This is a genomic window from Vibrio sp. RM-41-2B (genome assembly GCF_024744415.1).
GTDB lineage: Bacteria > Pseudomonadota > Gammaproteobacteria > Enterobacterales > Vibrionaceae > Vibrio > Vibrio diabolicus.
In genome coordinates this window covers 1-57,671 of sequence record NZ_JAMQWD010000007.1, presented here as the reverse complement: position 1 = coordinate 57,671, position 57,671 = coordinate 1, and the positions used below count along the sequence as shown (strand labels likewise).

Sequence of the window (57,671 nt, the reverse complement as noted above, 5' to 3'; positions counted from 1 at the left end):
ATGGAATGGGAAAGGCGCTTGATACTTCTTCTGGAAGCGGCGGCACTCTTTTCAGATAGCCATCAAGCAGATAGTCGGAAACAAGTATTAGTTATTTGATAAAACTTTTGCTCATATCCCGATTCATGTAGAGAAATGAATATTTTTCAAAGCGTTTCTTTATGAGAGGGGAATTATCTGATAACAATGGGACATAAGGACTTGGGAGTTTTCATGCTCCTAAACCCGAAACAGATAGCCAACGCGTTTGGGCGTTTGCAAAATTGGCAAAAAGTCTGGAATACTAGGCACAGCAAGACTTGGAACAAAACGTTCCCTAATAAACTTGATGGTGTGAAGAATATAAAAAAAGGCTGGATTCGAAGAACCCAACCTTTAATTAGGAGGTAATTATGTAATCACCAACCAAGCTCGAAGCAGCTAGAAAGCTTCACTTCGTGCATACGGGTAATCAATGGTGGCCGCCATTAAAAACCCTTGTGCGTTGTCTTTCACCATGAGCCTTATCAGGGGAACAAATGGTAAATTTAATTGAACTGCTTATAGCGATAATCAATCTAGTCGCCGTTATAGTGCAAGCACTATTCGGTTAACCAACGCAGCTCTAGAAGTACATTGTTGCTTCTAGAGCACACTTACAACTATCCAACAATTAATATTTCCTGTCAATTCGTGTTTTTGTCAAGAACTCACACAAATGCGATCGCTATTCGGTTATGCCAGCCCAATTTGCCTTTCATAGTCCCTGCTACTATAAGCTAGATTGGAAATTGACCTACCACTACTTGTAGCACGCCGTTGTCTATAGCTAGGATCATTAACTCATCTAAACAACAAAAACTTGTTGTGTATGTGGGAAACTGTGTAAATCTTTGATTTTCCAGTTATCCACATACGCTATAAAGATCTATATTTAACTATATTAATCTATGGTAACTATAGATCTATAAGATCTATAGGAATTGTAAGTTATTGATATTAATGGGCTTTAAATCTTTTAAAGATCTTTTTTTAGGTCTTTGAGTAACAAGATCTAGGCTTAATTGATCATTTATTAGGTGTTTGTGATCTTCTTACAGGCTTTAATGCAACATAATTTAGGTGAAAGTGATCATATATCAGGTGATTGGGTAACATATTTTAGGTGTTTATTTTCTTAAATGACATATTTTAGGTGTGTGAGATGGTTATATCGAAGTCTTGTTCGGTTTTTTTTACTTTCGAGTCAATGATCACGTCGGATTCTCGCTTACATACCTAAAATGTGTCACATAGCTCATTTCAACCTAAAAAATGTCATCTATAGAGCGCATGACCTAAAACTTGTTAGCTATCAGTAATCGTGAGTATCGGTTAGTTCTGAAAGGGTATCTATCTTTTCCATTAACGACTCTAGTTCATGTATTCCATCATCATGTTTTTGTTGCTCTTTTTCTGAGTATCGTTTTGACAAGCTATCTTCAACTTTAAGAGCGTGGTCTTCTTTACCCACATAGCGGTACGCGATGGCAAGTGATTCTAGTTCAGACTCGGTGAGTCTGACTTGGTTTTGAAGCCTTTTCAATTCGAGTTGTCGAATTGTCTTTAGAGCATCGTGTTGATTTAGTTCATCAATTGAACCTAGCTTAACCCACCGGAAGAGAAACTTGATTCCTGTAATGGTTCTACCTTTCTTTACAACCTCAAACCCCTTATCACCCTGGCTACTTTCTAAAAATAGAAGCTCTTTGCTAATCTGAGGATGTTCAGAAAGTTCTTTAATACTTTCCCGGATACAACGTTTCATAAATACGCTGTTGTTTTTGAAGGAACTTTTATCTTTTTTCAGCTTCCCTGATTCGTCCAAAAGCCCAAATATTCCTTTCAGTTCACTAAGCTTTTGCGCATGCATTTCAAAGCCCTTGTCTTTGAAACGACTAAGCAGTTCGTACAAGCGCTTAGAGTACTCCTTTTTTACCTCAAAGAAATTGCGAGTGTTAATCAGAGCAAATCCTTGATTATATTCAATATACTCTGGTTTAAGCATATCGTTAGGAACCATCGTAAGTATGCCGTGTTTATAAGCGATATGTTTAAAAAGAGGTCTATAGTCGAATTCAATATCACCTTTCGGGGTTTCCACCTTTATCCCGATTTTTCGACTAGCTAGGCGGTTCGCTACTGGACTTAAGTTGCTACCGATATGTTTAGACTCAACACCTAACCACTCTGATAATTGATGTGAAGTAAATTCATAGTGTGGTGTTTTCTGATCCCAGTCGTTTGGTTTCATATGTGCAATCATCAACGCAAACATATCAGCTTCCCTAGCGGATAGATCTTGACGACTAAAGACCAGTTGATGGCCTTTTTTGATATGTTTCGGGAGGTTATCGCTTACCGCAGGGTAGAAATATTCTTCATCACTCATGCAAATGCATATCCATAAATAACAAGATTTAGGTAATTATGACACATTTTAGGTCGCGCATGTATAGAAATACTCACATCAAGCAGTGATTACAGATACCTGATTTGTACTCGCCCTACTGCGTCACGATAGTATTCAACCAAGCCTTGAGACTCTTTCTCGGAAATGGTGTTCATGTACTCTGCTAGTATGGTAGCTGTATCACGAACCTTGTTCACGCTAGCTTTCACGGCGCTTGCAGCCTTGTTGTGCCAGCTAGCAATCACAAACTTAAGGTATGACACGAACTTAGGCGCTAAAGGCTGTTGGTGCTTGTTGTACAGCTTGATAACACGACGAGCTCCACTAGCTGATAGGCGGCCTTGCTTAGCAGCTAATTGAAGTTGTTTTACTTCATCTGCGTCACGTTTGAAGATTTTCAAAAACCAAGAATCAGATGGGATACCGTTATTAATTTTATTTTTACTCTCTGTAGAGAGATCTTTTGTATTTATGCTGCAATTTTTGTTTTTGTCTGATTGCTCGCAAGCCTTGTCAGAACTGGCCTCAAGAGGTTTTTCCACAGAAGCCCCCCCTAAATGCAATTTTTGTCTATTACAAAACTTCTCTGCCGCTTGTAGCGCGTATTTGTATGCACCAGTGAACATGTTTTGGATGCCATCAACGCATAGAGTGATGTGACGTTGATTCTGACCTGTGTGATCGTTCCGCTTTGGCTGTCCATAAGCGATCAGGCCAAGTTCTTTAGCTATTTTGATGTAATTATCAATAGTGCGCTTTATGATTGGCTTACAACCGTAACGGTGACAGTTCTCGTTGTAGGTGCGCGCTAAGGTATCGCTTGAAGCAAAGCAAGTGTGACCATGCTTAAGGATAAAGCTTGAGATAGTTTCTAGTAGGCAAGCAAGCTTACGTTGTGCCAATGGTTTATTGGCTTTGATATTGGAAGCTTGTGTTCTGAATCCTGACTTCCAGTAACGAGGATTCAGCAAAAGTGGTGTAATTTGCATAAAATTTGCTCAAAAAAAAGGCGCAAAAATTTGCCACCGATCTCTTTGAACGTTATAATTACACCTGTCTTGTGTTGTGTAATTTTAACGCTCGCTAAGATTGGTGCTCAAAACAATCTTAGTTGTTAAATTAATTACTAACTATTTGAGGCATTAGTCGCCAAACTAAAATGTCTCAGTTGATTAGGCTTCGGTCTAATTCATTACGGCATAATGACTTTCCTTAAGTTCGTTTGTCGTGACGCTTTAAGTTTGCCGCTTAAAGCTCGATTTTAGTAAGAAAGCCCGCTCGCCAAAGCGGGCTTTTTTATTTTCTGTTGCCCGAAATCGAATCACTGTCTCTCTATCACGGCATCGCCATGATCTAATTACAGAAAAACTCCCCTATTATTGATCGTAAATGGTTAATCAAACAAGTCTCCATATCAAAGCAATTCCGAACAAGGGCGTTACCATCTGGCGCTAGAGTTTACCAAAAATTTTATCTATTTAAACTCCTTTTAGGCGTGTTAGTATTCCGAACACGATAGATTTTGTGGATAACTCTGTGATGAAATTTACTCCCCCACCAAGTGCTGAACAGCAATTAGAAACTCAAGTTGACCAATTAAAACAACAGTTTAAGCGCCGACAGTTCCCGAAAAAGAACGCACCAGTGCTACCGTTGGATTTGTTAGTAACAATCTCCGGTTGCACCTTTGGTTTGCATAGCCAAAAAGACGGTAGACTCGTTCTAAAGGCCGACAAGGCGATTAACTTTGATAAGGGTATCAATATTTTGCGCTCAGTGTCGTATATTGCTGGCGCGCGAGATAGCGTATCTATCGCTGGTTGGGACTGGCGACCTACGCACTTTAAGAAAGATAAACTCTACTTGCGTCCTGTCGCTCCTAGTGATTTATAATATTCCGAATTGGCCACCAGAATTTTCGATTAAATTGACTGTTTTTTGTACTTGATTGCTAATCTCTGGTGGCGCTTTTTGATTGATCAGCTTATTGGAATTTTCGTGCCGAAGATCCGAAGTTGACGAACTGCTGTTTAATTTGAGGCGCAACACTCACTTTTTGCTCTACTGGAACATAGCTATTTGTCGGTAAAGTCGCCATTTTTCGGGAACATAGCGACTCAAACATAGCTCGCACCACTTGATGATCTTCCTTGCTGGCCATGTTGGCGATCGCTTTGCGCTGCGCATCGGTCACATAGATAGGTAAAGAGTCCACAACATCAAGCAGCATCGAGGTTGCCTTAGCGTTTTGCTCTACCTTTTCACGCAACTCTGCGTTCACGCTTTCTAGGTACATAAGCTGGTTAGTAAGATCACCGACAAGCTCAACATTGGTCTGTTGAGTCATGTTCGCGTAGATATTACGCGCGGATTCCTCATCAAAACCTTGTTCCTGTAGCGATTCGAGGATCATTTGCTCGCTGTTCGCACTTTCCATCATCATGGCCGGATGGTCTAGGCTGATATAGTTCGGCTGCAATACGTAATCCATACCGTGATATGAAGTAGTGATCGATGCCTCGCGTGTATCTTGGCCACCAGTCGCCCAGCTCCAACCACCAGCACGACTATTGTGCAAACCTAAAGCAATACGGCCTGTGTCGGTATCTAAAAACTCTTGAGTGTGTTCAACAATACCGTCATCTGAACAGGTGATAGAGATTGTGCGGTTAGATGGCACGTTTTCTACCACAACCGGACGACCATTAATCATGATCACCTCAGTTTCACCGATTGAGAGCTTATTGGCGCGTTGGCGGGATTGATGGCCATAGTAACCATACGCCTCACCTAGTCGCAGTAGCTCTTTAGTTCGTGGGCTGTTGATCATCGCTTGCACGGCTTTGATGATGTAATTGCGCTTGTTGGCGCTAAGTTTTCGACCGTCATTGAATAGGCTGAAACGGTCGGATACTTGTTTAAGTGCTTTTGCTGTCACTTTCTTTTCTCCATTAACGGCTTTGGATTTCGGTTAGTAGGTCGAGAACTACGTCTCTAACGAATCGTTCCGCTTCGCTTTGGTTAGTCATGCCAATGGATTCCATCATCTTGTCGTTCTTGGCCACTTGAGCCGCGAGCTCGGAAATGACTTCATTGGCCAGCTCGGAATCGAGGCCAACAACGGACGTATAAAGATGGTTTTTGAGTTTCGGGGACTTGCTGATTGGGGATTGCTCGATAAGGTCAAGCACAGTAGTCAGCATGGTTGCATAGTTCGCTTGCGACTCCATTGCCGCCGACTTCTCTTGCTCGATAGCAGTATTGAGAGAGTTAAATCGGATCTCGAATGGCATATCGTTGTCGTTCCACACCTTGCCGTCTCGATAGATGGTGTGAATGTCGATAGCGCGCTTAACGAACGCCACCACGGCTGCGCGGATTTGGTTGGCGCGTAGTGCTGATTGAATAGAAGTGCGGAAGAAACCGCCCTCGCCTAGCCCACCAGAAAGAAGATCACCAAACCCAAGCATGGATGGGTCTACGCCAAGCGTTCCGGCTAAGCGTTTAAGGTGAAACATAATGTCTTCGATGTGGGAGATATTTGGGTCAGTGGTAAAGGTATCGATCTGTAAGCCACCTTTAGCACCACCCATAAAGGGCAATAGCGTGTTGATGACTGTTGGAATGAAACCTAGCTTACGGGAACGGTCTACCACCTCTTGACGGTCTTGCTTCATCTGGTCAGCGACCATGTTGATGTATTCCGCAGCTCCCGCAGCATCTAAGCCGTCAGTGTTTACCGCTACCATGCGGTCGATAAGTGAAGCATTTACACGACTTGCGCCGAGCGCTGCAATGGACTGGCGAAGCATCGACCAAGCCTCAAAACAGGTAAGAAGAATGGATGTGCCGTAGTTCTGCGTCTCGATTGGCATGCGTGAATACGCATCGTCATAAAGTGAGTAGCGCTGGCCAGTGTAGTTAACTGGCGGCATATCCATATCTGGTCGCCAGATTGGCATTTTTAGTGGGATAAGCGCCCAAGGCTCGGCAAGGCGTACCTGTTCGCCGTTCGCTCTGGTTTGTAGATATTCCGCAGTAAATCCAGCTAGCTCGCCCGAACGTTCGTACTCACGAATTTGGTTTGGCAACGTGTAGTAGTTGGCCTCAAAGTGAGTAATACCCACGCCCTCTTTCGTGTATGGGCGAACATAGTTAACCCCATAAACCAGCGTTGAATACGTCCAGTTCATTAGGTTTTCGTTGATTGGAGTTAGCAACTCTCGGTTAAGACGGCCTACGTACTCGGCGTACTTCTCATCGGTTGGATGAAGATACACAGCCATGCCATTGTCGTTTGATACCGAAAGAGCGTGACCAAGGTGCAGATTGAGCGCGGCATCAATCGTGCTGTCCTCGGCCATTTCCTTGAGTATCGGATATAGCATGAAGCGATCTTTCGGCAGCTTGTGCAGAAAAAAGCGGTCTGAGCTTTTTCGACCGTCATTGGTCAGAGCGCCGTTGCTTTCATCTAATTGGTTTTCGCGATCGTGGAATGGCGATCCCGTGTATCCAGCGCCAGATTCAAAACTGATCCCGCTCTCTTTATCGTCATTCTCGTTAAAGAAAGGGAACGCTTGTTTTAAAGCTGTCGCTAGCCCAATTGATGCCTTGTTTTGCGACATGTGCGACCTCGGTTAGTTGAGGCGCTTTCTACAGGGATGGGGATGATCTTGGATGATAGCGCATCGCGTCAATGTGACCAATACGCTAATAAATGATTGATTTTCTATGCGTTAAATTTTTTTAGTCAAAGTTCAATTGCTTGCCTTTGAATCTTGGTTACTCACCAAAAACACTAATTTTTATTCTTGATGATAACCTCCGTGTTCGGAATAATTCTCCCGTCCCTAAAAATCTACTTCCTTAGATATTTTAGATTATTCATTAACTTAAATTGATATTGATAGTGGCGTTTTTTTGGGATGGGGAATAGGAAAGGAAAAAGTCGGGCGAAAGCTCGACTTTTTTTTTGGCTTTTATCCAATGAATAAAAGGCAAGTTCAATGAACACTGATTTAACCCGCAGTATTGAACAGGCGACAACAATCGATGAACTGGTACGCCAGTTTGAAGCCTTGCTCGCTGTCGATATTAGCGACACTCCAAAAGGCCACCAGCGCCTTAAGGCTAACCAACTAGCCAAAGATATTCTCGCCAAGTACAACGGCGACTACTCCAACGTTTCACCCGAAGATAAAGCAGCTCTGCGCGACTACACAGGTTTTGGCGGTATCGGTGGCTCCACCAACGAATACTACACGCCTAAATGGCTGGCGAGCGCGACTTGGGATGCAGTTCGTTCCTATGGCTTTACTGGCGGCAGCGTACTTGAACCAAGTTCGGGCGTGGGCGTATTTAGCGAAACCAAACCTAAAGGCACCCTGACTACATCCGTAGAAATGGATCAGACCTCAGCGGCCATCAACCAAATTCTTCACCCCGAAGACCATGTAATCCAATCAGCATTCGAAGCGGTAGCAACTAATCCTGGCATTGGTGACTTTGACCTAGTGATCGGCAACCCGCCTTATGGTGTTCGAGACGCTAGCGCGATGAAAGACAAAGCGTACAAAGACATTAAGTACGCTGATCAGTATTTCGTTTCTCGTTCTATCGATAAAGCGAAAGCTGGTGGCTTGATTGCCCTAGTGCTGCCAACTCGTATTTGTGATGCGAAAAACCTTGAGAAGTGGCGTACACAACTCGCACTTAAAGCGGAGTTTTTGGGCGCGCACCGACTACCAACGGGTACGTTCTCTGATACGGGCGTAGTGACTGACCTTGTTATCTGGCGCAAACACAGCGACCAAGCGAAAGCACTGATTGATAGTGCCGACCGTGACACGCTGATTGAATCTAACGTGCTTTGGAATACTTGGCTTAAAGGCAAGTGGTTCGAGCGTGAGGGTAAGAAATTCATCAACGGCGAACAGAGTGTTGAGGGCGTAGGTAAGTTTGCGCGCAAAGTCGTGAAGCGTGGCAACCGCTCTAACGAGGATATTAAAGAGTCGCTAATGCGCCGCTTTGACAGTCGCATTGACTGGATGTTGCTCGATGAAGCGGTCAGCGAGCCAGTGAGCGCAAAATACTCCGAGGGCGACACGATTTTCCGCAATGGCCAGCAGTACGAAATGATTGATGGCGAATGGGAGCTATCTGAAAGCAATGAGAAAACAGGCGTTATCAGTAAGGCGACCTATGGCGTAGATAACACCGATGAGATCGGTTCTATCACCTACTCTGCTGAATCGATGCTTAAGCTATCGGCCAGCCAAGCGCTCAAGCTTTTCGAAGATTACGGTTACTTGTGTCATGACGACTTTAAAGCCCTAATGCGCGAGATTGCCAAGCTGCCAAAAGCAAGCCAAGAACACGCTTACAAAGGCATTCTACTTGGCATGAAAGTTCAAACACTTGCAACGCTGGTTGCTGGTAGCCGAACGACATCCAATAGCGACTTGGCCAACATGGCAATGGGCGCGGAGGACTTCCAGACCGAACAATATCGCGTGAAGTTAAGCGGCGAAGTGTTAGAGCTGAACGCACTAATGGGCGGCTCTAAGGTATCGAAGAAAGCGCTAAGCAACTTAAGCGAGAAGTACGTCTCTGCATGGAATTACTACCACTCATCGATCGATTCTAAGGGCAAACTGTCTGACCTACTCAAAGGCGACCTTAAGCGTGAGCTGACCGTTCAATACAGTTCGTCTCGCATTGGTGACGTGTTCCATCTATGTGACCGTGAACTAGGCATAACCACACTGACACTGCATGACGTTCGCACGTATTACACCGCAAGCGGTATCGATGCGATGAGCGATGAGCAGTTGCTTGATTACCTAGCGAACATGGATGAGGTAGCGGTAAACCCTGACGGCACGGTGACGGCATTCCATAAAGCGACGACTGGCCTAGTCGGTAAGCGCATGGATCAGCTGACCGCACAATTAGTATCGACCACCAGCGATACCGTGAAAGCTAACATCATGCGCCAAATTCAAGCCATCGAATCTAAGCGAAACAAGATCTCGATTGCCGATGTGAAGATGAAGCTTACCGATAAGTGGATTCCTAAAAACATCATGCTTGAGTTCCTGCATGACCGTGGCTACACGGAATTTATCTTGGGCGACTTTACCGAGGATAAGGACGGCTTTGAGGATTTCGTACAAAGCGAATCCGGCCAATACCTTACTGGCTACCGTTGGCGTGATGGCGAATGGATTGATGGCCTAACTCGTAATGGCGTGAAAGGTAAAGCAGCGAACAGCGATGAGCGATTTGAGCGTCAAATTGAATCGTACATCAACTATGGTGCGGTTCGTGGCGGTAGTAAGAACGAAGATAAATCACTTATCCGTGAACAAATGCGCCGCCTCGATGATGAGTTTTCTACATGGATTGCATCATCTGACCATTCAGAATACTTGGAACAGGTTTACAACAATACGTTTAACGGTTGGATTAAGCCGGAGTTTGATGACTCACCACTAACGCTAAATGGCGTATCTGGTGCGATTGAGTTCCTACCTTACCAAAACTCAACGATTCGCCGTCACAGTGCAGACGGTAACGGCATTATTGCCTTTGGTACTGGCTTGGGTAAAACGCTCACTGGCCTTGGCCTCGTGCAGCACAACCTAGAAACCAAACGCGCCAACCGTGTGGCCATCGTTGTTCCTAAATCCGTGTTAGAGAACTGGTTCTATGAGTCCGACCTGTTCTTTGGTGAAAGCAATCTATCTGACAAGGTATTTATCGGCCTTGAAGTTCACAAAGACGATGACGGAAAAATCATTCGGGAACCGGTATTAGATGAAACGGGCGAACCGAAGTTAGACAAGAAAGGCGATCCTATCTTGCGCGCCAAACTGACCGTAGACACAAACGGCAAGCGCGTAGCAGAACAGCTCCACCAGCTTACACAGTCAACCGCTCGCATCGTGGTAATGACAAAAGACGTGTACAACCGCATTCCATTGAAGCCGGACACGATTTCGGCCAACGTGCTTGAAATGCGCGATGCTGGTTTGATTGCTGGTTCAAGCAAGCTAGTTAAGGAAGCGGAAAGCCACACAGATCAAGCGAAGAACGCGCGTTTTGAAGCGAAATATGCTGACGATGGTACGGCCAAAAACGAAGAACTACCGTACTTTGAGGACTTGCTATTCGATTCGGTTATGGTCGATGAGGCGCATGATTTCCGCAACTCGTACAAGGGCGGCTCATACCGAAACAATCTGGCATTCTTGCCTAGCCAAGCGCAAGCCGATCGCGCTATCGATATGCAGCTTAAGAACAACGTCATTAAGGCTCGCAATGACGGTCGAGGCGTTTACTTCCTAACAGCTACGCCAACCGTAAACAGCCCTGTTGATATGTTCAACATGCTGTCCCACATCATTCCGGCAGATACGTTTGCCAAGATGGGGATCTTTGACAGCGACGACTTTATCCGCATGTTTGGTAAGACTGGCGAAGCGCTGGTTACTAAGATTTCGGGCGAAGTTGAACAGCGTGAAGCCCTACTCGGATTCCAAAACCTAGACGCACTTCGAAACATCGTTAACCGCTACATGACGATCGAGGATGCTAAATCCGTTGGTGCCAACGTTCACATTCCTGACCTGATTAGTCAGCAAAGCGTTGTCCAAATGAATAGCGAACAGGAAGCGCTATATGAGGAACTACGCCAGCGCGCTGACGCAATCAGTAATCCAGACAAAGACGAAAACCAAGAGATTGTCGAGCAATATCCTAACGACACGGTTTTCGGCCTAATCCGTAAAATGGACAAGGTAAGTACAGACCTTGATTTGTACTATGAGCGTGTTACCTACCGATTCGCCAAGGACAGCAAGAAAGAGGTAGAGGCGGCAGTCGCTAAGCTACCAAATACCGTCACGGTCGCTTTTGAGGATTTGGCACCAGACGGCACGGTTAAGCTAAGCAAAATCCAAGTTAAGGTTGATAAGAGCGTTAAGGTCGAGGGCGATCACTGCGTGGTTCAGCTCCACCAGCAACTTGATGACCGATTCACAAACATTTGTGACAAGGCCAAGTTGAAATTTACGCACCCTGTCTCCCCTAAGTACGCCAAGTTCCTTGAGAACGCGCGCGAGATTTATCTGGCTGGCGGTAAGCAGCTTGTCTTCACCGAAGAAAAAACACAGCACAAGAAAGTCGCGCGAATCATTGCGGATTTTGTTGGTTGTAAGCTGTCTGAAATCGGCATTTTGAACAGCGATACCGTTGCGGGTAAGAAAGGCTCTAAAGCGACTGAGGACGATGAGGAAGCGGGTTTGGAAGCAATGGCCAATGCTTACAACACCTCGAAATACAAATTCATGATCCTCAATAAAAAAGGCGAAGTTGGCATCAACTTGCATCATGGCACAACCGATATTCACCACTTAACGCTACCTTGGACTCCAATGAGTATCACACAGCGTAATGGCCGTGGCGCGCGTGTTGGCTCTAAACAAAACAGCGTGAACGTTCACTACTACACGTCGAAAGGCTCATTCGATGATTTCCGCTTGGCCACAATCCAACGCAAAGCCACTTGGATTGAGACAATGTTCAAAGGTGATGAAAAGTACATTGCGAACGCCGATGCAGACGCAGCCGACGAAACTGCAATCATGCTGGCAGCGAATCCAGAAGAAGCGAAAGCCCGTATCGAAGCGGCTAAGCGTCAAGCTGAGCGCAAGCGCAAATTAGAGGAACGCCGACTAGCAAGTATTAACGTTAGCAAGTACATCAAAGCCACCCAAATGCTTGCTTTGGATGTGAGAGCGGTTGAGGGCGAGCTGGCCGAACTACGCGAGAAGTTAGAGCCGCTACGCAAAGAGGTGGAAGAAGATCGCTTACGTGTAGAGGGCGAGAAGCACGGCAGTTGGCAGCACAAAAACTACCAACGCACCAAAGGCAGACTGTTTGCGCTAGAAAGCCAAATCAAAACCTATGAAGCAGCGATCAAAAACCGCGACAAAGCGAGCGATACCATCAAGAAATTGAAACCAGCAATGGAGCTGGCCATCAATGACGGTGTGTTAAAGGATTACCCTGACTTCCTAACTCATCCAGAGTTGTACATTGTTCGCAATGGCGTGATTGTGCGTAATGGCTACACCTACAAAGCCGAAGTTAAGAGCCGTTCTTGGAGCGCCGAGTACGATTCAAAAGCAACAATCATGATCACCAACTTCGACCGTAAATCTGGCACGGTGGACGGCTTTATTACTGAAATGGACGGCGAACCTGCGTCACGCAACTACGTCGATCTACCTGTTGAGCGCATCATTGAAATTGCGCCAGTGAATCAGGATAGAGCTGCGCTAGAAGCAAAAGCGCTCCAAGGTGTACCACTAAGTGAAGTCGCTCATACGTTTGACCGTGAGACGTTCTTTGAACTGGTCGCAGAGAAGAAAATGAAAGCCTACGGTAACAGCCGCCGTTGTTTGGTGCGCAATGTTGACGGTTCATTCTCTACGCCGTGGGGATTGGATGTTGAACCAGACCAAACGCTGATTTATCCAGATGCGAGCGATAAAGCGATCGTGAAAGCCCTACTCGACCAAGTAACCAAGCAATTGGAAGATAAGGGTCGCGTGATGTTGGAACACGACATTCTAAGTTTCTTTATCGGTAGCGATTGGGACAAACAGGCGATGGAAAACGGCAACCAAGTGAGCGAACAGGAAGTTGTTGAACTGGTGACACTTGAGATCAAAGCATTCGAGGAAAAACACCCTGAGCTTTATCAAGAAGCGCTACTGAAAGCAGAGACGACTTACAAAACGTCTATCACTTTCCTTAAAGAGCTAGATAACCATCTAAGCAATTTGAAATGGACAGGTTACACCAACGCACACGAAGCGCGCCGCCTATCGGCTCGTGAGTTCACTCGTTACACCGATATTCTGACCGAACGCTCTAGCGAATACCGCACAGAGCTGGAAGATAAGCTATTCGCTGACTTCACTAAGCTGGTGGCTAACGACCCTGACCGTGCGAAACGTCTATCACAGATCGCGTACTGGATGACGCAATACAAACCAACGACCGATACACACCTACTGAAAAAGGTCGATGCGATTTACGGCGAAAACTCACAAGAAACCATGCTTAAGGTATGTGCTGACCTACACGCTATTGGCGAACGTGAGTTCCTATCCGGTGATGGCCTAATCTTCTCGGATGACTGGTCATTGAATCGCATGAAAGGTGCGTATGGTTCGCTATTCACTTATCGCAGCGCACAGCGTGAGGAATTTATCGAGAAGTACCTAAATGCGGATAAGCCGGAAAAGGCCGAGGTTAAAGTGACCGAAACGCAGAAAGTGAAAATCGATAATATCTCTGCCATTAACGTAGAGAGCATCGAGAAGTTTAGCGAACTAATGTCAGGCATTGGCATCGACGTTAAAATGGTGACTTCACCAATTAGCTGGAAGCCTAAGCGCGGTCGCAACCGAAAAGAGATTGTTGTAGAGCCATACGAGCGCATTGGTTTGATGGACAACAATGGCCTTAAAGGTTCGCTTAAAGTGATGTTCGCTGGTGACAAGGAAGCTAAGGCCGAGTATGGCGCTGACTTCGCATCAAACGCAAGCAGTGAATTTAATGGCGGCTGGTGGTTTATCTCTGCGAAAGCGGATTTGGAATTGCTAGCGAAATCGCTATTAACCATTCACAACACAATGGCCGAAGCTGCCTAACTCAAATTTTCGCATGCGAAAAGTTCTCGCATGCGAAAACTTTTTGGAGACAACAATGATTACCCAAGTAAAATTGCCTACCGTTGAAGATCTACAGCCCTTACTCGATGAGGCGCTAGAAACAGCGCAAAGCAAAGAAGCATTTATCCAAGCTCAAGTAGATGGCATTTACAAAACACTTAAAGCCAATCCGCTCATGTACCGTCACTATGGCGCTTATTGGTGGGCGGTTAAATCGCTCATGGCCAAGCATGGTTATGACCTTGGCAGCGATTCAGAAGTGATCACAGAGCAACACTTCAATTTCGAAGACCCTGCGATTTTGTTGTGTGCTGCGTGGGCGTACCAGCAAGAGCAAGTTGATAAAGGCTACTGGCAAGCAAACCTACATACCTACTACGTCGATGATGAAGAATTTGAATATTCTATCGAGGACGTAAATCTCGAAGCGTGGAGTGTTAACAGCAAATCGATGCGTTAAGTTTTCGCATGCGAAAACTTTTGAGATAGAAAAAATAAACCCCGCCACTGAACAAATGGCGGGGATTGCACGTTGAACAGATAAGCTTTGATGCAATCAATCCTACCCCTAATAGTTTTGTTGCCGCCTATCTGTAATTTAATTTATATGAAATAATTTTCATATTCAACAGGTTTTTCAATATTTTTTATTAAAAACAATGAATTATGCAACTAGGTGCTTTTTCCTTCTTATGCCTGTTGACGCTGCTCTTTGTAACCTAGTTAAGTAATAGAATTGTCAAAAAGTTTTCGCATGCGAAAACACATGGAATCAATCTCACAATTTATCTAATGTTCTCGCATGCGAAAACTTGTGCAATCGGTTCTGTTTGTTACTTTTTTTTCTTGTGCTGTTGCTACTGGCAACGTATAGTGTGTGCCTGTTGCCAGTGACAACAATCGAGAGGCGTTGATATGGCATCCAAGGAACGATGCGAAAGATTAAATCAATTAGTCCAAAAGGCAGGAAGTACCAGAAAAGCCAAGCAGCTCATTGATGGCGTTAAGGGTGTAAGCCCTTGCCACACTGCTATTTACAAAGCAATGCACGGCGGCGGTACAACTGATTACGTAGTTCAGTGCTATATCGAGGATCTTGAGGTAGCACTGAGCAAACCAAAACAGCAAACAAATTCCACCAGCAAAGGAAATTAATTAATGAGCATTATCATGGCGATTGCCAACCAAAAAGGCGGCGTTGGTAAAACAACTTGTACTTACAACTTTGGCATTAGCATCGCTAGCCAAGGCAACAAATGTCTATTCCTGGACTTTGACCCACAAAACAACTTAGGCGGCTCAATCGCACCGGAAATGGTCGAGAATCCAGAGTACACATCTGCGAGCTGCCTACACAACGCTTACAACCTTTTTGAAAATCCAGTAAAGGCTAAACCTTTCGAAGTCAGCGAAAACGTACACGTTATTGGCGGCGATAAGCGCATGGGTAACATTACTCAATCACAAATCTTAAACGTGGCTGAGTCTATCGACCTTATCAAAGACGACTACGACTATATCTTTATCGACTGTCCACCAGCGGCGAACGCGCTACAGCATGCAGCGCTACTTGTGGCCAGTAAGCTACTTATCATTAGCCAAGCACAAAAAATGTCGATCAAAGGCGTTAATGAGCTGGTTAAGACCTCGCGCCAAATCCGTCGAATGAACCCTGACTTGGAAGTATTAGGCATTGTCCTAAACCTTATCGAAGCCAACATTACAAACGACCAGCGCGAACAGGAAGCGGAACTTCGTAAAGAGTACGGCAACCTAGTTTTTGAAAACAAACTGATTAAAACAACGCGCGTAAGTGAAGCTCTAAACCAAGGCAAAGCACTGATTGAAACCAACCCTAAAGCGGCTGAGAAATTCGGCTTTACAGCGGTTTGTGAGGAACTTTGCAAGCGCATGGTAGAGGTGACAGCATGACCAAAAGCTTAAGAGATCGAATCAAGCTTAGCGACCTAGATAATCTCTTGGATGAATCAGCGGTAGAAATCCGCGATGCAGCGAAAGTGCTGGCTATCCCTAAAGACTCTTTGTATTCAGTTGAGCAAGTTCGTGAAGAATTTAACGATGAATCACTACTTGAGTTATGCGAAAGCCTAGAAGAAAACGGCCAAATTCAACCTGTCGTTGTTTACCCGTTCGATGGCAAGGGATACAAAATCCAAGAGGGTGAACGACGTTGGCGCGCCGCTATGTTGAGCGACAAGCTGACTCACGTTGAATGTATTGTCCGTGAAAAGGGCGATATTTTTGGCCAGCTTATTGAAAACATCCAACGTGAAGATTTAACGGCAATCGAGTTGGGTAAGGCGTTTGACCAAGCTAAGAAAAAGCACAATCTTGATAACCGTGGCTTAGCTAAGCGCCTTGGCAAATCAGACGGCTACATTTCGAAATACCTAAATGTGCTTAAAGCCCCTAACTTTGTTTTGGAAGCATTCAAAAAAGGGATTATTGGTGATGTTGAGTCCATCAACGAACTACGCAAAGCCAGCATCGATAACTCTGAGCGCGTTCGTGAAGCACTGGAAAGCGGCGAGAAGCTAACGCGCCAAGATTGTGTAAAACTGCGTACTGGCGAGCTAGATAGCGAGGTGGAAGTTACCCCTAAACCTAGCGAACCCGAGAAAGCAGAAAAGACCGATAAGACACCAGTAAGCAAAAAGCCTACAGCAAACCAAAAGCCTACCAGTATTTGTGTCATGGTTAATGGTCGTCATGGTTTGGTGTTCGCATCTGGCAAGCATAGCGACAAGCTAACGGTACTGTTTGATGATGGCGAACTTGAGCAAGTGCCAGTTGGTGAAGCTCAATTAGTGGGTTATCGCGTGTAAAGTTCTCGCATGCGAAAACTTTTTTAAAGCGGGTGGCTGATAGGCTGCCCGTTTTTCGTTAAGACGTAGTACCCGCCGTCACGGTACACACCAACCAAATAGTGATCGAGCGGCACGTCTTGCCAGCCAAATAGCTCTAGTTCGTCATCAAAATGTTTCAGCGTTCCTCCCCTCCCTTCCCGAAACAGGGAGGGGAGGAACGCTGCCCTTTCTGGTTAATTCTATTGTGGTGATTAGGGGTTAATTACATTCCGAACGCAGCATTAAAAACAACATTTTACTGCTTGCCAGATTGCATATAAAAAATTATATTTAAAAAAACGACTTGCAAAACCTATTTTTTCGGAGTTAATCTATTTTGGCACTGGCAAAATCCGGTGTCGAGATTAGCCTCTCGAAACTTAACAGGCGCAAGTCGCCAGCATCCTGCTGGTTTTTTATTGCGTAAAATCTGCACATCCTAATTATGGTGGGCTGGTTTGGGAGCACTTCGGTGCGCCGTTTCCTGTTAAGCGGTAAGGCTAATCCCGAATCAGCTCACCACCACTGGTTAGCCTCGGTTTTGGTGAGTTAAACAATAACTTAACAGGACTGAAATCATGATTGGTACTTCTACAATCAACATGCGCGCCGCACTTCAAGCTGCGCAAGACTACCTCTCCCAAGATCTAAACGCGCCTGTAGAGCTTCTTTGTCAGATCTACAACGCCTTACAACCTGTCGATTGGAACGACTCGCCAGAACAGCATTTTCAAGATTGGCTGCTTTGTGGTGGTGATCTTCGCGTTGATTCAATTCTGGACGCTCAATATCTGTTTTGCTCGGGGTTTGAACTTGCCCTAGAAAAAATGGACTTCCAGACAAGTTAAATCGGGAGAGAAAGCCCCGTTTATTGCGGGGCTAACTCAATGAGTTAAGTCAAAAGCGTTTGTAAGACATGAAAGAGATCGCAATCAAACAACGGTTTTATCCAACTAATGAGCAAGCTGAACTTCTAGCAAGAACGTTCGGTTGTGTGCGGACTGTTTACAACAGAATCCTACGTTGGAGAACTGACGCTTACCGTAATGACAAAATTAAGGTGAACTACAGCGCAGCATCAAGCCGATTAACCGAGCTTAAGAAAGATCCGGAGTTAAGCTGGCTTAATGATGTTTCTTGTGTGCCTTTGCAACAATCACTACGTTACCAGCAAGCTGCTTTTAAGAACTTCTTTGAGGGTCGAGCAAAATACCCTGTCGAAAAAAAGAAACGTCACAAACAGTCTGCTGAGTTCACTAAATCTGCATTTAAGTTCCGCGATGGACAGCTATTTATTGCCAAGTCCAAGCAGCCGCTTAATATCCGTTGGAGTCGTGAACTACCTAGCGAACCAACCACAGTCACAATCTCAAAAGACACCGCAGGTCGATACTTTGTGTCTATGCTATGCCGTTTTGAGCCTAAACCAATGCCTGTAACCGCTAAAACGGTTGGTATTGATTTGGGTTTAAATAACCTGTTCATCACAGATAGCGGTGAGAAAGTCGATAATCCTCGCCACTTCAAACGCTACCAAAGCAAACTGGCATACCTACAGCGTCAACTCGCCAAGAAAAAGAAAGGCAGTAATAATCGCGCTAAGGTGCGCCAGAAAGTAGCCCGTCTACACGCAAAAATTGCTGATAGTCGATTAGACCACTTACACAAGTTGTCTCGCAAACTGATAAACGAAAACCAAGTTGTTTGTGTTGAATCGCTACAAGTGAAGAACATGCTCCGCAATCCAAAACTAGCAAAACACATCGCTGATGCGAGTTGGGGCGAGTTCGTTCGCCAACTCAAATACAAAGCAGAATGGGCTGGACGAACTATCGTTGAGATAGAACGCTTCTTCCCTAGCTCAAAGCGTTGTAGCTGTTGTGGGTTCGTACACGAATCAATGCCGCTTAATATCCGAAGCTGGACTTGTCCAGAATGCAATATGCACCATGATCGTGATATTAACGCAGCGAAGAATATAAAAACCGCTGGACTGGCGGGGTTAGCTTAGGGAGCGACTGGATCGAGGATAGCCTCAAAATAGGCTATCTAGTGAAAGCGTGTTGAACTAAGAATCCCCTAGCGAATTTGCTAGGGGAGTATGTCAACTGTTGCAAGTCAGAGAGGTTGGAATCTCGGGCAAACTTAGCACGGTTAACTTGGGTAACACGTTCTCGAACCAACACTGGCTCGCGCATACTCTCAACTTTCTCCGGTGATAGGTCGAAGCGCTCCGCATTGTCGATTAGGAACTGGCGGTACTTTTCAGCCTTGCCCTTCCTATACGCTTTGATGATAGCGATGGTTCGACCGTTTCCCGACTCCACCACATTGTCCGAGCCGACAATCGGCGCGCCGTGGCTAGATAGTCCAGAATCCGTTAATTGTTGTGGGCGCAAATCGTTGGCCATCTTTGAGATCTGCAATTTTGAGGATACACGAGTATGGTCGCGCGGTTGCAGCTCTTGTGGGAAATTCGGATTGATTCGACCGTCCAAATCGTTCGATGGAATAAGGTCGCTGGCTTCCACGACTTTAAATCCTGTTTCCACTTCGTCGCCTTTTGCTGTCACAACGTAGCTGGTGCGACCTAGCTTGGGTTTTGGATTGTCTGTTGCGTACAGTTGAACAATCTCGGCTAGGTCATTGATGTTTTTCGCCTCTTTGATTTCGGCGCTAATTGATGTGAGTTGGTTCAATTTGACCGCTCCGGTTGGAGTGGCGAGTTTTCGCATGCGAAAACTTTTGGGATAGGGAAAAGGATTAAAGGCTCTTAAGCAATGCGAAAAGCGCCTTGGCGTAGTTTTGACGTTCGCTGGCTGCTAGTGCAAGGTTTAAAGATTGCTTGTAGTAATAGTCTGCTCGAATTTTAGTGAAAACATTCATTGTTTTTTTCTCAAGTTCTCTGAAAAGTTTTCGCATGCGAAAACATCCGTGTCTTTCGCGCTCCATGCAAAAAGTTCTCGCATGCGAAAACTTAAGCGGCCAGTTTGTTAGGATTGTGCTCGAACCATTCAATCGCTTTTTGCTTGATGCTATCTAGCTCCAAGCCCTCTGAGTGAACGTCTCGCATTACATCAACAAACAACGATGGCTTGGCTGTATTAAACTCCCCTGCAAGGAATCTCGCAACCAGTTCGCTTTGTTCAACTGGACGTTCGCCATTGTCGCGCTCATTCTGCTCAATGTGCTTAGTGATGGTCTTGATAGCCTTGCTACGGTCAGCGCGCGACCAGCTACCAAAACCACCATTTTTCTTGGCTGAGCCCGCATCGTTTTTCCAGTAGTCCAAACCTCGCGCAATATGCCCTTTGTAGCCAAACTGGAAGTTTTCGCCATCCTTGTACACAACGTAGTTATCGCCCTTTTCAACCATTTGGTAGTTAGGGAAAAACGCCATTTCGTATTCGTACCAGTTAGGCAGAAGTAGCACTTCATTGAGCTTTTCAATCTTATCGGAGCGGCCTAACTTGGAAAATTCTTCTACCGATATTGGCTCATCCGTACTTGATACCGGCTCCTGCTCAACCTTTTGGTTAGCGCCAGTCAGTTTATTAAGAATTTCCACCAGCTCACGGTTCTTTTTGATGCGTTCACCAATCGATAGCTGGCCACTCTTAAGCTCTTTCAACAAACCCGCAGCATCGCGGTTGAGCGTCATTTTTTCTCTTAAGCTTAACACTTGATTGTCTCCGGTTTAGGCCGCCGAAGTGGCGGCCTTGGTTGTGATTAAATTTGCGCTTGGATCATGCTTGTGATGTTGCTTAGAGCGGCATCCATCAACGCTTCGTTCTCTGCTATTTGGTCGTTAGCTTCGAAGTGGGCGTAAGCCTGTTCTAGTGCGGTTTGGAACTCATCAACCAATTCCGGCGTAGGTTCACCAGTGAAATCTCGGATTTCCTTTAGTTTCTCTACATGTTCCATTTCTTCGTTATTGCCCTCTGTTTCAGATTGAGGCGCCTCACTACTTAGATTGAACGCTTTCACTAATAGCGCTTCCATTTCCGCTGTATCGTCAAATTCACCGATCAAGTCGTTGCCTTGGTATAGCGCGAACTTGTACTCGCCATCTTTAGCGATCGGATAAATGTCAGCGTGGCTTTCATTTAACCATGAACGGGCGATTAGCGGAGCGTACACGTTCGCTGGCACTGAGCCATTTACTGAGTGGATACCTGCCGCAACACTTGGCTGTACCAATGTGCCTTTTTCGTTGTAGTAGGTATCCGAAGATTGCCAGTCCTTAATCGTCTCAAGTTGAGCTTTCGCTTTTTCGCTTAAGTCGGTCGCTAGAATGTCGAATAGAACGTCTAGGCTGTAAGTTAGTCCATCCTCATCTTTCGCATTAATCGACTTCACTCGGCCTGTTGGGAAAGTCACTTCCTGCTTACCAAGTTTTAGCTCTAGGTTGGTAAAGGCTTCTAGCTGCTCAAGTGCTTTCGCTTCTTCTTCATCTAGGCTTTCACGGAATGAGGTAACGTCTAATACGTCATCCTCTGCCTGTTCGCCTTGCTGGTGCATTTCAGTTAGAGACGCGAGCTCTACCACTTTGCGCTCTTTACCAAAATCAAAGTCCACGGTTAGGCGGCCACCAAAGAAATTGCGATCGTGGTAATCGGTCATCGTGTCGCTGTTGTTGTAGTCGTATTGGCCTACATAAGCGTTAACGAACTCGATCAGCTGATCTACTGCTTCGGTATAACGGCTCATACCGTGTGGCGCTGGCGAGTTAGGGTTATCAATCTCGAACTGTAGGTAAGCTGGATTGTAGAGCATGACGTTTCTTGGCAAGTCAGTCAGCGTTAGGTCTAGTGTGCCGTAGCGAGGCTTGCGTACTGAGATTTTAACGTCATTACTGATCTTGCCAGCTTTCTTAAGCTGAGCGATAAAGGCGCGGATTCGCTTAGCGATTTCACCCGTATCTCGAATGCCCTCGCTCTCATAAATTGAGCCAAATGAATATTGAGTTGGGTCTAGTGCGAGAAGTTGTTTTTCTTCCTCGGATGCACCCTTGTTCACTTCATCTGCTGTGTCAGATTCTACGGCGTTCTTAGCACCCAATAGCTCAAGCAGTTTGTTAGCACCGTCAACCGTTAGGTAGCTGCGAGAATTGGTGTTAGCGATAAAGCGTAGCTCTTTACCCTTGTTCGACTTCGCAGAGAAGAAACTGTAGCCAAATGTATTTTCCATTTGGTTCTCTTGTTCTTCGGTTAGCGCAACATCGTTAATCTTGCCGTCAGCGTCCACCTTAGCCAGTAGCTTGTCGGCGTTCTCGCGTAGTGTTGGGCGCGAGTGAAGCGAACCCGAGCCGTTAATGGCTAACGTTGAATACAATGATTCAAAGCCGTTGATTGTGGTGAACATGGCAGGACTGACAGGCTCTAGTGGTGCGCTGTATTCCGTCTCTGCAATTTGCTCAAGCGTCTTGCCGTCCTTAAGCATGTTAAAGATTGCAATAGTGCTTTCTTTCACTGCTTGGTCGTTTAGTTGAGTCGATTTTTGCTGCGCTGCTGCGCCCTCTAGGCCAGTTTCTAGCACCTTGCCTGTGTACGTATCGATAACGCTAAAATCAGATTGGCCAATAGTGCCAACTGGTGCGTAGCGTTTCTCGCGTGTCGCCTTGAATTGACCTTTATGGTTCAAGTCAGGCAACGCAGCAAGGCTAGGGAAGCCACGGCTTTCGTATTCCGCTTCGATAGCTTTTGTGTACCACAATGGCATGACCGAGTTATGGATAGCGCGCGCCATCTGTTCATTGTCGATCTGCTCATCGTTATCCAAGTATCTAAAACCATGAATTGCCAGGATGTCTTGGTTGGTAACACTTGCCATTGCATAGTGCTGAGCAAAGAGCTCATCTGAACTTAGTTCGGATAGGTCAGGGTAGATACCGTCATCAATCGCCTTAATGAAGCGCTCAACTTTTTGGTAGTCCTCGCCTTGGTCTGCCATTGCTGGAATGACGGTTTCACCTTTTGCCTTGGTGTAAGCTACGTCTCCCTCATGGTAAACCGTAGTCGCGCTAAACGCTTTTTCTACGTCATCCAGTGCTAACGCTTCGCCGTTCTCAAACTTTTCGTATAGGTCGCCACGTAGCGCGCGTAGGTCGAACATTTTCGCCGTTGCACTAAAGAATCCGTCACGGTAGTTCAAGATAGCTTGCAGTAGGTCAGCGCGTTTCGCACGGCGGTTAAATGGAATGCGATGAGCCGTTAGGAAATCAGTGATCTCTTTGCGGTTCTTAAATTGCGCTTCCAGTGACGCTAGGGTTTCACCTTGTAGTGATTCCACTAGGTGCGCTTGTTCTGAAATACGCTTAGCTTGGTCATCCACTTTCTCGCCACGTTTTAGTGTTTTACCAGTACCTAGCGTTAGGTCAGCTAGCATAACAAGACGTTTGCGATCGCTTGGGTTTACTGACTGCATATCCTTAAGTTGGGATAGAGCAGCTTCTTGGAAGCGCATGCGGCCTTGCGTGTGTTCTGCTTGGCGCTGTAATTCAGCATCGCTTTGAACCAGCATTAGGTCTTCGGCAATCTCTTGAATCATGTCCGGCGTCACAAGGTCAATCGATGCGCTCCATAGCTTGTACGCGTTTGGATTTTCCTTGCGGTTCTTCATTTCTGGTTGCTGGCGTAGCTGCTTAGCGAACGCTGCTTTGAAGCCCACTTGTTTTAGGGTATCGAGCGTAGACTGAGGAATTTCATCAACGCCTTTGTCCTCAACCCATTGGTCTAGCGCTTCGGTTGCGATGCGCTCCGCTTCTTCTAGGTCGCCCTCAACCATGCCAAATAGCGGCTCTAGGTCAAAGTTGCTTACTAGTTCTGGTGGCAGTTTTTGGTCATAAGCGATCGCACCGTGGCGAATGCCATTACCAGCGTCAGCGAATTGCTCTTTAGCCGATTCTGGATCGAGGTACTTAACCACTTGATGTTGTGGCGGCGTGGTACCCAAGCCATAAGGGCGTAGACGTAGGCCATACCAGAATAGGTTATCCGTGGTTTCGTCTTTGTCTTGGTCGTTCGCGTTTGGCTCGTCGTTCTCAATTGGTTGTGGTTCTTCGTTGCTGTCATCGGTATCTTGAAGCAACTTAGATTCGCGATCGTAGTCAGCCAGAATAAGTGATTTAGCAGCTTCCCAACCTTGTAGATCGTCGCCACCAGCAAGCGGTGAACCCTCGCCGTAAGTGACAGCCAAGGTTTGGTTATCGCGCGCGTGGATCATGTACTGGCCAAAGCTATCATCGTCGTTCGCGTCAGGGGATTCGAAGTAGACAAACGGCTCGCTATCTTCGCCTTTATCCATCTTCCAGCCCTTAGCAATGGTCTTGCGACCAATAAGAGCCAATAGCCATTCTTTGCGCTCGATATTTGCTTTTCGTTCCCGTTCTTCGTCTGACAACTGAGGAAAATCGTTTTCAATTGAATCACGGATGTATTCTTTAGCCTCGGCAAGCTCTGATACCGTCATAGCACCTTTATCGAGGTCATAAATCACATCATTGATATACGACTCTGAATAAGTGCTAGGAACGTTTTGATTTGCTGCACCTGAAAACTCTAATGAGTCTTTAAACTCTAGGCTTAGCTGCTTAACAAAGGCATCAAGATCGCCATTGAAAGCACGGTTAATGATGAAGTCGCGTTTCTCTTGCTTAGTCCATGAAGCGTCCCATTGCTCGATCACTTGAGACGAACTACCACCAGCGTTTACATTTTTCGTTGCTGTATTTGCTGCTGGCTTGATAGCAGCAAGCTGTTTTCGTAGTTCTTCTTGGATTTCGTTCTGCGTAGCAATCTGAGTTTCCAAGCGCTTCTCTTTCTTGGCCAGCTCATCGAGCTTTTGTTCCAAGTCGGTAGCTTCTTCGCCTAGTTGCGCAGCTTGTTCATCAAGTTCTTGTGCCTTTTGTTGCGCTTCTTCCAATGCTTTCTTGTCAGCGTCTTTCTTGGCCTTAGCAGCGACAAATTTCTCGCTGTTGTTTTCAAGCAACTGCGCTAGCTTGTTGGTCACTTCCTTAAGGGATAAATCCATGTTGCCCTTTGGCGCGACTACGTGAGTAATATCGCGCGAGTTCATTAGAAAGCGGAACGCGATTAACGTGTCATCTGGATTGATTTTTAGCGGATCGTTATCCGGCGCATGGAACGCAATAGAAATGCTCTGGCCATCTGAAAACGGGATTTTCACCATTTGGACAGCAACCGCACCAGACTTGCGCGGTTTGCCTACTTCAACGGCTTCTACCGATAAAGTAGGGGTTTTACGCTCCAAGTGCTTACCGAATTGCTGAGCACGAAATTCAAGCCTTGAGGCTTTCGATTTGAACGCCTCTAGCATCATTTGTGGCACAGGTTTGCACTGATACAAGTAGGTGTTCTCCAAATCCTCAAGTGACAATGCTTCTAGGATTTGATCGGCGTTTTTACCTTGCAGCACCGCTTCAATCTGCTCCGGCGTGAGTTTCTTGGCCAGATGGTCGATGCGATCCACAATCTTGATTTGATTTTGACTGGTAAACATCATGACTTTGCCGCCTCTAATTGTGCTTCAAGTTCTTTGGTTTCTTGCTTCTCTTGCTCTAATGCAGTTTCGAGATCTGCTATGCGGCGTTGTTCTTCTTCCAACTTAGTGCGAACGCTATCCCGAGCGGCTAGGGCATTGGTGTAATTGGACTGAGCGACTTGTTCAGCCGCTTTGGCTTCTTCAAGTCGCTTAGCAACAGAACGTGTAGCTGGTTGAATGTCTGAGGTGTCTTTAACGGCTTTAGCCGCTTTACGTGCAACTTGCTTGTCAAACTTGCTTTGGTTGCGCTTCATTAGGCGAACCATTTCACGCGCAAGCTCGCGCTCGTTCTTCACGCTAGGGATAGGCTGTTTAGTGCTGTTGAGTGTCATTTGGAAAATATCACCCTCATCACCAATAAACAGCGTCATTGACTGGCCATTATCAAAGAATAACTTGGCGCGTTTAACTGTCTCGCCGTCTCGTCTCGTTCTCTTGTTCGAGGCTTCTACGTCTGTAACAGTCGCACCAGCTTGTTTTAACGCAGTGATCAGACTCTTAAGGCCGCGTTCGGTCACGTTGTCAAAATCGACCACCACATAGTTATGTGACTGGTCTAGTGCAAACTTACTGTTGTTACGCAATTTCAAATTCCTCTGAATATGTCGTACAGGTAGGAAAGATTTTGTATAGCGGATTGATTAGGGAACAGGAGCGCTCAATCTTAACGTCCAGAATCCACTCGCCATGCAGCTTTTCCCCCGCTTCGAGTTCGAGTAACTTGCGATCGAACGTCAGGTATTCGCTGTTATGTCCGGCGTGTGAAAAGTCGAGCTTACGTGTGCGAGTAATGACGGCTTTTGGTCGTTTTTTACTGCGCAACGAATAGGTTAAAGTCCCACTCGTTATGGCTCGCTGAGATTGATAACCAAGAACGAATCGAATCACATCGGAATCGTCCATCTGGTTTGCATGCAGTATTCTTACTGCGTTTCGTTTAAGCAAAAATCGGTCAGCAATGGCTAGGCCAATTACTGCAAATTCCATCATTTGCCTTGCCCTCCGGTATTAAAAAATCTCGCTAACATTTGGCTAGCCAGCTTGCGGATAAAGTTGATCGAGTCTGCTCCGTTGTTCGACGCAATGAGGACAAGCGCGCTGGTATAACCAGCCTCCACACCCTCGCTTTCACACAAGTAAGCGACTATCAAACCGACCACCAACGCCAGCGTTAGCTCGGTTAAAAAATCAAGGAATCCACCAGCTAGACGTTGCTCGCGTATGCCTTGGAGATATGACCCAACACCACTGAGGACAGATAGAGCCAGTACGCTAATCGCAAAGCTCTCACCAACAACTGACACTGGCATTAAATCCCCCTTTTGTATATCACCTATCGAGTGTATTCGGAATGTTGGCTTTTGCTCAATAGACGGGCGTTACTTACTTTTGAATGGGTGTTAAATAGGGCTGTTTTGCGGAAAAAAGTTAGATTTCAAGAGTCTATATAAAAAATAAGCCTCTCAACCAAAAGACTGGTGAGAGGCTAATCCAAGCGTTTTGTTGCGCGGCAACGCATACAAAACTTCCAACGAGGATAGTCGAGTCGAATCGATATTTGACGAGGAAGATTATATAAATATTGGTTTTCGCATCAATATGCGCCCATGTTTTCGCATGCGAAAACTTTGCAAAAAAGGGACAGCATCGTGTCCCTTTGGTTGATGGTTATGGCTTGATGTAGCGGATCGAGAAATGCGAACCCCGAATAGGCGTGGATGCACCTCTGTCTAAGAATTGAATAAGCTCACCGTAGTATAATTTTCCTACCCATCGACAAGTCGTTGGCACGGCATCGAAGTCGTTGGAATCACTTTGAGCCTCCGCTATAATTTTATTGCTTTTGGCGATTGCAGAGTACACAGTCGATGAGTTTGAAGCATTGCGGCGTCGTATCGCAGTCCATTCAATTTCGTAATACCCCTCAACACGAACATCAAAACCAGCAACCGGAGCGTTGTAGTTAATCAAATCAAACGGATCGAGGAAACATCCTATCCAATTCTTGAACTCCCATGTAATGCCATCTATCGTAAGGTTGCCCTCTCTTAGCCCCGCATTACAGCCCAAGGCAACCTCTCCAGCGCGTGATGAAACACCCGCTAGCTTACTATCAACGTAGTCTTTACGTGCGAGAGAGTTACCAGCCGAGCTCTGAGGCGAACCTGCATATACATTGCCGTCCTTAATGTCTACATAATTACTGCGGCGGTTAGTGTAGAAGCGCATCCGACCCTCTGAGTTAGATAGGATCTGGATGCCAGAACGGATATTGGTGCCATCATAGTACGAGGCTAACGCCCAATGCGCACTTGAACTATCTTTACAGTTGATACTGAATCCAGCACGGCCATTCGTCGCCCATGATGAATCCATAAAACTATTATCCATACGAACGGCATCATTCGAACCACTCCAAGAACCCGCAGTAAACTCACCATCAGTACGAACCAGTGAGCTACCGAAAAAAATACCGCCAAAAGCACCTGTATCGTTGATACGGAGCCAAGAGCCGTCTGTGTTACGAAATGCAGCTCGTCCACCTAATGAAATGCTCTGATTGAGCATTACATCAATCCCTTTAGCAAAGGTGAACGCGGAGTAAGAGTAAAAGCCGCTTGCGGCCTCAGTCTCCATGTGGCACCAAGATGAATTACGAGAACCAATCCAAGCTTTCTTTGTAGAGTAATCAAGCTCTAAACCCTTTCCATCAACAGAGTTAATTGCCCCTAAGTCTTTATTGTAAGACGTATAGCTAGTGACCATTCGCCCTTTGACAATACCCGCTGGCTGGCTTGCCCCCTTATTGCTAACGTATGGCGTAATGGTGTGACTACACATGTATCGAATAAGAATGTTCGTACTGTAGGCACTACGTGTTTTTACATAGATGGCGTAATTGTCACCGCTAGTATTTACCCAACCAAACTCACTAAATGGCAAGCCGCTAGGATGGTCTGTAATAACCTGACCATTTAGACCTTTAGGGTTTCCGTTACTGGCTCTCAGAATCATTTGATGTCGTGACGACTGATAGTGCAAGTCAGTGTTAAAGCCAGCACCACCAAAGAACTCAATAACCGCAGTAGAGCTTGATTGAGGCATCGTTACGTTAGCAACCTGACACCAAGAGTTGTCACTACCTAAAGAGGTGCGCACAACCTCAGTACGGTTAAACGCCTCTGTAACTACTTTATTCCCTTGCACTTCAATAGGGACACTGGAACTAAGCTTTGATCGAGTCAGGTCTAACTTGGCGTCCCCTCCATTATGAGCGCCACCCACCGCGATTTGAACGTAAGCATCCGACGAATTAGAACCGTTCGTTAAGTAAACCGCCCGACGATTACCAATCAACCCGTACCCGTCCAGCTTAACTTGCTCGCTCGATGGAACGTTATTACCAGCGCGAGTGCCTTGCACTTCAACACTACGATTCGAAGATACCGACTCTGTAGCGTTTAGGGAGCCGTATAGTGTTGATTCACCACCTTTGCGGATCTTTAATCGACTTGAAACGTCACTTTCTACAACCTCAAAGGTGCCATCGGTTTTCGTTTCAACATGAAAGCGCTTACCTGCATGACCTATGTGCAATTGAGAAACATTGGAACTGCCCTCATCAATGAGTAGGCCACCAGTCAGTGTGCCACCAGACTGTTTTAGGTAGCGACCATCGGCTTGCGCTTGAGTCATCTTTGACGCTGCAAGGTCATACGCTTTCTTAACGGCACCTGCCGCCGCAAATTTCACATCGCTAGCATCATTAACCGCTGCTGTGAATGCGTAGTTCGGCACGTTTGATAGACCAACTTGAGCTTTCGTAACCTTGTGTGGGTTCGAGTTGTCTGATTTGTGTTGAGCAATGTTGGTTGTAATGGCCGCTACCGCATCTTCTTGATCCATGAGCGCGTCACCAAGCTCTTTGATTGTATCGAGCGCTTCTGCTGGCGCACCACCAATCAAAGAACTAATGCGGTTGTCAGTGTGGGCATTTGCGTTCGTCTCTGCTTGTTCTGCGCGGTCATAAGCTGCGTTACCGCGATTTAAACCCTCGATGCCTTTGTCGTATGCCTGTTTAACAGCACCAGCGGTCGCAAGTTTGCTGTTGGACGCATCTGTTACCGAGCTGGTGGCCGGATAGTTTGGTACGTTACCTAAGCCTACTTGTGCCTTTGTGACTCCGTGCGGGTTCGTTTTATTGCTAGCGTGTTCATCCACTTTTGTTGTGATTTCTTCACGCAATTTTCGAGCTGGACTACCACCAACTTGAGTCAATTTTTTTAATGCCATTCAGAAGTATGCCTTTCTCAATTCAATGACCAGCAACTCCGACAAAGCGCCGGAGCACATCGTTAATGGGGAAGTAGGAAAGGAAAGGTCATGTTTACTTGAAGCCGATAACCGTCACGATGTCGCCAACTTGTAGCTGTTCACCGAACGTGATTGTGTTACCAGATAGACTCCATACACCTGCGTTCTGCATTACGCCGCACACGCTTAGAACAAGGATTTCTGAGACTGTACCCGCTGGCAGAGCCACCGTAGTTGATGCAGATTCGACAGTAATATCCACCGTTCGGATCGCGTCTTTGATGGAAGCGCCTAGACTATCCTTGGTGGCATACTTACCGTCAGATTCCGCTTTGGTGTATGACGCGCCGCTAGCTGCTAGACCGCTACGCGCTTGTGAAATGATTTGCGATTTAGTGGTGTTCTCAAGCTTCGCTGCGTTAACGGCAGTTGCGCCAGCGTCTAGTGCGCCCACGTCTTCTGCGGTTAGCTCGACGTTTGCGCTTAGCGCGTGACCGTTGATGGTGCGAGTCTTTGGCACTGCATTCACAACGCGAGAGTCGTTACCCTGCATCACTGTGTTAGCGGCAGTACCAAAGTCTTTGTTGAATGCTGTTTTTTTCTCAAACGCTGGTTCCGCACCAACGTCAGTCGCTTCAAGCACTACGTTACCGCGCTGACCATTCACCGACGAAACGGCGTCAGTCGGTGTTAATAGTTCTTGCCAGTTCGCTAGTGTGCTCGCTGGTTGGCGCATAAGAACGAATGATTTACGCAGATCCGAACGGATTGCCATATCACCCTCTTGCGCTGTAAGAGCAAGCATTTCCGCTTCTGACTTAACAGGGAACGTTTCTTTGATAGCGATAGCTGGCAATTGGCCTTGTGGGATCTTACCAGTGCTATCTAGCGTAGCCACACCCTCTGCAACGCCTTTCTTGTTGTTAGGGATGTAGTCGTGCGTGTGGCTTGCTGGCGCTGCGCCCACATCTGAGTGAGTCAGAGTCACATCGCCCGTTAGTGGTTTGTTATTGATAGTGCGAGAAGTTGGGACAAGATTCGAGCGCGCTTCACTGACAACTTGTGCCTTGGTTTTCCCCTCTAGTTTTGATGAGTCTGTTGCGCGAGCGCCCGCTGGTAATGCACCAACGTCTTGCGCTGAAAGATCAGAAACAAGACGGTTGATGCGAGTTAATTTGTTTTGTGTAGCCATAAAAAATCCAATTTCGTTGTTAGTAAAAACGGCATTTATGGGGAATAGGGCTAGGGGAATTTGAAAACTGATTGGCCGACCAAGGTGATCTCCGTTCCTGCTGCAATTTCGTCAACAAACTGGATAACATCACCGTCCGGTGAGATGGTGTAAGCAATATCTTTTGATTGCTGCACACCTTGTAGGAACACCAGCTTAATCGCGCGTTCTTCAAAGACTGGTGGAACAGTGAAAGTATTCGACGTACTAGCGAAGTGGCTATGGAATACTTCCATAGGCGCGCCAGCGATACCGCTGTTTATGATGGCTTCAAGGTTATCGATATGCTCTTGAAGCTCGGCAATGATAGAGCTTGAGCTTAGAGATGGAACACCAAGAGTAATCACCACTTCATCACCCGTTTCAAGTGGTTCGGCTACTTCAACCTCATTAGTGTCTTTCAAGAATTGCCAAGCACTGTCTTTGGTCTGCACGATACCTTGGATAGACAATGAATCTACTTCCGGCACTTCGTAAGGCAATGCGATTTTTGTTTCGCCACCAGACGCAATGTACGGCCAATGTTCAACCGACTTGTTGTATGCAGCAGCAGCTTTGTCGTGAACCAACTTGATGGCTCTCGCAGTGGCATAAAGCTGATCGTTATCTACGTTTATCTGACTGGTTGCGTCCCAGTTGTTTACCAAGCTAAGGCCAACTTGCGCTTTGGTTACATGGTGCGGGTTTTCACGGTCTGCGTAGTGCGCATTGGCTTCGGCGCGCATCGCATATTGCTTATGTGGATCGGGATGTGAAACGTGACCTTGTAGGTCATAACCGCCTTGTTCACGATCATCAAAGTTAAGGTGTTCACTTTTGAGTTGGGTAACGCCATCTGGCACGGTAGCGCGACACAATATCAAATGATGATCTTCAACCGCTTCCTGCGGAAGCACCTTAATTTCGGACGCTTCAATGTCTGACGCTAAATCGACTTGTTTTGTCTTTACGCCAAACTTATAGAACGCTTCGAGCACCACATAAGAAGTGGCACCAGCCGGAATCTCCACATCAACATCGTGTTGTTGTCGAACGGTTAACACATAGTCGTCGCGCTCAACTAACGCCACGCCAAATTGTTCACCACTGCTCACACGCAGTTTCATTCCACCAGCCGGAGCACATTCAAAACCACGGAAAATACCAGCGCGAACGATGCCGTAAAACTTACGGTTTAGGCTGTTACTGGCCAGTGGTTCTAGGTACTGTGTATCGGTGATAAGCGGTAGTGCTTGCCAGTCCGTTAGCAGTGGCGGGATGATGATCGTTTCTTCGAAGTTTGGGCGACTCATTAGGCACCTACCTGCGCCAATTGAGCGCTATCCGTGCGAGCCGTGTTAATCACGATTTCTATCGATAGACCACGGTCAGAGTAGATCCAAACTGGTTGAGTGACAGCCACTAGAATCAGACCGCCGCTCGCATCTTTCACGCCGACGCAAGAGAACTGGTATTGTTCATCTTCTGCTAGCGTACCCGCTGGCAAGTTTGCCGTGATTACGATATTGCCGTTCACATAGGCGTAGTTCGCCTTAGAACGGTAAAACACGTTTTCAACGGTTGTCTTATCCAGTGGGATAGGCATGCAGCTAGGCTTGCCCTCAATTTCTTGGATAAGGTCAAAACCCCATTCAAGATCGCCAAATTGGAAATAAGGCTCAGTACCATTGGTAGGCAACGACGACAAGGCGCGTTCGTCGTAATAACGATTAAGCAGTTCACACTGCGATAGGACTACTTTTTGTGTAAGCACCTTTACGACCTCGTATAAGTCGTGGCGCTTTAATGGGACGGGGAATAGGAATAGGGTTAATAGTACCGTCTATCAATGGAGATCGCATCTAAGGGGATCGCATCCATTCTAGGTGTACCATACATAGGGCTAGCAGGGCGTTCTTCCTGTGTCGTCGTTCCAGTTTGAACGAAATCCTGTTTATAGATCGGTGTTGATTCTATATCGGTCGTGGTCTGTTTTCCAACCGTAACATGGTCAGAATAGCTAGGTATTTCCACCATATCCATGACTTCAAATTCAATAGAATACAATTGGCCATCTAAAACAATTCGTAATGGGATAAGAGGATGCACCACTCGCTTAATCTTCGCTTCGAATGCTCGAATGGCTTCCTCGGTAATGCCGTCCTCACCTGCAATGTCGTTCAAAGGGATGCGAATAGCACCGCGACTAGTCAGAAAAAAGTCGCTCGGGTTTAGTCCGTTTTGCAGCTCTAACTCTGACTCGGGAACTAAGAACGTGCCGTATGGAAATTGCTCTTGGTCTACTGGCGCGTAGATTCGTTCCCACTTAACACGTAACCCTTTAAATTCACGCGCGAGCGTTGAGATAAGTGGATAAATGGTCTTTTTAAAGTGAATTTCGTCCTTACGCTGCATCACAACGTGTGGCAAGTCCTCATCGGCCACTTCGCCTAGTGGGAAGATTTTTCGCAGCTCTTTAATGTCTTCTAGCAGCGATTCTTTGTCCATTTCGTACAGTGAAGAACGCGCTTTAAGCTTTTCAATGTATGACTCTACGTGAGTTTCAATTGACTCTGCGATCGCGCTTCCTAAATCTACCCAAGCGGTTTCCTTTTGACGCGCCTTGGTTAGCTGGCCAGATAGCCATTTTCTGAAGTCTCCAAATGCCATGTTTTTCGCCTTATTGGTGTAAAAGTTTTCGCATGCGAAAACTATACGGGATGATGTTTCTTAAAGTTCTCGCATGCGAAAACTATATAGTGTGTTGTGTTTTAAAGTTCTCGCATGCGAAAACATCCGTGTCTTTCTTGCTCCGTGCGAAAACTTCTATGAGTAATCGAAGTTCAGTTGAATGGTTGACGCATTCACATCTAAATAGTGGTAAGTATCAATCGGGATGCGGTCAAGAATCCCAACGACTTCAACCTCAAACTCTTTAATGCCCAAAGTCACGTTGAGCTCTTGGATCGCATCCCAAATTTGGTTTTTGGTAATGCGCTCATTGCGACTTGTCTGTTTGCCAAATTTCTCATCTAACGCATCGGCCAGTACCTTTGTCGCCCATTCTGGATTTGAACTTGGGTAAAGCTTACCTTTGACCGTCACGGTAAATGGCACGTCCTTACGCTCCACCAGCTTATAGCGCTCGTTATAGCCCTCTCGGCCAGCGAATAGAACTTGGATTTCCTGATTCAAAATCTCGTCGGTTTTATCGGCAGAGTAAGCACAAATAAAGATCGTATTGATGTTGCGAACGTCCGGCGTTCCTGTGAGTTTTTCCTGCTCCGCTTCGCCCCAAATCGACAACCAAGTAACACCAGAAATATTGCGCTTAACAAAGGTCATGTAATCCGAGTCCCACGCTATCTGCTCGTCATAGATTGGCGAGTAAAGGGCGTTGTTTCGGATTGACTCAATGTCTTCCGGCTCTGCACCGCCGATAATACTGGTGGACGTTTTGATTGAGAGCTGGTCTTTATAGGCGCTTTGAATCCCCATATCGATAAGCTCTAAATACTGCGCATCGAGTAGGGTAGTCACACCATTAGTCAGCCATAGCTCAAACTCAATTACATCACCTGTCGCTGGCGCACGACCGTTATTGTTGTTACCAAAACGAACGCCTAGCTGGTCGGTTGGCTTGTAATACTCCATGTAGGCTTTGGATTTGCCGTCCGTATTACGAAACTTAAAGACGTGCGTCCATTCTTCTCCGTTCACGCGCACGATGATGTTATGAATACGCTTAGTCAGCTCTTGAGGGAACGCCACGGCCAACCAGTTTTTTCCTTCATCGACCGTGTAGGTCATCTTGGATACTTCGAACTGTTGCACCTCTACTGCGGCGCTTTCTTGCGGCATAAGATCAATGGCTTCCATTAGCGTATAGCGCAATTGATTGTCAGCCACGCATTGGCTGTATTTCGGCAAGGTAACGCGCTTTGTTCCGGTATTGGTCACTAGCGCACGGCCTTTCGATGGCGCTGCTTTTCGCCCTACATAGCCATCAGTTTCAGCACCCGCCAAAATGGAGGTGCGTTTAGTGGCTAGCGTTAGGTAGGATTCTTGCAATGCACGGCTACTGATTGCTGCCATGCGTTCAACAATCTTGGCCACAAATAAGCAAAGGTAGTCAACGAACTGCGAACCAATATGACGCGACCACCAGCTTGAACCAGCAATCGCCTCGTTAAAGGTCTTTTTGACTTCTTCTAACTTGCTCAAAACGTAATACCTCTCTCCAACGTTTGACCGTTCACAACGATCGTCAATTTGTAGGCATCGATACCGTTCACGCTTGGCTCTACGGCAATGCCTTGAACCACCGCGTCTTTCACGTCAATTGGGAGGGTTAATAGGATTGAGTTTTCGATAGCTGCTGCTGTGGTTTCGTTTATTGGTTCATGCTTGTATGCCCCTAATCTGTTGCCCCATTTGGGAGCGCCCCAAACTTGGCCTTGAGGTGTATCGAGCCATTCAGAGACGCGCGCAACGATCGCGTGTTTCTCATCGGCCACCTTTACACCGTCAATATCGACCCGTAGTAAGTAATCAATTTCTTGGCTCATCTATTACTCCATATCAGCGCTTTGACGCTGTAACGAACGGTCATCAAAGTTGAGAGGAATAGAGCCGCTAGCCTTAGTGGCTGACGCTGGCTTGTCTTTGCTTGAGCTGCCGCTAGGCGCTGCAAAGATAGTGGTCGGTTTGTTGTTATCACTGCCGCTAACCGCGCGCCCAATGGCATCCAGTGAATGTTTGCTAAGTTCCACGGTTTGAGGCTTGCCGCTCTCTTTGAGGTCTTTCATTGCTGCCTGTGCTTGCAGCTCGCTAACTCTCTCATTGCGTTGAATGGATGATTGAGTCGCAACCGTCTTATTCGAGGTGTTTTCGGTGTCCACTTTCACCACGGATTGAGTGTCCGTTTTCTGGTTACTTAGCTCGGTATTGATGGATGATTCATGGCTGGCTGTGGTCACGCTGTTGGTTTGCGTGTTGTTTGCAGCCTTGGTTAGTGCGGCTACGGCCTCAGCCTCTTTACGGCGTTTGATCTCCGCATCGACGGCGGCCACTTGTTCAGCTTTCTTATCTGGCGAGTAAACTTGGCCAAGCTCGGGATGCTCGACCATGCCGGACATATCCATGCCTGTTTCATTAGCCACTTGCACACGTTTGTCCTGGCTAATACGTTTTTCTCTTTCTACAGCTAAGTAAGCTTCTTTGTAGCTAATCCCTTGCTCGCTGGCCTTTTGCGATACCTCTTGAGAGGTCACTTGAATTGAGTTTTTCGCATCAAGTTCGCGCATGGTTTGGCTGTCATTGGACGCTTTAGCAGTGTGGTAGGCTTCGGCGCTTTTAAGGTGTTCTTCTTTCTCTGATTGAGCTCTTTCACTCTTAGAGTGATTGGTCTCGCTTTCGAATTTAGAACTCTTAGCCGTTGTTTCTCCCTCGATCTCGCCGCCAAACAGCTTGTAAATGCCCTTGGCCATATCACCAGAATCAAAGGTCAATGCTTCCTTAGCACCATCAAAACCGAACGCCCCAAGCGCCGAACCAAGCAAACCAGCACCGCCACTGACTAGGCCACCCAAATCGAGCGCGTTTGCCAATGCCATTGAGCTTTTCTGGCCAGTTGTCGCCTCTTGGCCATCTTTGAGGTTGAACGTCTCTTTCTGTTTGTCTTTGTCAGTGAATCCGCTAAACGCATCGTAGGCCATTAAGGCCGGAGCAAGGAAAGGGATCGCCTTGCCAGCAACAGATCCGATTTTAGACATACCTTTAAAGGCGGCACCCGCCATCGATACGCCCTTGTTGGCCACGTTTGAGGCTTTGCTGCCAATGCCTGACATTACCGATTTGATTCGGCCACGTTTGCCACCCGCTTTACGGCCAGCACGTCCACCAGCACGGCGGCGTTCAAACATATCGCCAGCTAGGTCTAATAGGCCACCTTGGCCATCGTTCGCCACTGCTTTGGTTGCCGAAATCAGATCATCGAGCTTATCTAGTACATCATCGAATTGGCGTTCACGATCAGCACTCGATTCATGGAGCACTTCAAGCATGTTTGCTCGGTAGCTCTGTTCTTTGGTGTTTTTGATCTCACTAGCTGTGCTTATCCGGCTAGAATCACTCCCAACAAGATTGACAGGCACGTTACCCCTAGCATCATCACGGCTAGGTCGATCACTAGGCGTAACTTGAGTTGAGTGGTTCGTCTCGAACGAATCTTTTGTCGCTGATAGTTGTTCATGGCTAACTGTCTCTATGGCTGTGACGGCCTGACTGTCTGCCTCTGGCGCTTGCTTGCCTCGGGTAAAGAGTCGGCCTAGTTTCGATTCTTTTAGCTTGTCCTTGGTTGAGGTGGCTTTTTCAGTCACATCATCCAATGCTTCTTTAGCGTCTTGCCCCAAGTGATAAAGCTCTTTAGCGGAGTAGAAGAACGAACCACCAGCCGCAGCGCCAGCCGCATCGGTCGCGTCGTTTTCTTCCTGTAGGAACTCTTTCACGTTATTGATGGCCAGTTGCTTAAGGCTGGTGGCCACCTTGGCAAAAACGTTCTGGCTTTCCTTTTCCGTGTCGGTTTGCTTTTCAATTTGGCGCTCTAATGCGGTTTGCTGTGCGTTCTTGTAAGCCGATTGCTCTTGCTTACTCGCATAGCGACCATCGGAGCGTCGAAGCTTGCCGTTAGCGTCTTCCCAATAGCCCTCAAACTCTGCCAGTGCGTCAGAGACAGCCTTTTCTAACTTCTCTGGCACATCATCAAGGATTGAGGTATCCAAACGTTCAGAATTGGATTCTGGCGCTTCTACATTCACGACAACAGGCGCTTGTTTTACTGGCTCGCGCGCGTCCTCGCTTTTCAGCGTGTCAGCAATCGACTTTACGCCACTTACAGAGCTGCTTTGCTCGATCGCTTTGGCGTCCGGCTTGGCTTGTGTTTCTGCTGACTGACTAGGCGCAAATGACAACTCAATTTCACCTGTACGCTTGGTCTTGGTTGCACTTGGTTTAGGTGTGCCGCTTGATTGTTGTTTTAATTCTTTTTGTGGATTAACGCTCGGAATGGTAGAGACGTTATGAGAGGCATTGGAAACGCCCTTAGTTACCGCCTTTTCGATGCCCTTTGTATCCACTGCAAGGACGGCCTTTTGTTGGCTCGTTGGTAGAGTCTTGCCATCGAGTTTGCGACTAATCTCAGATAGCACGGTCAGCTCTTTGTCACTGGCTCGCTTCACTGCATCAACAACCAGTGAAAGATCAACCTCTTGTTGGTTTCTGTCCATTTTTCACCTTGTCTTGGAGCGCTTTATCTAGGCTTATGGCCATCGTTTGAGGTGTTTTGAATACCGCATCGATAGGCTGGCCACCGTAGATCGTTAAGTTCTCAATCAGTACGTTCCAACCAACGTAATCAAAACGTTGTAATGAAGTCGTTATGCCGAAAGGGTAAGAGCAACGTTCGAGTTGCTTCACCTCCTTGCTCGATAACTTTCTGGCACTGCGGAATGGTGGCGACTAGGTAGTAACGCCCCTCGTCGTACTTGGTGAGCAATCCGTGACGCGCATTGCGTAGGCACTTTTCAACCTTGGCAAAGGCCACACGAAATTCCGTGTTGAGGTACATCGATTTCAATAGGTCGATTTTCCACACTAGGGCATCGTCTTGGTCTTTGGGTTGATCTTCGAACGTTAGGCAGTAGGCCAACTCAGTGAGCGCCATGTGATTCGCTTGCTGCTTCCATTCAGCGCTGTCCGGTTCGTACTGGTCGCGCTCATTGCGAATGTTCTCAAGTTGCTCCGCTTCGTAACCGGTTAGTGGTTTCACGTTCGCTAGGTATGACTTGCCTTTCACGCTTAAGGTGATCTCTTGTTTTGGCAATCCATTGAGCGCTTTGGCCGATTCCATTAGCTCGCCCATATTGAGATCGAGATAGTGAGTTTCTTTGCAGTGCTCGCACTCATAGCTAAAGGGAATAGTGCCTAGCTCGCTGGTGGACATAAAAATCCACCACAATGCTGCGCGGCGATCTTCACCAGTCCATAGGCCGCTATCACTCATAGGGCGCTTACTGGTGTCTTGCATGTGGTTCAGATAGCGAGTTGTATTGGCTTCCTCTTGGTACTCGTTGAGGTCGCAGAACAATAGAGCGTCTTCCACGGTTGGGACTCGAAACTCAATCACTTCTGAAATGTTACTTGGTAGTGGAAATGATGGAATGTGCATTACAGTACCTTGTTACCTACAGACATAAATTTTTGGAGAATGAGCGGGAATGACTGGATCTGGTTGCCGTTTTCGCGTGAAAACATCACGTTGCCAATCTTGGTAGGAAAGACTTGATAGCTCTTATAGAGTGACTTTTTTCCGTCCTCATTGAGCGTGAATATGTTGATTTTGAACACGTACTCTTTGGGGATGTTGAGTGTGCCGTCTTGGTTTCTCACTTTCTTGATTCGGCTTTCAAACCACTTGGAGATAGTCAGGTTTTGGTCATCACGAACCGTTAGCGTGATTTCGCCAACGCTGCTGTATGTAGGCAGCGCAATCGAGCCAGAACCGACTTGGAATGAATCCGCATCGATAGAGCCAGCACCAAAATCAATATCCTTTACGTAAATATCAAAGTCCGTTGGCGCGTCCGGCGAGTCGATTTCTACCGCCCATTGCCAGCCTTGCAGCCACGGCTTATTCATAAAGTTATTGGTCGCGCGTTTGGCGAGCTGCATGTATGGATTCATAGCCGCCTCGCTTAGAGCAACGATACTGGTGGAACAATGGCACGGTTCGCGCGCATTGAGTTTTCAATCTCGGCTTTACGTGCGGCTAGATCAGGTTCGGCAGCAATATCGGTCACATCCAACTTGCCAGCGATGGCAATACGGCGTTGACGCTCTGCGTTCGGGATAGTGATCAGCAATTCCAGATAATCGCCAAGCAAGCTAATGCACGGCGTTGGAAGCTGGAACGAATCAAACGGCTCATTGAGTACGTTTTGCATGTACATCAATGTCAGTGGGAATGTTTCTGCGCCCGTTAATTTCAGTTCAAGAACGTTGCCCCAAACCTCGCTACGCACATAACGGCCACGGTCATCTTTGACCACCAGCCTTGCAGCAAAGTCGGACGGCAATTCAAACTGATTGCTATCGGCTAAGTCGCTTTGTTGGATGCGGATTTTAGTGGTAAATCCGGCAATCTCTTGGTACTTGGCCAGCGCTTTACGCAGTAGGCTTAACAGCGCCTTTTCGTCGTCGTGGAGCAAGATGGGGAATCTCGCTTTCACGTCTTCGAGTAGTTCAATCGGTGTCATGGCCGCTCCGGTAGTGGCGGCGCATTTTGAGATAGGAGATAGGCTTGGTGAATCTTAACTCAAAGCGATAGGGCGCGCGATAGGTGATATTGAGTTACCAGATAAGGCGGTTTTTACTTAGAGCTTTAATGAACCCAATCTTCCAGCTTCAAGTCTGCAACCCTAGAAAACTCTCTTGTGTTATTGGTAACAAGAATACACCCTGCCGCAATCGCGTGTCCTGCAATTGCAGAATCGTTATTACCAATTGGCTCCCCATTTGCCATAAGGCTCTTTTTAACTTCTATGGTAGCGTCTACGGCTGCTTTATCCCACGGCAAAATTTCATCCACACGCTTAAGGAACTCTGCGACCAGTACAGCGTGTTTAGGGGATGCTTTTTTCCCTAACAAGCCATATTGCATTTCCTGATAAGTAATTGCCGAAATCACGATCCGATTTTGTTTGCTCACTACAGCCTGTAGTTTTTCTAGTACCGTTATTGGCTGTTCTCGCATAATGAAAGAACAGATACAGGTATCGAGCATATAGGTACTTTTCTTACTCAAAATCAAAACGCCCCTCATCCGCTACCACATCCTGACGTTCAGCCATAAAGTCATCATCGGCTTTATCAAAGTCAGCAAACGAAACCCAATTAGGACGGACGGGACGCAGAATAATCTCATCCCCATTTTTGATGATTTCCAATTCGTTTACGCCCTGATATTCCATGTCTTTTGGCAAGCGCACCGCCTGATTCTTGGCATTTTTGAATATTGAAACTGTTCTCATAGTTGCTACCTATTAGCATATGTTGACCATATGGCAAGTTTAGCTCTAGCCTTGCATATGTCAAGCATATGCTTGTTGAGGTTGAGCTATACGATTCAAACTTTGTGATTGGTCACTGGTATAAAATATTGATAGCTTGGGGTAGCAGTGAAAGGAGCAACCAAAATGCGAAGAACAAAGCACGAACCTGTAGGCGTTGGCACCATCTTAAAAACAGAATTTCTCGACCCGTTATCGATCAGTGAAAGCAAGCTTGCTAGCGCGCTTGGTATCGATAAAAGCGTTGTAGACGGCTTAATAAGCGGAGACATTACCATCACACCACTCATGGCGGCCAAGCTAGCCATTGCGCTCGGGACTACGCACGATTTTTGGTTGAACATCCAACACGCTGTTGATATTTGGCAAAGTCACCGTGCTATTGAAACTATTCAGCAAAGCATTACGCCGCTTGTAACTCAAAGATAGATAAGCGATTGACTCCCACTGCCTGTGTGCAATACTGGATTCATTAAACATTTTGAAAAAGTTTCACGGTATGAGCAAAAAGATTGCGGGGGTTAGCCTCCCACCAGCAAAACCTACTGATTTTATTAAAGTAGTAGAGCTAATCAACAAGCTAGACCCAATTAAATACGGGTTTGATAGTAGCGGTAATTACTTGCACTGGAATGACTTCCAGTACCGTTCAAAAGAGTTTAAAGGCGACCAAAAGAGCTACGCTTGGCATGCCCTAAAAATTAGACGTGGCCTTAACGACATTTCGCTTGTTGATGAAAATGGCAATCCGTTCCAGCTTAGTGCCGCCAGTCTCGACGCTAAGCTATTCCGCATCGATAAACAGCTTAAACTAGAAGATTTTCCGCTATCTGCTCAAGACAAAAAGGCACACCTAGTGAAAAGCGTGATTATGGAAGAAGCCATTAGCAGCGCTCAATTGGAGGGAGCGGCCACAACGCGCAAGGTGGCCAAGGAAATGCTTGAAACAGAACGTGAGCCTAAAGATGACTCCGAACGGATGATTATCAATAACTGGCGTTTGATCATGATGGCCGATGAACTTAAGGATGTAGAGCTCACACCAGAATTGATTAGCGGGTTTAATGGCATCGCCACCGATGGAGTGTTAGAGAATGAGCACGTTGCTGGCCAATACAGAACGGATGCAGTCATGGTTAGAGACGTGGCCACTGGCGATATTATTCATGAAGCGCCAGAACATGAGCACGTTTTGAAGCTCATCGAGCAACTATGTGACTTCGCCAACACCGACCATACCACCAGCACCAATTTTATTAACCCAATCGTTAAGGCTTGTATTCTGCACTTCATGATTGGCTACATTCACCCATTCATGGACGGCAACGGGAGAACGGCTAGGGCGCTTTTCTACTGGTTCATCCTTAAGCATGGTTATGAGAACTTTAAGTACGTCTCGATCTCTGCGCCACTTAAGAGCGCGCCAACCAAGTACGTTAGAAGCTACGTTTACACCGAAACGGACGACAATGACTTAACGCACTTTGTGGACTACCAGCTAACGGTCATCATCAATGCGATTGAGCGCTTTAACGAGTACATCAAGTCTAAGATCGAAGATACGAGAGAGGTGCGCGAACTGCTAGACGACTCCAAGCTTAAGGGCGTGTTGAAACTGCCGCACATTGTGATTCTGGCCAAGGGATTAGAAACCGCCGGACGTGTCTTTTCAGTTAAGGAAATTCAGTCTGATTTTGACGTGTCTCATACCTCTGCGCGCAAGTATCTTGAGAAGCTGGTGGAGCTGAAATTGCTGTTCAAATCAAGGGATGGCAACGAGAATACCTACATTGCACCAGCCGACTTGAAAGATAGGCTAACCAAAGCTTAAGAGCATCAAAAAAGCCGCCAAACTGGCGGCCTTTTTGTAGGGAATAGAATAGGACTGGTTGGCGATTAGAAATCTACCCAGTTGTATTGCAGTGTGATAGCTGGCTTAACAAGTGCTGCTGAATCTTCTGTCGATAGGTCGATCACGTCTGAACGTACTTTTACGTGCTCCAAGCGGAATCGATGCGAGGTTGCACCCTTACCCTTAGTTGATTCAGGCGTAGACTCGATAACGACAGTGACCATTTTCTTTTCACGAACGATCTCACGTAGCATTTCTAGCACTGTACCTGTGATCGTTTCTACGCACGTCACCGCGATTTCGCCTTTGTTCTCAAGCGCACCATTTTGGATGTAGCCCAAGCCCATTTGGCCAAAATCTTCTACGTCTGCACGACCCATTGCTGGAAACTGAGTAGAACGCACCAAAACGCTAAGATTAGGGTATTCTTCGATTTTCATCTCGAACTCTGTACCCATCATCTTTTCGCCAGCTTGGACGTTCTTAGTGAATTTCTGTTTTAAGAAATTCATATCGCTTTTTGCGTTAAATGCTCCGGCCATAATTACACCTATTCTATTGGAAGTGGTTCGGAATCTGTGACTGATTAATCATTTGCTTAGGAGCGGCAGTAATAGTTACCGTGTTGTAAGCGAAATTCCCGTCTCGCGTCTTAGGTGCGTTAATGTCATAACTCACCTCGCTAATACGCATAGGTAGATTGAGCGCTTTGCCAATCTTGAATCTCGCATCACTTGGAACACGGCCACCAAGGCCATCGGAACTGACTGGAACAGTATTTTGCAGCTCGGGACTTATCATCTGAGCCAGGTATTTAATGGGATCATTAACCTCTGATTTGGCATTGGTGAACGCGACAAATTTCAGCGTTGCTGTGATTTCTGGCGGTTCGTTTCCTTGCCAAACTTGCTGACTGTTCCATAGTGTTTTACTCGTCTTATCCGACACGGTTTGCGCGACTGAGGACGTTTTATCTAGGGCATTGATGTTACCCACGGAATCGCCCTCAAACGGGGCTTCCCATATCGCTCTAAAGGCAAGCTGACACTCATCAGTCATGTAACCAATGACCGTAACCTCTTGACCGCCTATGACTTGTGTAATGGCGCATTTATTGTGGATAGACACGCCATCATCATTAGGTACGCCGACAATTACAGCCATTGCTTACCCTTACTTGTCCATACCGCGAGAATCGCGCATGCGGTTAGACTTTTTACGAGCTGCTTTAGCTGCTGAGCTGTGAGCTTTCGCGCGCGCTTTCTTAAGTGCTGCTTTTTGTGCTGCACTCATACGGCGCTTACGGCGATTGGTTTTGATGTAAGTTACCTTGCCGTCACGGATCACTTTCTTAAGCGCTTCGAGCATCATTGATTCACGAACGGCGAACTCTGCGATCGCTTCGTCTGAGTCCACGTTGTCTAGGCCACGCTCTAGGGATTCAAAGATGCGATCTGCCGCTTCTGGATCTTCCAGTGCTTCTCGCATGTCGCCATCTTTAGGCTGGCCAACTTGAGCAATAAACTCACTAGCCGCTTCCTGTAGCGATTCGTAGAGCGCTGCTTGGCCATCGGTTAGCTCGGTATCGTCATCGCCACCAGCCATGCCAAATAGCATTGCGTCTAGGTTGTCGATTGAGCTGTCACCACCATTAACCCACTGAACACAAGCCGCTGCTGCGTCTTGGCGAGCAATGATGGTTGATGCACGGTTGATTGACTCAAGAAGTTGGTCTTCTGTTACAGACTCAAAAAATGCAGTTTCAGTTTGTTCCTGCTCGGCCACTTGTGGCATCACAAATGGGCGAGCAAGAACAGAACCCTCAGAAAACATTGATTTCATTCTATTCTTGCTCTTTGTTCATTAACGGATTAGTACAGGTTCACCAAGGATTCGACGTGCGGAGCCAGTTGGACAGAACGACCAAGTGACTTTCCAGTAGTCGATTTCGACTTGCTTGATTTCCAGTGTCCAAGCGCTTTCGCCGTCTTGATCTGGATTACGAGGTGTCACTAGCGCACCAACGGCTTCATAGCCCTCTAGGATGCTGGCCATACCGTCAGTTAGCCCCTCAAGCGTTGCACCGTCAGGTTGGTGTTTTAGGCGATTACCTAGTGCGTAGAAGTCGCGTGAGATAGCGTCAGCAATAGACACGATTTGCTCAAAACGTAGGTAGTTTTCAGCCGCAGATGACGTTAGAGAGTCATCAATGAATAGGTTGCCGTTTTCGTCTGTGCCTAGTTTGTTTAGACGTGCCTTGTACATTTCTTGGTAGTTAGGCTCGCCAGCACCTTGGATTGGTTTTAGGCTAGTACGCTGAATAACAGCACGCTCAACACCTGCTGGTGTGTAGTGCCAACCGCCGACTGGAGAGGTTTTAGCAACACCAAGCGCTTTAGCTGCAAAGCCGATACCCGAGCCGCCCCATACCGCCATGTTGCCGTAGAAACGACACTTAGCGAGGTAAGGCATATGCACGAATGAAGCGCGATGGTTGTTGAAGTTCAGACCTTTTTTGAACTCCAATGCCGCTTCGTGCGTTAGGCGAGGATCAATATCGAAGTAGCCAGAAATGCGTTTGTCTTTACAGATTTGCGCTAGGTCAGTGATTACCGCTGTTTCGTAGCAGCCCAAACCACAAACGTAGTTATAGCTGTAAACGGTAGTGCGTAGTGCTTTCACTGCTTTCTGGTAATCGTCAGCCGTAATGTCGCTAATATTGCCGTTGGTCGCGCCTGTGAATTTGGTTTTCGCAATTGTAGTAACTTCGCGTTTCGCTACTTCTGCATCGATGCGACAAGTTAGGTACTGCGAACGTTCTTCAAGAACAGTCTCGATAAACGCAGCGCTACCCATTTGGTCTACTGCTGTAGGCTCTAGGGATACAACCCATTCTTCTAGCACTACAGAGCCACCAGCCGCCTGTTCTTCCTCTAGGGTAAGAGTGAACATGCCAGCGCCGTAAGTCGCTTCGTCTGCTTTCGCAAGCGTGATAGAGCGGTTATCGGATTGCGCACCGTCTTTGATAGCGATCGCTAAAAATTCGCCATCTTCAAGTGACAGGTCAGCCGAGTAGTTGATCGCTTCGTTAGTGATCGTCACTTCGTCTGCTGGTTTGGTTAGCTTGATAGCTGGATAGGTTGCCGTTTTTGGTACGACACGAACCACAAGGCCATTACCGCCGCGCAAGGCTTCATCAAGAACGCGCATGCCGTCAGCCAGTTTGCCAAGGCTTGAGTGGTAAGGCTTGCCTAGTTTGTCTAGGAAGTTAGCCGCCGTTACCGGAATAACTTCGAACGGCTTACCCTTTTGAGACACAATCACACCGCCAAACACTAGCTGGTTAGAGCCAGTGCCTTGCTTAGTTGTCGAGTCAGCGTTAATTGGCGCAACCGCAACTTGTGAGACGTTATCCATTGAAAATTCAATCTTACTCATTCTCTGTCTCTTTCAGCGTTAGATTCTGTGCTGCAAGCTGGCTGACAATTTCTTGTAAACCCGCTTGAGCAATACCTTTCACCGCAATCACGTTTTCTTTCGTCATTTCGGTTAGTTGTTCAACTGTTGCTACACCGTGGTTAGTCAGTGCTTTTTCAACGCTCGCGCTTAGCTCAAGTTCTGATAGCGCTGTGCCTTTGTTGCTGGTGGCAGTGTCTGGTTGTTTTTGAACTTCTGGTAAAACCGTTGGCTCAAGACGAACCGAAACAAGGCCGTTTGGATAGGCCGCTTCCACTTCGTGTTTGAAGCGGTTCACGTTGAAAACTGAGAGAGGGAAATCTTTGGCCAGTGGTGGCATAACGCGACCCTGCACCGTGATTTCCTTTGGTGTGTGGTTGGTGATTAAAACGATCGTTTCTTTCATCGAATCCCCCAAGAGCGGCAGCCCGTAAGACTGCCGCTTACTTGCCTTATGCCGCTTCTGCTACAGGAGCTTCGTCGATAAGTCTCACACGGTAGAAGTAGTCTTCTCCGTCGAATGGATGGATCTCGCCGTAGGCCAATTCGTATAGCGTGTTAGACGCTACTAGACCTTTGCCGATTGGATGTGTGTACATGGTTGCTGCGATCGCATCACCCGCTACGTAACCCGCTTCTGAGTGAGAAGAACCGCGACCGTAACAAAGCATGTCGTTCGTACCGATAACTACCGGACATTCGAACACTTTCCACATACCGAACAATTTACCCGCGTAGTGGATAGCGTTTTTCTGTTGGTAGTTAGCCGGAGCAACGAAATATGGAGCACCAAGAGACTTAAGGATTGTTGACGCGCCAGTACCAGCAAAGATACCTGTCATGCCAGTTGTGCGAGTCGCTTGTAGGATCTTCGTAGAAACGTTTAGAAGAACTTCGTTTAGACGTTCACGATGTAGACGCCAATCTTCACCAGCTGCTACGTAGATATTGAATGTTTCTTCGCGCGTACAAGCAAAGTCCATATCTACTAGGTGGCGAGTCGCTTTTTCCGATGCCAATGTGTTGCGCATGTGGCTCATCTGTAGAGATTTCAGATCTTGGCCAAACTCGCGTTGCATTGTGAACATCGCTTGGATCGTCGCGTCTGCTGCGATTGCGTTTTGACGTGGGCGTAGCGTGCGAGAGTCCATGTCGTGATCGATAGTTGGGATCAGATCTGGACGTTTCTCAATGTCTACCTCGAATTCGATGTGTAGAACGGTTTCTTCTGGAAGTGCCGATGTTGGAGTGACGGTAACTTTGCCTTTTGCATGGTCTATCTGACAGTTAATAACCATACCATTGTGAGTGCCTGTCATTATTTGACTGCCGTTGCTGTCTAGGTCGCGAGCCACACGTTTATGGTTAATAAATAGGGAAACAGATGTCTTCGTGAATGGGATTTCAAACTTGGTGTGTTGTAGGTCAGTCTTAGAGTCAAAGACGTGAGTTGTCTTAGTGCCGTCTGGTTGCTGTTCAGCGACAAACTTGTAACGCTGACGCATAGACGAGTATTGGCCAACCGTTGCTTGGTCGATTTCAGTACCCGCTGCGAAGTCACCAAAGTTTGAGCCAGTGCGGCGGTACACTTTGAAGATCTCAACTTCGTTGGCTCCCGCTGGGATCATCGTTACAGCGTCAAGTGTTGCTGTCTCTAAAAGCACAGGCAGCACTAGGCCAACCATTTTCGCGCGGATTTCAACACCCTCTGACGTTGATAGAGACTGACCGATAGACTCAAGCATCATTGCGCCTGTTGAGCCATCACGCTTAGCGCCCTCTAATGTCATCATGTTACGCATAGTTGCGTGAGCTGATGCCATTAGTTCGTCGCTAGGTAGGTGGCCGTAAGTCTTTTCGTATTCACGTACCGCAGATTGCATACCTGATACGATGCCAACCGCTGTTTCTTGAGACACTGACTCGAACATAGGCTCATTCGCAATGGCTGACAAAATAGCCGCGCCACGAGAATTGTCGTCAGTTAGAAACATGCCTGTTTGTGAATCGAATTGGGATTCGATACACAGATTACGCATTGCTTGAGCGCCTAAATGAATCGCCTCAATGCGTTTGTTGAAGTTAGAACGTTTATCTGCCATGTAAATAAACCTTAGTTATTAATTGAGTATGTTCGGAATGGTTAAGCCGCAGAAAAGCGGTAAAAATTCGCTCAATTCCGGATAGTAATTAAGATTTATTGCGAAAAAAACAGGGGTAAAATTGCATTTAACTTATTGTTATATAATGTATTTGTTTCTTTTTGTGCGCTTTTGTGGGAATGGTAACGACAGGGGGGGTCTATGTCGTTGATCGTGTGTTTTTGTTGAGGAGAAAGGGGATAGGAAAGGGCAACTAAAAAAAATTTAAAAAATTTTTAGTTGTTATAGGGTTCCAGCCAAAAAGCCGAACACGTTGCTTAGCAGCTCTTGTGTGTCAGTCTCTAAGCTTGGAAGCTCAACACCATAGAAAACGGCCAAAAAGTCACGAACAATGAGTTGATAAACGACCACCAGCGCAATGCTCCACATCATAGCGGCGCGTCCAGTACGTACCAATGTGTTAGAGCTGGCCGCTTCAAGCTCTGCCAGTTTGTAGGCAAACTCTTTGCGTTCTTCGTCACTGGTAAACACACGATCACCAAACTCGGTCAGTTCGTGGATAATGCCACCTACTTTCTCGCTGGTGGCGCTCTTAAATAGGCGGCTTGTAAACACTTTTGCTAGTCCCATCATTAATTGCTCTCTTTAATGTGTTCTGCGAACGCTTCTGCCAGTGCTACGGCTAGCTTTTCGCGCAGTTCTAATCCCTTTTGCAACGACTCATCGTTAGACAAAAAGAACGGCTCCAAAATCACGGCTGGCATTTTGGTTTTCATCAAGAAACGCCAACCGCGAGTATCAGTACCAGTGTTCGAGATAGCCTTAAGACCACGATTACGCTGTCCGATAAGTTCAGCCACCGCTTTTTGTAGGCGCAGAGCGAGTGCTTGGCTCTTGGCTGACTTATGCCAATGCAATGTCTCTGAGCCTTGAACGTCCTTATTTGCCACGCTGTTACAATGTAACTCGATGGCATAGTCAGCGCTTGAATCGTTCACATCACCGATCATCCGTGAGTAGGTGTCTCGATACATGATCACTGGAAGCATGTCTCGCTTATGTAGCTCGGCAGCCAATAAGCTGGCTAGGGGATGATTGTAGCTATATTCATTCATTCCGAATGTTTCATTGTAAGCGCCACCATCTTTAAAGCTGTGGCCAACAACAATGCAGACTTTTTTCATTTTATAAATTCCCAAACTTAGTTTAACTAATATACACTTAGGTATTGACTATGTTCGGAATAGGAAATGTATTTTATTTACCAGATCGGCATCCCAATCGGCTGGTGTCAACTAATGTTGAAACTTCATTTTTAGCCTTTGTAATAGCTTCTTGCGCCGCGAACACTTACCTCGCGGCTTTTTTTTGCCTGTAAATCAGAAAAAACCAGCGCGAACGCTGGCTTTGCTTGGATTATGGTCGGTTTTGAACGGGCTCTATCTTGTTTGATTTGAAGTAATCAAGAACAGGATTAACTCGATAGGGTTCTACGTGGAAGCTGGCCATCACCTGATCTTTACGCATCAAGTAAAACTGATTTCCGCTGTATCGCACCGCATCAAATATCACGTTCATTCGGCACCCATCGTACATGTATTCCCCCTCGAAACTGAGGCTTTTGCGTATCACAAAGGATAGTCGCGCCTTGGTGGCTTTAAGCTCGTTTCGAGCTCTAAATAGGTTAATCGCTAGTACGATGATGAGCGACAATAATCCGCATAGTTGACATGCGTTCAAATAAACTGAATAACTCATTTTGTCTTTTTTCTAGTGCGAATAGGAAAGTCATTAGCAACAAAAAACATTCTACAGTCTAAATACCTCCGCTGTCGCATCTTTGATACTCGTTTTTTTCGTCTGGTTGCTACAAATGGTAAACGAAATCGCTTTAGTGAAGTAGTCCAGCGCTAAGGTGCGTTCCTCTTTCGACGCAATGATCATTGCCTCAATCACCTTGCTTGAGCTGGCCACGCCACCAGCAAGGGGAGCTATTACCTCATTTAGCGCATCGGCCTTGTTAGCCAGTTCTGGCGGTAAGACTGGCGGCGGCAAGGTTGCACCACTATCTGAGTCACTATCGCCTGTTGGTGGCGCTGGTGGCGTTAACGCGCCATTGATTTGCGCCATTAAGGACACGGCCTCATCAACATGGCCAGAAAGACCGTTGATCACTGCCTCAAGCGCTTTCAGTTCTTCCTTGCTGGTAATTGGCAAGATACTCGGAGCGGGTACATTGTCCTCTGTGCCATCTACCTTGTGTGTGACGTTCACACCAATAGACACTTGTTCGAGATCGGTTGGGGCGGTGATCAACACTAGGTGCTCATTCCATTGCGTTAACGTGGCCACCGTTGCGCTCACTGAGCCATTCAAACCCTTAAGCGTTGCCACTAACTGCGATGCGCCTTGGTAGTCCTCAATATCCTCGCTCACGCAGCCAGATAGCTTCTCTGACAAGATTTCACACTTCACCTTAAGGGATTTGCCTCGAGTAAGGTTCTCCGCTTCCTTAAGGCCGCCTAAGTCTAAAAACTGGCGAAACTGCTCGATTTGCTCTTGTGTGTCTAACATCAAATTGCCTCAATCAATCGTCATTAAGTCGTTACCGTTCACCAGCGTAGCGCCACACCCAAGGGCATCGCCTACTACTGCGACCGGAACGCGATTAACAGTAAGTTTTGAACTACCAGTAATAACGCCAACGTGCGGCGGGTTATCTGGTTTTACGTGCATGACGGATATATCACCCGTACCTAAAACGTTGACTCCATTCACGGTCAGTAGTGGTTGGCCAGAAACAAAAACACCTGGACTAAAGCCACCATGACCACTATCCACACTCCCTACAATTCCTACGGCTGGCATAGTGCATTACCCTAATGTAAATGGAGCTGCGGCAGCCTTAACAGCGAACTGGCCACCAGCATCGATATTGACGTTACCACTCGCTTTAATGGTCACTTCATTGCCCTCTAGGTTGGCTTTACCGGAGGCTTTTACGGTTGCATTACCACCCGCTTCGATGTTCGCATCGCCTTTCACTTTGATAGTTAGTGCGCCTCCGATTTGCTCCAATGTGTTCCCTGTTGAGCTGCGAAACGCATTGCCCTCGACGTGGATAACACATTGGCCATCTGGTGTGATTTCAATGGCCGTGCCGCTTTGGGTATGCGTTACTGAGTAGCCGCCTTGATGCGTGATGAGCTCGCGCAAACCAAATCGCACAAAGAGCGCATCTTTGCGGTCATAGGCTGGTGGCTCGGGTTCACCCTCGGCTCGTTTAGGCTGATAGGCTTCTCCGTTCACCTCGCTTGGTAGGTACGACTCATAGTTAGGCGCGTAGTAAAGCGATCCGGTAATACGGGGATAACGGGTATCACCATTACGAGGAAAATCCACCCAAACCAGATCCCCTTTTTCCACTGGCACTGCATGGCCACCACTCGGTTTTGCACCTAATGGCAGTAGAAACTCGGCAAAAGGTAAATCCTTATCGGGGATTGCATCCCAATAACCAAGCAAGCGAACGGATACCATGTACAAGCCTTTCGGATGGACAGGATTGACCACCTCGGCCTGATAGCTACCAAACAAGCGGTTAGTGACGTTGGTGCGTGTTCTGTTCTCTGACGAATCGCTCATATGTTGCGTACTCCCAACTCGATACGACACTGATACCGGTTCCCACGTTGGCAATGGGCGACACGGTTCATGATTTGTTTCTCTGGCATGGACTCATCCAGCTCGGTAGCGGGTAGCCGTTTATGGAATAGCACTGAGCACACCGAAAGAGGCGTAAAGGCAGTATTTCCGGTAAGTTCCACATCCAAAATAGGGATGATGGCCATGTGTTGATTATTCAGCGCCTTGGCTTGTGGAACGCTAACCATAACCATAGCGCCCGAACGTTTACCGCCTTGGAAGCCCTCGACGGTATCCCAAGAGGCATAGTTACGGTTAAGAACGCGCTCAAACAGGGCTTCCTCTCCGATAATGGAGTAGTTTGCAATGCTGTGCTCTGCTTCCTCTGGATTCGACTGTTCCAGCTTGAATTGCTCGCTCATATCCATGTTCTTGAGCGACTTAAAGTGTATAACACCACGGCAGATAAACGCCACTGAGCCGTAATCTCTGGCCATTGTTCGAATTAAGCGAGACTTAGTACCACCAGCATTTAAATGGTACGTAGCGCCACGCTCAAAGCTGTCACATTCGATTTTTAGCTCGGGTAACAGCTCGGCCAGAATGTCTTTAGGCTGCATTTCAACAAAGAATCGAGGCGTTGTGACTGGCTCTTTAAGTAGGTGCGCATCCTTTTGGAATGCTTGAACGGTAAGCATACCGTCAGCGCTGGTGGACTTGGCCACAATGAATTTTTCAATCCAAACCTGATCGCCTCGCTCGTTCACATCGGCCATCGTGACCTCGATCTCTGAACCGCGCTTAATCCCGTAGTCATCCCGATAAACGGCAGCGTGATCCATGATTTCCATAACCAGCTTGTTGCCGTCCATCGAAGCACACTCAATGTAGGTAAACGAATGAATGTGCTCGATAGGGATGTCATTTTCGTTGGTGACAACTTTTTGGGCGAGAAAGTATTCTTTATTACTCAATGACTCGGCCTCCCATACCAATCGCGCCCTGACGGACAGTGATCGACTCGGCCTCATAAACCTCTGCAATCACTTCAAAAGAGATTGAGGAAGCAAACAGGCGAGTATTTTCATGGTCTACTTCGGCGGGTTCGGTCATCGCATCTTTACGGCCACGTATCTCGATGCTGATTTCCATTTCAGTATCAGCGAGCATGGTTTTCGCTCTGAATACGTGCTTACGCTTGCCCTTGGTATGACGTAGCCAAACCATTAAACCTAGCGCTAGGCGGCTAAGGGTAGACTGGTTCCAAGCTAGGGCATTAATGCGGTAGGTAAGCGCGACAAAGGACTTATTAACCACGGCATAAGGTTGATCTTGCTCATTGGTTAGTTCGCCATAGTCAGCAATATCGACGTACTCCGCGCCATCAACAAACCCAATCACCGGATCGCGCGTGATATAGCAAACAGGCAAAAGCTCATTACGGTTTGCTTTCACCTTGTCACCTAGTTTGGCTGTCAACTTAGATAGGAATGACACTGGATCGGTAAAGTTGCCGTAATAAATCTTTCTCGACTTATCACGGCCAACAAAGCGAGAAAACTCACTGTTCTCTCGACGCTTAGTGTCAGCCACAACTAAGGAATCAAGCACGTTCTGGAAAAAAGCAGCCACCGCACGATCGATGTCGGTTAGCTCGGTGTGTTCCACCTTGCCATCGAATGTCACTACATCGCATGGGATTTCAAAGAACGTCTCATCCAGTTGCATGCTTAGTCCTCCAAATCGTCCAGCTCGTAATACTTACGGCCTTTTACGATAGTGATGCACTTATCACTTCGGTGTAAGGTCACATCGAACTTGTGGAAGTTGCTCGTTAGGATAGGGAGGTAAGCCGATACTGGCTCATTGCGCTGGTAGCCGTCTCGCGTTTTGCGGCCTTTACCGGATCGGTTGCCCTCATAGATTTGAATGACCGCGCAATCAAAATCAATCTTGGCCATGTCTGCGACCGCTGCATCGAGGTCTTTGCGCATGTTAAGTACGTTCGCGCACAACATGACGCAAAAACGGCGTTTTGAGCTGTCAATTTCGGCAATATTGCTCACTACGCCTTTGGCTTTTGAACTCGGGTCAAAGTGAGTGACCGTCATGATCTGGTTGTGGTAGTTAGTAAGGTATTCTTCTGTTAGGTCGGGAAATTTACCGCAACCAAAGTTAAGAATGTTGTTCGCGTATGACCAGTTAGGCGCAAGTCTGCTAAGGCGCTTTGCACTGGCTGGCACTTGCTTTCGGCTAGTCTGTAATGTCATGACCACTCCATGATTGGAGCAGCGCTTTAAGGATGGGTTGGAGTAGGCCTAATATTAACGTTAAAGCTCGATTACGTCACTGTCTTGTAACGTTTCTTTGGATTCTAGCTCTGTCGAACTTTATAGTAATGTTTATCTGTACAATTCAAGGTAATTAGGGGGCACAATTTGGCTAACTCATTACTGCCCCATTGTTTGTTATCACTGAAGCTAATTAACTTCTTTTGGATGAAAGCTTCTCTTACCTATAGTTATCCGAGGGTGTGTCGATGTAAGCATTTTAAAATTATGCTTCATTTTGCAATCTAATACCCATTACATCTCATTAACCTATTGATTATCAATTGAACTGTAATTGGAAAGTCAGCATGATAGGAGTATGAAAGGCGGCTAAAAGCCTTATAAAAAGCGTTATGCAACTCAGGTAAATTTAGGGGTTCAATCTTTTGGGATTTCTCCGGCTATTTGTTTTGTGTTGTCGGCAAATGAGCATTTTTACCCTAAAATTCGTGGTTAACTTAAACCGTAAAACAGACAAGATTCTTGGTTTGCCTCAATCATTTTTAGCGTTGGCTTGCTGCCAATTCAGCGGGCGCAAAGTGTGGAAAGGACAAGGTTATCGAGCATTTTGTACTTGCTGAAGGTTTCGCTCGTTAAGTTTTCCTGATTCAAAAGCTTGGTTTGTTGCTGAAAGGTGGACTTTGTTTTGGTGGCTTATTTATCACGGTTCAGGCTTTGGCTGATTCTTGGTTCACTTAACCAATATTTTGATTGTTTTCTTAATTAAATTTGGTGTAACTTCTTGTTTATCTTATTGAATTTGCATAACAAAGCATTTAAGACGGATTCGCAACGCTTGGCGGTTTTAGTGTAAATTCAGTTTTTGTATTTTAAGTGGTTTGTCGAAGCACCGGTGTTTAGCGTCGCTCACCACTTAATGCGGCGTTATTTCCGCAACGGATCTCTCAGGCTGAATGTACGTGATTGTAGCCTAAGAGTGAAAGTGGCGGGGTAATAGGGTGGAAAAGCGGCGAAAAGGGCGAATATTGGTCATTTCCATGCTAGCGCTTAAAGCGCTTTAAGCGCACCTTAATATGGCGCAGCAATTAAAGAGTGACGCTAAAGCGATTTAAGGTAGTGAGCTGCCAAATACTTCGGCTTCGATTTTTGCCTGCATACCGAAAATTTCTCGTCATATCAAAAGATTAGGCGTAAACATAGCCGACTTTAGTTGCGGAATAACAAGACGTTCAAGGCGATTCGAAACGCATTGGGGTTTTAGTGCCCAAATAGGCACGGATTTATCAGAGTTTATTTTAGGTTAGGGTGCATGTGCGTCTCTCACACCTTAACTGCGCGTTATGTAAATCTCAATAATTTGGAGTAATTTGAACTTGGAAAGTCTGTTAGAGCCAACTCTACCTGTAAATATACAGTCGTTTTACGCAATGTTAGTTTCTGTAGCAGGAGTTTTGCTTGGTATTGGTTTTGCAGCAATGCTATTCATTTTGCAAAGTGGGTTTACCTCCTTCAAGTATTCGAGACGAATGTATGTCTTGCTTTATTTGTATTTTGGTAAGCAAGTTTTGCTGTCGTTGGCGTATCTTACTTTACTTCCTTTTTTGGTTCTGTATTTACCTGACAGCAATCAGGTGACAGCATTTGTTCAGTTCGTCTTTTGCGTTTTCTTTCTGGTTAATACACTCGATTATGCGCGAGAAGATGGGTATATAATCACTCTCAACTCGCACAAGTTTGTACCTCGACAGTACGGTCCAATTCGTCGCTACTTTCGATATATAAGTAATCGAGGTGCATTACGAAATGCAGTGCATTTGGTGCCACCTTTCTTTGTTGCCTTGTATCCTTACATACTTTCGTCAAAAAATGGGCTGACCCTAGAACTCAGTGAAGTAGCAATGTTTTATTCCTGTTTACTTGTGCTTTGCTATACCCTGTTTAAGCTTACAATGTTTATTCCCGAGTTTTTCTCATTCACGGACACTGAGCTTAAATTAACGCATAAACTGGACAGTGATGAGCCGAAAGAGGATGACAGAAGCTATGAAACAGAGCGTTCGCACCTCAAAGAATATCTTGTAAATCATGGGTACTATGAGTTGAATCCAATGACACCATCGAGTTTTCTCGATGGTGAACTTAAAATATATTTATTCCCTTCCAAAGGAAACCTAGCGCATTTCAATATCTATGTTGAAATTAATAATACAACGCCAGAACAGCTCAAAGAAGAGGTTGCGAAGTATGGGTATAGTTTTGCTAAAGTTCTAATGAATTCAAAGTCTGACATCACTCAATTCGTTCTGTCATTTCACGTTACTATCTCTGGAGATAAACAGAGAAATCTGTTTTTTCGGTTCGATGCCAGCGATATTCATACACTTACCGAACAGCCAGAAAATGGTCATATGGCTATGTTTAATCTGAAAAATGTTTGTATTGATGAACTCTTTAGGTAATTTACATAACAAAGCATTTAAGAGTGATTCTCAACGCTTGGCATTTTTCATTCCATCGATGAGTTCAGTGTTTACGGTGGTATGGTTCAGTATCGTGGTAGCGTTGCTCACACCTTAATGCGGCGTTATGGCTCACAAGATTCGCAATCTCAGAAATGAAGGTTGTTCACATCAAATTTACGGTATCATGCACAATTGACTAAACTGTAGTTACTCATGCTTATACCAACTAATACACCTTCTTCCTCAAATGTATCTTGCTCAAACTGCCAAGCTTGCTGCTGCCGCCTTGAAGTTATGATTATCTCGGATACTGGAGTGCCAGAAGAGTTCATCGCTCGAATGATGCGATTAAATGATGGTTGGTGTGCCGCTTTAGACAGAGACACTCTAATGTGCACAATTTATGAAAACCGTCCTTGGATATGCCGCGAGTTTGAAATGGGTTCTAATGAGTGCTTAGACGAACGTGTCAAGTTCATATAGAACAACAGATTAACGTTTCTGTTCGTTCGTGAGTTGTAAGCCATAACAAGAGACTATGGCGTCAATAGTTAATTTTTGAGGCTATCTGTATCCCACATAACACCATCTCTTAGCATTGAATT

At 46.4% G+C, this 57,671-nt stretch carries 50 protein-coding genes; 12 read left to right on the top strand and 38 right to left on the bottom strand.

The features are described from left to right. Positions 1-1,333: 1,333 nt before the first annotated feature. Both NB463_RS07810 and NB463_RS07805 read right to left on the bottom strand, forming a co-directional pair. Positions 1,334-2,410: a replication initiation protein gene (locus NB463_RS07810; RefSeq protein ID WP_024703815.1), complete on the bottom strand. Its 1,077-nt coding sequence runs from the start codon at positions 2,408-2,410 to the stop codon at positions 1,334-1,336. A gap of 89 nt (positions 2,411-2,499) precedes the next feature. Further along, positions 2,500-3,420 (bottom strand): hypothetical protein, encoded by a 921-nt coding sequence (locus tag NB463_RS07805; RefSeq protein ID WP_074190802.1) that lies wholly within the window; start codon positions 3,418-3,420, stop codon positions 2,500-2,502. A gap of 550 nt (positions 3,421-3,970) precedes the next feature. Here NB463_RS07805 and NB463_RS07800 point away from each other — a divergent pair. Continuing rightward, positions 3,971-4,324 carry a hypothetical protein gene (locus tag NB463_RS07800; protein WP_258430881.1) on the top strand — a complete coding sequence of 118 codons (354 nt, stop codon included), beginning with the start codon at positions 3,971-3,973 and terminating at the stop codon, positions 4,322-4,324. A gap of 91 nt (positions 4,325-4,415) precedes the next feature. Here NB463_RS07800 and NB463_RS07795 read toward each other — a convergent pair whose 3' ends face one another. Continuing rightward, positions 4,416-5,369, bottom strand: coding sequence for a hypothetical protein (locus NB463_RS07795; RefSeq protein ID WP_258430880.1), 954 nt, complete (start codon positions 5,367-5,369; stop codon positions 4,416-4,418). 13 nt (positions 5,370-5,382) lie between these two features. Further along, positions 5,383-7,056, bottom strand: a complete 1,674-nt coding sequence (locus NB463_RS07790) for a portal protein (protein WP_258430879.1) — start codon at positions 7,054-7,056, stop codon at positions 5,383-5,385. Between the two features lie 381 nt (positions 7,057-7,437). Here NB463_RS07790 and NB463_RS07785 point away from each other — a divergent pair, with 381 nt between their 5' ends. From NB463_RS07785 to NB463_RS07755, 7 genes are all read left to right on the top strand, one after another. After that, on the top strand, positions 7,438-14,157 hold the full coding sequence (locus NB463_RS07785; RefSeq protein ID WP_258430878.1) for an SNF2-related protein: 6,720 nt from the start codon (positions 7,438-7,440) through the stop codon (positions 14,155-14,157). A gap of 55 nt (positions 14,158-14,212) precedes the next feature. Next, on the top strand, positions 14,213-14,638 hold the full coding sequence (locus NB463_RS07780) for a hypothetical protein (protein WP_054579116.1): 426 nt from the start codon (positions 14,213-14,215) through the stop codon (positions 14,636-14,638). A 455-nt stretch (positions 14,639-15,093) separates the two neighbouring features. Continuing rightward, positions 15,094-15,333: a hypothetical protein gene (locus tag NB463_RS07775; RefSeq protein ID WP_017634062.1), complete on the top strand. Its 240-nt coding sequence runs from the start codon at positions 15,094-15,096 to the stop codon at positions 15,331-15,333. Positions 15,334-15,336: 3 nt separating this feature from the next. Beyond that, positions 15,337-16,110 (top strand): ParA family protein, encoded by a 774-nt coding sequence (locus tag NB463_RS07770; protein ID WP_017634061.1) that lies wholly within the window; start codon positions 15,337-15,339, stop codon positions 16,108-16,110. Beyond that, positions 16,107-17,024 (top strand): ParB/RepB/Spo0J family partition protein, encoded by a 918-nt coding sequence (locus NB463_RS07765; RefSeq protein ID WP_258430877.1) that lies wholly within the window; start codon positions 16,107-16,109, stop codon positions 17,022-17,024. The genes NB463_RS07770 and NB463_RS07765 overlap by 4 nt, the downstream gene beginning before the upstream one ends. 599 nt (positions 17,025-17,623) lie before the next feature. Further along, a complete protein-coding gene (locus tag NB463_RS07760) occupies positions 17,624-17,893 on the top strand; it encodes a hypothetical protein (RefSeq protein WP_054577205.1) in 270 nt (89 codons plus the stop codon). Between the two features lie 68 nt (positions 17,894-17,961). Then, positions 17,962-19,056, top strand: a complete 1,095-nt coding sequence (locus NB463_RS07755; protein ID WP_258430876.1) for an RNA-guided endonuclease InsQ/TnpB family protein — start codon at positions 17,962-17,964, stop codon at positions 19,054-19,056. Positions 19,057-19,090: 34 nt separating this feature from the next. On the opposite strand, the gene NB463_RS07750 is transcribed toward NB463_RS07755, so the two are convergent. From NB463_RS07750 to vapB, 19 genes are all read right to left on the bottom strand, one after another. Continuing rightward, on the bottom strand, positions 19,091-19,780 hold the full coding sequence (locus NB463_RS07750) for a hypothetical protein (RefSeq protein ID WP_258430875.1): 690 nt from the start codon (positions 19,778-19,780) through the stop codon (positions 19,091-19,093). 242 nt (positions 19,781-20,022) lie between these two features. Beyond that, entirely contained in the window at positions 20,023-20,706 is a 684-nt protein-coding gene (locus NB463_RS07745; protein ID WP_258430874.1) for a hypothetical protein, read from the bottom strand. Between the two features lie 68 nt (positions 20,707-20,774). Then, positions 20,775-25,568, bottom strand: a complete 4,794-nt coding sequence (locus tag NB463_RS07740; protein ID WP_258430873.1) for a hypothetical protein — start codon at positions 25,566-25,568, stop codon at positions 20,775-20,777. Further along, positions 25,565-26,191: a hypothetical protein gene (locus tag NB463_RS07735; protein WP_017634054.1), complete on the bottom strand. Its 627-nt coding sequence runs from the start codon at positions 26,189-26,191 to the stop codon at positions 25,565-25,567. The genes NB463_RS07740 and NB463_RS07735 overlap by 4 nt, the downstream gene beginning before the upstream one ends. After that, entirely contained in the window at positions 26,184-26,597 is a 414-nt protein-coding gene (locus NB463_RS07730) for a hypothetical protein (protein ID WP_158159320.1), read from the bottom strand. The genes NB463_RS07735 and NB463_RS07730 overlap by 8 nt, the downstream gene beginning before the upstream one ends. Then, entirely contained in the window at positions 26,594-26,917 is a 324-nt protein-coding gene (locus NB463_RS07725) for a hypothetical protein (RefSeq protein ID WP_017634052.1), read from the bottom strand. Before NB463_RS07725 ends, NB463_RS07730 begins: the two co-directional genes overlap by 4 nt. A gap of 358 nt (positions 26,918-27,275) precedes the next feature. After that, a complete protein-coding gene (locus tag NB463_RS07720; protein ID WP_258430872.1) occupies positions 27,276-29,900 on the bottom strand; it encodes a hypothetical protein in 2,625 nt (874 codons plus the stop codon). A gap of 94 nt (positions 29,901-29,994) precedes the next feature. Then, positions 29,995-31,113: a hypothetical protein gene (locus tag NB463_RS07715; protein ID WP_258430871.1), complete on the bottom strand. Its 1,119-nt coding sequence runs from the start codon at positions 31,111-31,113 to the stop codon at positions 29,995-29,997. A 50-nt stretch (positions 31,114-31,163) separates the two neighbouring features. Then, a complete protein-coding gene (locus NB463_RS07710) occupies positions 31,164-32,444 on the bottom strand; it encodes a hypothetical protein (RefSeq protein WP_258430870.1) in 1,281 nt (426 codons plus the stop codon). Further along, the gene (locus NB463_RS07705; protein ID WP_033905433.1) at positions 32,444-32,905 is read right to left on the bottom strand and encodes a hypothetical protein; all 462 of its coding nucleotides are present in this window, start codon (positions 32,903-32,905) and stop codon (positions 32,444-32,446) included. The genes NB463_RS07710 and NB463_RS07705 overlap by 1 nt, the downstream gene beginning before the upstream one ends. Before the next feature lie 56 nt (positions 32,906-32,961). After that, positions 32,962-33,801 carry a hypothetical protein gene (locus NB463_RS07700; RefSeq protein WP_104968943.1) on the bottom strand — a complete coding sequence of 280 codons (840 nt, stop codon included), beginning with the start codon at positions 33,799-33,801 and terminating at the stop codon, positions 32,962-32,964. A gap of 156 nt (positions 33,802-33,957) precedes the next feature. Continuing rightward, complete coding sequence (locus NB463_RS07695; RefSeq protein WP_258430869.1) at positions 33,958-35,355, bottom strand: hypothetical protein; 1,398 nt, start codon at positions 35,353-35,355, stop codon at positions 33,958-33,960. Then, complete coding sequence (locus tag NB463_RS07690; RefSeq protein ID WP_033905435.1) at positions 35,352-35,699, bottom strand: hypothetical protein; 348 nt, start codon at positions 35,697-35,699, stop codon at positions 35,352-35,354. Before NB463_RS07690 ends, NB463_RS07695 begins: the two co-directional genes overlap by 4 nt. Before the next feature lie 3 nt (positions 35,700-35,702). After that, positions 35,703-38,417, bottom strand: a complete 2,715-nt coding sequence (locus NB463_RS07685) for a hypothetical protein (protein ID WP_258430868.1) — start codon at positions 38,415-38,417, stop codon at positions 35,703-35,705. A gap of 128 nt (positions 38,418-38,545) precedes the next feature. Further along, positions 38,546-39,358 (bottom strand): hypothetical protein, encoded by an 813-nt coding sequence (locus NB463_RS07680; protein WP_033905439.1) that lies wholly within the window; start codon positions 39,356-39,358, stop codon positions 38,546-38,548. Then, positions 39,358-39,873, bottom strand: a complete 516-nt coding sequence (locus NB463_RS07675) for a hypothetical protein (protein WP_215810199.1) — start codon at positions 39,871-39,873, stop codon at positions 39,358-39,360. Before NB463_RS07675 ends, NB463_RS07680 begins: the two co-directional genes overlap by 1 nt. An 11-nt stretch (positions 39,874-39,884) precedes the next feature. After that, entirely contained in the window at positions 39,885-40,445 is a 561-nt protein-coding gene (locus NB463_RS07670; protein WP_042522733.1) for a hypothetical protein, read from the bottom strand. Between the two features lie 125 nt (positions 40,446-40,570). Continuing rightward, positions 40,571-40,993, bottom strand: coding sequence for a type II toxin-antitoxin system VapC family toxin (locus NB463_RS07665; RefSeq protein ID WP_254662349.1), 423 nt, complete (start codon positions 40,991-40,993; stop codon positions 40,571-40,573). Next, a complete protein-coding gene (gene vapB, locus NB463_RS07660) occupies positions 40,986-41,219 on the bottom strand; it encodes a type II toxin-antitoxin system VapB family antitoxin (RefSeq protein ID WP_069497804.1) in 234 nt (77 codons plus the stop codon). The genes NB463_RS07665 and vapB overlap by 8 nt, the downstream gene beginning before the upstream one ends. A gap of 165 nt (positions 41,220-41,384) precedes the next feature. Here vapB and NB463_RS07655 point away from each other — a divergent pair, with 165 nt between their 5' ends. Then, positions 41,385-41,687 carry a HigA family addiction module antitoxin gene (locus tag NB463_RS07655; protein WP_258430867.1) on the top strand — a complete coding sequence of 101 codons (303 nt, stop codon included), beginning with the start codon at positions 41,385-41,387 and terminating at the stop codon, positions 41,685-41,687. A 70-nt stretch (positions 41,688-41,757) separates the two neighbouring features. Then, a complete protein-coding gene (locus NB463_RS07650; RefSeq protein ID WP_258430866.1) occupies positions 41,758-43,089 on the top strand; it encodes a Fic family protein in 1,332 nt (443 codons plus the stop codon). A 65-nt stretch (positions 43,090-43,154) separates the two neighbouring features. Here the strand turns inward: NB463_RS07650 and NB463_RS07645 are convergent, their stop codons facing one another. From NB463_RS07645 to NB463_RS07575, 15 genes are all read right to left on the bottom strand, one after another. Beyond that, a complete protein-coding gene (locus NB463_RS07645; protein WP_258430865.1) occupies positions 43,155-43,652 on the bottom strand; it encodes a hypothetical protein in 498 nt (165 codons plus the stop codon). Between the two features lie 13 nt (positions 43,653-43,665). Continuing rightward, positions 43,666-44,274, bottom strand: a complete 609-nt coding sequence (locus tag NB463_RS07640; protein ID WP_017635635.1) for a hypothetical protein — start codon at positions 44,272-44,274, stop codon at positions 43,666-43,668. Positions 44,275-44,283: 9 nt separating this feature from the next. Then, the gene (locus NB463_RS07635) at positions 44,284-44,952 is read right to left on the bottom strand and encodes a hypothetical protein (RefSeq protein ID WP_104968932.1); all 669 of its coding nucleotides are present in this window, start codon (positions 44,950-44,952) and stop codon (positions 44,284-44,286) included. A 21-nt stretch (positions 44,953-44,973) separates the two neighbouring features. Continuing rightward, on the bottom strand, positions 44,974-46,548 hold the full coding sequence (locus NB463_RS07630; protein WP_104968931.1) for a hypothetical protein: 1,575 nt from the start codon (positions 46,546-46,548) through the stop codon (positions 44,974-44,976). Then, the gene (locus NB463_RS07625) at positions 46,541-46,972 is read right to left on the bottom strand and encodes a DNA-directed RNA polymerase subunit alpha C-terminal domain-containing protein (protein ID WP_074190161.1); all 432 of its coding nucleotides are present in this window, start codon (positions 46,970-46,972) and stop codon (positions 46,541-46,543) included. Before NB463_RS07625 ends, NB463_RS07630 begins: the two co-directional genes overlap by 8 nt. A gap of 46 nt (positions 46,973-47,018) precedes the next feature. After that, positions 47,019-48,668, bottom strand: a complete 1,650-nt coding sequence (locus tag NB463_RS07620; protein WP_074190162.1) for a hypothetical protein — start codon at positions 48,666-48,668, stop codon at positions 47,019-47,021. 282 nt (positions 48,669-48,950) lie between these two features. Further along, a complete protein-coding gene (locus tag NB463_RS07615; RefSeq protein ID WP_054866388.1) occupies positions 48,951-49,301 on the bottom strand; it encodes a hypothetical protein in 351 nt (116 codons plus the stop codon). Further along, positions 49,301-49,852, bottom strand: coding sequence for an N-acetylmuramoyl-L-alanine amidase (locus tag NB463_RS07610; protein WP_074190163.1), 552 nt, complete (start codon positions 49,850-49,852; stop codon positions 49,301-49,303). Before NB463_RS07610 ends, NB463_RS07615 begins: the two co-directional genes overlap by 1 nt. A 232-nt stretch (positions 49,853-50,084) precedes the next feature. Beyond that, positions 50,085-50,264, bottom strand: coding sequence for a hypothetical protein (locus NB463_RS07605; RefSeq protein ID WP_146192901.1), 180 nt, complete (start codon positions 50,262-50,264; stop codon positions 50,085-50,087). A 213-nt stretch (positions 50,265-50,477) separates the two neighbouring features. Then, a complete protein-coding gene (locus NB463_RS07600; RefSeq protein ID WP_074190165.1) occupies positions 50,478-51,242 on the bottom strand; it encodes a hypothetical protein in 765 nt (254 codons plus the stop codon). 9 nt (positions 51,243-51,251) lie between these two features. Continuing rightward, positions 51,252-51,536, bottom strand: a complete 285-nt coding sequence (locus NB463_RS07595) for a PAAR domain-containing protein (protein WP_074190166.1) — start codon at positions 51,534-51,536, stop codon at positions 51,252-51,254. A 6-nt stretch (positions 51,537-51,542) separates the two neighbouring features. Continuing rightward, positions 51,543-52,313 (bottom strand): hypothetical protein, encoded by a 771-nt coding sequence (locus NB463_RS07590; RefSeq protein WP_033905460.1) that lies wholly within the window; start codon positions 52,311-52,313, stop codon positions 51,543-51,545. After that, positions 52,310-53,287 (bottom strand): hypothetical protein, encoded by a 978-nt coding sequence (locus NB463_RS07585; RefSeq protein WP_074190167.1) that lies wholly within the window; start codon positions 53,285-53,287, stop codon positions 52,310-52,312. Before NB463_RS07585 ends, NB463_RS07590 begins: the two co-directional genes overlap by 4 nt. Then, positions 53,280-54,041, bottom strand: a complete 762-nt coding sequence (locus NB463_RS07580) for a hypothetical protein (RefSeq protein ID WP_074190168.1) — start codon at positions 54,039-54,041, stop codon at positions 53,280-53,282. Before NB463_RS07580 ends, NB463_RS07585 begins: the two co-directional genes overlap by 8 nt. A gap of 2 nt (positions 54,042-54,043) precedes the next feature. Continuing rightward, positions 54,044-54,583, bottom strand: coding sequence for a hypothetical protein (locus NB463_RS07575; protein ID WP_074190169.1), 540 nt, complete (start codon positions 54,581-54,583; stop codon positions 54,044-54,046). A gap of 1,394 nt (positions 54,584-55,977) precedes the next feature. Here NB463_RS07575 and NB463_RS07570 point away from each other — a divergent pair. After that, on the top strand, positions 55,978-57,063 hold the full coding sequence (locus NB463_RS07570) for a hypothetical protein (protein ID WP_131815235.1): 1,086 nt from the start codon (positions 55,978-55,980) through the stop codon (positions 57,061-57,063). Between the two features lie 216 nt (positions 57,064-57,279). Beyond that, positions 57,280-57,549, top strand: coding sequence for a YkgJ family cysteine cluster protein (locus tag NB463_RS07565; protein WP_074190171.1), 270 nt, complete (start codon positions 57,280-57,282; stop codon positions 57,547-57,549). Positions 57,550-57,671: the final 122 nt, after the last annotated feature.

What these genes read in the sequence shown, in the direction of transcription:
- NB463_RS07810 (WP_024703815.1), bottom strand. Translation starts at nt 2,410, where the DNA reads ATGAGTGATGAAGAATATTTCTACCCTGCGGTAAGCGATAACCTCCCG.
- NB463_RS07805 (WP_074190802.1), bottom strand. Translation starts at nt 3,420, where the DNA reads ATGCAAATTACACCACTTTTGCTGAATCCTCGTTACTGGAAGTCAGGA.
- NB463_RS07800 (WP_258430881.1), top strand. Translation starts at nt 3,971, where the DNA reads ATGAAATTTACTCCCCCACCAAGTGCTGAACAGCAATTAGAAACTCAA.
- NB463_RS07790 (WP_258430879.1), bottom strand. Translation starts at nt 7,056, where the DNA reads ATGTCGCAAAACAAGGCATCAATTGGGCTAGCGACAGCTTTAAAACAA.
- NB463_RS07785 (WP_258430878.1), top strand. Translation starts at nt 7,438, where the DNA reads ATGAACACTGATTTAACCCGCAGTATTGAACAGGCGACAACAATCGAT.
- NB463_RS07780 (WP_054579116.1), top strand. Translation starts at nt 14,213, where the DNA reads ATGATTACCCAAGTAAAATTGCCTACCGTTGAAGATCTACAGCCCTTA.
- NB463_RS07775 (WP_017634062.1), top strand. Translation starts at nt 15,094, where the DNA reads ATGGCATCCAAGGAACGATGCGAAAGATTAAATCAATTAGTCCAAAAG.
- NB463_RS07770 (WP_017634061.1), top strand. Translation starts at nt 15,337, where the DNA reads ATGAGCATTATCATGGCGATTGCCAACCAAAAAGGCGGCGTTGGTAAA.
- NB463_RS07765 (WP_258430877.1), top strand. Translation starts at nt 16,107, where the DNA reads ATGACCAAAAGCTTAAGAGATCGAATCAAGCTTAGCGACCTAGATAAT.
- NB463_RS07760 (WP_054577205.1), top strand. Translation starts at nt 17,624, where the DNA reads ATGATTGGTACTTCTACAATCAACATGCGCGCCGCACTTCAAGCTGCG.
- NB463_RS07755 (WP_258430876.1), top strand. Translation starts at nt 17,962, where the DNA reads ATGAAAGAGATCGCAATCAAACAACGGTTTTATCCAACTAATGAGCAA.
- NB463_RS07750 (WP_258430875.1), bottom strand. Translation starts at nt 19,780, where the DNA reads ATGCGAAAACTCGCCACTCCAACCGGAGCGGTCAAATTGAACCAACTC.
- NB463_RS07745 (WP_258430874.1), bottom strand. Translation starts at nt 20,706, where the DNA reads ATGACGCTCAACCGCGATGCTGCGGGTTTGTTGAAAGAGCTTAAGAGT.
- NB463_RS07740 (WP_258430873.1), bottom strand. Translation starts at nt 25,568, where the DNA reads ATGATGTTTACCAGTCAAAATCAAATCAAGATTGTGGATCGCATCGAC.
- NB463_RS07730 (WP_158159320.1), bottom strand. Translation starts at nt 26,597, where the DNA reads ATGATGGAATTTGCAGTAATTGGCCTAGCCATTGCTGACCGATTTTTG.
- NB463_RS07725 (WP_017634052.1), bottom strand. Translation starts at nt 26,917, where the DNA reads ATGCCAGTGTCAGTTGTTGGTGAGAGCTTTGCGATTAGCGTACTGGCT.
- NB463_RS07720 (WP_258430872.1), bottom strand. Translation starts at nt 29,900, where the DNA reads ATGGCATTAAAAAAATTGACTCAAGTTGGTGGTAGTCCAGCTCGAAAA.
- NB463_RS07715 (WP_258430871.1), bottom strand. Translation starts at nt 31,113, where the DNA reads ATGGCTACACAAAACAAATTAACTCGCATCAACCGTCTTGTTTCTGAT.
- NB463_RS07710 (WP_258430870.1), bottom strand. Translation starts at nt 32,444, where the DNA reads ATGAGTCGCCCAAACTTCGAAGAAACGATCATCATCCCGCCACTGCTA.
- NB463_RS07700 (WP_104968943.1), bottom strand. Translation starts at nt 33,801, where the DNA reads ATGGCATTTGGAGACTTCAGAAAATGGCTATCTGGCCAGCTAACCAAG.
- NB463_RS07690 (WP_033905435.1), bottom strand. Translation starts at nt 35,699, where the DNA reads ATGAGCCAAGAAATTGATTACTTACTACGGGTCGATATTGACGGTGTA.
- NB463_RS07685 (WP_258430868.1), bottom strand. Translation starts at nt 38,417, where the DNA reads ATGGACAGAAACCAACAAGAGGTTGATCTTTCACTGGTTGTTGATGCA.
- NB463_RS07680 (WP_033905439.1), bottom strand. Translation starts at nt 39,358, where the DNA reads ATGCACATTCCATCATTTCCACTACCAAGTAACATTTCAGAAGTGATT.
- NB463_RS07675 (WP_215810199.1), bottom strand. Translation starts at nt 39,873, where the DNA reads ATGAATCCATACATGCAGCTCGCCAAACGCGCGACCAATAACTTTATG.
- NB463_RS07670 (WP_042522733.1), bottom strand. Translation starts at nt 40,445, where the DNA reads ATGACACCGATTGAACTACTCGAAGACGTGAAAGCGAGATTCCCCATC.
- vapB (WP_069497804.1), bottom strand. Translation starts at nt 41,219, where the DNA reads ATGAGAACAGTTTCAATATTCAAAAATGCCAAGAATCAGGCGGTGCGC.
- NB463_RS07655 (WP_258430867.1), top strand. Translation starts at nt 41,385, where the DNA reads ATGCGAAGAACAAAGCACGAACCTGTAGGCGTTGGCACCATCTTAAAA.
- NB463_RS07650 (WP_258430866.1), top strand. Translation starts at nt 41,758, where the DNA reads ATGAGCAAAAAGATTGCGGGGGTTAGCCTCCCACCAGCAAAACCTACT.
- NB463_RS07645 (WP_258430865.1), bottom strand. Translation starts at nt 43,652, where the DNA reads ATGGCCGGAGCATTTAACGCAAAAAGCGATATGAATTTCTTAAAACAG.
- NB463_RS07640 (WP_017635635.1), bottom strand. Translation starts at nt 44,274, where the DNA reads ATGGCTGTAATTGTCGGCGTACCTAATGATGATGGCGTGTCTATCCAC.
- NB463_RS07635 (WP_104968932.1), bottom strand. Translation starts at nt 44,952, where the DNA reads ATGAAATCAATGTTTTCTGAGGGTTCTGTTCTTGCTCGCCCATTTGTG.
- NB463_RS07630 (WP_104968931.1), bottom strand. Translation starts at nt 46,548, where the DNA reads ATGAGTAAGATTGAATTTTCAATGGATAACGTCTCACAAGTTGCGGTT.
- NB463_RS07625 (WP_074190161.1), bottom strand. Translation starts at nt 46,972, where the DNA reads ATGAAAGAAACGATCGTTTTAATCACCAACCACACACCAAAGGAAATC.
- NB463_RS07620 (WP_074190162.1), bottom strand. Translation starts at nt 48,668, where the DNA reads ATGGCAGATAAACGTTCTAACTTCAACAAACGCATTGAGGCGATTCAT.
- NB463_RS07615 (WP_054866388.1), bottom strand. Translation starts at nt 49,301, where the DNA reads ATGATGGGACTAGCAAAAGTGTTTACAAGCCGCCTATTTAAGAGCGCC.
- NB463_RS07610 (WP_074190163.1), bottom strand. Translation starts at nt 49,852, where the DNA reads ATGAAAAAAGTCTGCATTGTTGTTGGCCACAGCTTTAAAGATGGTGGC.
- NB463_RS07605 (WP_146192901.1), bottom strand. Translation starts at nt 50,264, where the DNA reads ATGTACGATGGGTGCCGAATGAACGTGATATTTGATGCGGTGCGATAC.
- NB463_RS07600 (WP_074190165.1), bottom strand. Translation starts at nt 51,242, where the DNA reads ATGTTAGACACACAAGAGCAAATCGAGCAGTTTCGCCAGTTTTTAGAC.
- NB463_RS07595 (WP_074190166.1), bottom strand. Translation starts at nt 51,536, where the DNA reads ATGCCAGCCGTAGGAATTGTAGGGAGTGTGGATAGTGGTCATGGTGGC.
- NB463_RS07590 (WP_033905460.1), bottom strand. Translation starts at nt 52,313, where the DNA reads ATGAGCGATTCGTCAGAGAACAGAACACGCACCAACGTCACTAACCGC.
- NB463_RS07580 (WP_074190168.1), bottom strand. Translation starts at nt 54,041, where the DNA reads ATGCAACTGGATGAGACGTTCTTTGAAATCCCATGCGATGTAGTGACA.
- NB463_RS07575 (WP_074190169.1), bottom strand. Translation starts at nt 54,583, where the DNA reads ATGACATTACAGACTAGCCGAAAGCAAGTGCCAGCCAGTGCAAAGCGC.
- NB463_RS07565 (WP_074190171.1), top strand. Translation starts at nt 57,280, where the DNA reads ATGCTTATACCAACTAATACACCTTCTTCCTCAAATGTATCTTGCTCA.